Origin of the sequence: Leifsonia psychrotolerans, assembly GCF_013410665.1 — a bacterium.
In the GTDB taxonomy this organism is placed as follows: domain Bacteria; phylum Actinomycetota; class Actinomycetes; order Actinomycetales; family Microbacteriaceae; genus Cryobacterium; species Cryobacterium psychrotolerans_A.
The window spans coordinates 342,356-400,026 of the sequence record NZ_JACCFM010000001.1 but is presented as its reverse complement, the minus strand read 5'-3'; the positions used below and the strand labels follow the sequence as shown (position 1 = coordinate 400,026).

Below are 57,671 nucleotides of genomic sequence, written 5' to 3'. Positions count from 1 at the left end.
GATCGACAAGACTTCGCAGCCTTCACCTTCGGCCCAGGTGGTCTGTGGGCCGCGGCGAAGCGGGAGCGGCACGAAGCCGGGTGCTGGCTGTAGTGGTGCGCGCACAACCCCTCCGATTCTCCTCGACGATGAAGTGATCGAATCATTTCATAACTTGGGTATTGCTGCAACCGCTGAAATGGTTGTGTCCAAAAGGTGAACTCCTGTCGCGCACGAAGCGGAGCGCGGCCCGGGCCAGAAAACGAGAGCGTTTCCCCGAAAATCAGTCTTGATTCGCCAAAACTCTCACAATTCACGGGCAGAATGCACAGACACTCCGAACGGCATATTGCGCTTGACCGATTCCTAGAAGAATCTGTAATGTTTGTTTCAATGGCCGGTGGCGGAGAACGCCGCACGGTCCCCCTCCGAGAAGGACGTCATGATCACTTCGCAATACGCGCACCTCGGTGCCGCGTCGGTGCCCGCCGGATCATGGGGTGAGGCACGATGACGGTTGCGGCCGAACTCCTTCGCCGCGCTGAAGCTGCGCAGAGCGACTATGTGAAAGACCTTGCCGAGCTCGTGTCCATTGATTCGGGTTCTCTCGATGCCGACGGGGTCAACCGTGTGGCCGATTGGGTCTCGGCCCGACTCGAGCGCCTCGGATTCTCGATCGAGCGGCAGCGCCGGCCTGCTACGACCGAGCCCCAGTATGGTGACGTGCTGATCGGTCGGCGCCGCGGTACCGGTGTGAAGCGCATCGTGCTTTTCGCGCACATGGACACGGTCTTTGCGCGGGGCGACGCAGCCGCGCGCCCTTTCACGCTGAAATCTGGACGAGCTCATGGGCCCGGCGTCACCGATGACAAAGCGGGGATCACCGCCGGCTTGCACGCGGCCCAGCATTTGATCGCCTCCGGCAACGAACGGTTTGGCGAACTCGTGCTCGTCTTCACCCCCGACGAAGAGGTCGGTTCACCGGTCGGCGGACCGGCAATTCTGCAGGCTGTGACCGGGGCCGACGCTGCACTCTGTCTCGAGTGCGCCCGAGAAAACGGTGACATTGTGACTGCCCGCAAGGGGGTCGTCGACCTCGAACTCGAGGTGCGCGGCCTCGCGGCGCATTCGGGCATCGAACCCGAGCGCGGTGCTCACGCGGGTCTCGAAGCCGCGCATCTGACGGTATTTCTCCACAGCCTCGCCGATCGGATGAGCGGGGTGAGCGTGAACGTGGGTGTGCTGCGTGCCGGAGATCGATTGAACATCGTGCCTGATCGGGCACAGCTTCATGTCGAGGTTCGGGCGACCGCGGCCGCGTCACTCGACGCCACGATCGAGCGGATCCGTGAGCGGGTGGCCGCGCCGATCGTCGCCGGAACCACGGTCGAAATCCTTCACTTCGAGCACTGCCCGCCGATGGAACCAACTGCGGCAAGCGAGCGCATTGCAGCGCAGGCTGTAGCGATCGCCGATCGTCTCGGCTTCACGATCGAGACGGCTCACACCGGCGGGGTCTCCGACGCGAACCGGGTCGCTGCGCTCGGCATCCCCACGCTCGATGGGCTTGGCCCAGTGGGCGGCGGCGATCACAGTCCCGGCGAGTGGCTCGACCTCGACTCGGTGCCGCGGCGCGTCGCCATGCTGGCGACGCTCATTGATACACTCGGCGCAGCCGACGGCGTTGTCGACCTGGCCCCTGCGGCGCATACACGCGACGCAATCGTTGTGAGTGCATCTACTGAGGGGAATCCGATCCGCCATGAGCCGTGATAGCCAACGTCGGGAGCCCGTCTCTGGTACGGAAGACTCGGTTGCTGCGCGCATCCGCGAACGCATGGGCGAGTGCACTCCCGCCGAACGTCGAGTGGCCCGGGCGCTGCTTGCGGCCTACCCCGTCGCCGGCTTCGAGACCGTCGCGGCTCTCGCCGAGATCGCCGGCGTGAGCGGCGCGACCGTGGTACGTTTCGCCACCAAGCTCAACTACCGCGGATTTCCCGACGTGCAGCGGGCACTGCGCGACGAGCTCGAACATCGCAGCGCGTCACCCGCTGCACTGTATGAACGCACCAACCGCAGCCGTCGCGTGGTGGCACCCGACGAACTGGGTGAGTTGGGCGAGCACTCCGCTGGGGATATCCGTGCCACCTTCGCCGGTCTCTCCGCCCACGACTTCGAGTCGACCGTCGCCGCACTCGCCCAGCCACGCAATCGCATCTCGATCATCGGTGGGCGCTACAGCGGATTCCTCGCCGAGTACTTTTCGGCAAGCTTGCAACAGTTACGTGGCGACGTTCAGATGGTGCCGACGATGGGCAGCCTGCGGGCATCGGTCATGTCGGGCTTCGGCCCGAAAGACGTGCTGGTGGCGTTCGACTTTCGCCGCTACGAAGCCGAGACGCGCGATCTCGTGCAATTCGCGAAGTCCAAACGCGCCACCATCGTGCTGGTGACGGATCAATGGGTGTCGCCCTGTGTCTCCGACGCCGACTCAGTGCTCACGAGCGTCACGTCGGAGCGTGGGCCGTTTGACTCGGTCGTTCCCGTCATGGCTCTCATCGAGGCGTTGTTCGAAGCACTCGTCACACAGATCGGCGAGCCCGCGCGCGCCCGAATGACGAAGATCGAAGACACGGCCCAGCAACTCGACCTGTTCTAGTCCGCCGTGGCTGAGGTTCATCGGCTCAGCCGATCGGCAGCACCTCGACCGCAAGAGCCCGATGGTCGGACAGGCCGTCCTCCGAGAGTTCGATCGATCTCAACGCGTACTCTTTCGGCACCAGAAAGTAGTCGTTCGCCTGGCGTGACGCGGCGAACGACACGTAATGCTCGATCTCCGTCGTGAGAATGTAGTCATCCCGCCACAGATGGGCATGGCGCTCCAGGTGATTCATGTTGAAGTCGCCGCCGATGATTCGCTTCTCACCGCGCGACTTCAGGATGCCGAGCACCTCCTGCAGGTGGTGCAGCGCGTAATCGTCCCGCACGGACAGGTGCACGTTTGCAAACTTCCAGAGCGCATCCCCGGCGACATCGACGAACTGCACGAGCCGATTATGGGGATCATTCTCCTCATGCAGGAGCACCAGAGTCTCGGACCCCGTGACGGGAAGGCGACTCAGCACACCGAGGCCCTCTCGGTAGGGGCCGCCCTGCGTGGCTGTCTGCAGCCGGCTGATCGACGAGTGCAGATGCGGAAACCCCGCAGCCTGGTTCAACAGATCGAGTTGGCTGAACGGCGAGACCTCCGGCAGATAGACCACCTCTTGCAGCAGCACCACCTCCGGCTGCTCACGTTCGAGGTAGCGCAGGATGAGCGGCATCCGCGCCTCCCAGTCGAAGAAGCCACGCAGGTTCAAGCTCACGATCTTCATGGACCCATCCTGGCTGATGCGACAGAGAACGGATGCACCGACGTGCCCACGACTATCGGCCGTTGTGTGCCCACCCGCGAGAGTGGGCACACAACGGCCGATGGTGTCGGGGTGCTACCGGAGAGGGACGAGTCGAGAGCGTCGGCGCAGCAGCAGAACGCCGCCGAAGCCCAGCGCGAGCAGAGCCAGCAGTGCACCACCCATCACCGCTCCGGCTCCCGTCTCGGCGAGTGTGTCCACCGGGATCTCGATCGTCTCGCCGCCATCGGTGATGAACAGCAGACGGTGAGATCCGTCCTGCAGCGTGGTCGGAACCGGCGCGTTCAGAGAGATGACGCCCACGCTGTCGGCCGTGACCCTCCCGAGCACCGTTGGCGTGGAGTGCAATTCGACTCGAACGCCGGCGCCCACGCTGAATCCGCTGCGCGCGATGTGCAGATAGTCGCCCGCTGCGACGTCGAGGGTCGTGGCATTCGACGACGGGGTCAGCGCCCGGCTCGTCGTGTTGCCCGCACGATCGCGAGCCCGCACCATGACACTCTCGGCCGTGGCGAAGCCGCTCGGCGAGACGCGCCATTCCTCGCCATCGGACGAGTACTCGACGGCTGAAACACCGGAGGCGCGATCACGGGCCACCGACGTCACTGTGCCGGCGTCATCGAGCCAGCCCCACACCGTCGGCGTGGTGGAGTCGATTCGGATCTGCCGCTGGCCGGCCTGCGACACGTTGCCCGCCTCATCGCGTGCACGGTAGCGCAGCGTGTACTGCCCTTCTGCGAGCGCGATCGGCGCGTCGAAGCGGGTCCACGATCCGTTGCCGATCGCATACTCGATCACAGCCACCCCAGAGCCGCCGGGTTCATCGACGGCGCTGAGGGTCGCCGTTGCGGCACGCAGCCAGCCGCCATCTCCCTCTCCCTCGATGTCCAGCGAAACGACGGGGGCGGTAATGTCCGCCTCCGGCACTGCCGCACGGAACTCATAGTCGCCGGAGCCCACCGCGAAGGTGTATTCGCTCGCGCTGACGCTGAGCTGCTCGGCTCCGGCCGGCGTCGCGACAACTTCATCCGCTTTGACCGGCACAACGACGGTCGCACGCGAGTTCACCGGCACCGTCACGGCGAGACGCAGATCAGAGTCTGATTGCTCCCAGCTCGATGAGACGAGGCCGCGCACGGTCTCCATCCGCGCGGTGGCGCTCTGCAGCCCGGCAGGAATCTGCGGGTCGATCGTCAGCGTTTCGTAGCCGGCCGTGGTCGAACGAATGCCGCCAAATTCCGTCAGGAACGACGAGTTCGGGCCGATGAACATGGCATGGTCGTAGGTCTGCATGCCCGAGCGCAGCGTCCAGCCTTCCCACGCCGTCGTCGCATCGTGCTCAAGAATCTGGTAGCCGAAGCTCGGGTAGGTGGTCTGCGTCATCGTGCCGTAAGCCAGATCGCTGCGGCCCACGAGGGTGAGTGCGTCGATGAGGTAACGGGTTCCGAAGATTCCGGTGTCGAGGTGGCCGTCGTTGACGCGCTCGACCCGGTCGATGAAGTAGTCAGCAACCTGCTCGAAGCGGTCATCGGGAACCATCCCGAAGACGAGAGGCAGGATGCTCGTGGTCTGGCGACCGGAGGCGTAGCTGCCATCGGCATTCAGATACTTCAGATTGACGGCATCCTTGATCGTCGCCGCTGCGGCGACGTAACGAGCCGCGTCGTTCTCGTGGCCGAGGATCGCGGCGATCTCGCTCGCCTCCACAATGTGGCGGTACTGCAGAACGCTCGTGACGAGGTTGGGTTCGCTGAAGCAGGCACCCGCATTCCAGTCGCCGAGTCCCCCATTGGCGGCTTCGACTGGAATCGGTGCACACCAGTCGCCGTAGCGCCCGCTGTCCCCATGCGAACCGCCTGTGGACGGCCATACCCCGTCGGGATGGTTGGCCAGCAACCAGTCAGCGCGCGACCGCACGTCTCCCCAGTGCTCCTCGAGCACTTGGGTTGTTCCGTACTCCTTATATAGTGCGAGTGCCAGCGGAATGTGGATGCCGAACATCGTGGTGTCGCCCGCGTACGTGGTGCCCTGACGCGCACCGGGCAGGTCGTTCAGGTATTTGTCGAAATAGGTCGACATGTTGAGCGTGCGGATGGCCGCATCCTGGTGTGCCTGCACGTCCATCTGCGGGGGCGTGCGTTCGTCGCGCACCGGGGTGTCGGTCGGATAGCTCATGAAGTTATTAAGAATCGTCCAGCGGTTGTTCTCGAAGATTTTGTTGAGCATCGAGTCGGACGACTCGAACGTTCCGGTCTCCTGTAGGTCGGCGTGTACTGCGCGTGCTGTGACGCTGGGCGCCTCACTCAGCCCCGTCACCTCCGCGTAACGAAAGCCGTGATAGGTGAAACGGGGTTCCCACGTCTCTGAACCCGTTCCGGCTGCAATGTACTGGTCGGTGGCGGCCGCCGAACGGTTGGTGTGGGTGTCGAGGGCACCGTTCTCATCCACACGCTCGGCGTGACGGATCGTAATCTTCGTCCCTGCCGCGACATCGAGGTCGTTGAGGCGAGTCCAGCCGGCCATGTTCTGGCCGAAGTCGAACACGTAGACGTTGGGCGTCGGCTCGAACACCGCGATCGGTGCGAAGTCAGTGTGCACACGAATCTGCGGCATCTCGTCTGCTTCGAGGCGGGCACTCGGGGCATCGACGACGCGCACACCGGTCCAGGTGGAGTCGTCCAGACCGGGGTTGGCCCAGCCTGCGATCTCGGACCGGGCGTCGTAGCTTTCGCCGTTGTAGATGTGGGCAGACGTCACGGCCGAGGCATGGCTGGTCCAACTGTCATCGCTGCCGATGACGGTGACCGAACCATCGGTGTGGGTGACGCGAATAGTGATGATCGCCTGACGCGGACCGTCCCAGCGCCAGCCCCATTCGCTGTAGCCTTCGCCGTAGCCGTTGGCGAGCCAAACGCCGACAGCGTTCTCGCCCTCGGCGAGCAAATCGGTCACATCGTACGTCTGGTAGAGGTTGCGCTGGCTGAATGGCGTGGCCGACGGGGCCAGAACACGGTCGTCGGCCTTCTCGCCGTTCATGCTCAGCTCATACCAGCCGAGTCCGTAGGCATAGGCACGTGCGGAGGCAACGGGCTTGTCGAGGGTGAATTCGGTGCGAAGCAAAGGCGCTTCGTTGCCGGCGGCAGAAATCAGCACGACCTCGTTGTTGCGGCGCATGAGCGCGCCGTTCTCGATGATCGCACCCTTGAAGTAAGCGGAGGGGCCATTGTCGAAGTCATCAGCCCAGATCGGGGTGCCGTCGAGTTCTGTGACGGTGACGTTGCTCCAGGCTGAGCTGTGCTCGTTGCCTGGGCGGTTGTCGCCGCCGCGGAACCCGATCACTCCCGAGGCGTTGAGCTCGGCCGCGCTGACGGTCCACGTGTCGACCAGCATGCCGTCGATCCAGCTGGTGTAGGTCGACCCCTCTGCACGAATCCGCAACGTGTGGGTCACTCCGTCGGGCTCGCCGGGTGCCATCACCGCGGCCGGAATGTTCACCTCGCGATTGGCCACCACTCGGCCGTCTCGCCAGATGTGTTGGCGCAGTCGAGGGATGGTCTGTTCCGGGTTGACCTGCCACATATTCATGTTGTCGGTTCCCGTGGCACGGAAGACTATTCCACCGGCCTTCTTCCACAACCGAAAGTCAGAGCTGATCTCAAAATCGTCCCAGACGAGGTTCTCGCCGGCGGGGCTGATCCATTCCGAGCCAGCCCAGTCCGCGGAGTTCAGAAGCGCCATCTCCCACCAGGAGCTGGCGCTCCAGTCGGAGGCGACATCGTGCTGGTCCCAGACGCGCACCTTCCAGTAGTAGCGTTTCGCCGATTCGAGAGCTGCACCGTTGTAGTCAACCTGCACCGAGCGCGCCGAGTCGACCTTGCCACTGGACCAGATGTCGCCGGTGCCGTCGTCGAGCAGATCGGGGTCGGAGGCGACGCGCACTTCGTACGCGCTCTGTTCAACTGACTGAGTATCGGCCGTCAGTTTCCAGCTCAGTGCCGGCCTCGTGTCATCGAGACCCAGAGGGGTGAGCGTGTCGTTCACGCGCATCTCCCCCACGGCAATGCCGGTCGCTTCAGGTGCAGCGAAGGCGGGGAGAGCCGGGAGCGTGGCGAATAACGTGAGTGCAGCCGCGGCGGCGAGCACTCGGGTCACTGCGTTCTTCATGCAGAACTTCCTTCATCATTGACGGATGTGGTGCGTTCAGGTGAGCGGTGATCCGAGTTCTTCTCGGCAAAAATTCCGCAAGCCACGAGACCACGGCGTCGCGATCTCGATTGGTCCCCCCTGATGTGAAACGATTCAACTTGTTCCTTCGAGAGAATAGCACAGCCGAGGACGGACACGCAGGATCGTGGCTTCCCCGCTGCGCCGGCCTTGTGGCGCGGCGCAGCGGACGGTTCTCAGATCGGGTTAGAGGCGACGCGTGAGCCGGGCCGTGCGGCCGCGGGCCAGAAGCAGTGCGCCGAGGCCGCCCAGCAGAGCGAGCAGCATCAGGCCGGCGATCGGACCGGCTGATGAGCCAGTGGCTGCCAGCGACTGCGGGGGCGTCGCCGCGGGTGGCGCGGGCGGTGCGGGCGGTGCGGACGGCACACTGACGCCAGTGACGGTCACGACCGCGGTGGCGACCAAAGGATCGCCCTCGACCGTCTGTACCGTGGCCGTGATCGTACGCGGCCCGACGCTCGAGAACGTCATGATTCCCGTCGTCGGGTCAATCACATCGCCGGGCACGCTACTCGTGACGGTCGGGTTGCAATCGTCGCATTCGCCGCCACCGAGCAGGGTGTAACCGAATGCGTTTCCGTACCGGTCTGTGGCGCTCAGGTATGCCGTCGACGTTCCGCCGAGAGTGACACTGCTCGGCGACACGGCCAGACTGATCTGCCCCGGGTAGTTCGAATGCGTCACCTCGATGGGAACGGAAATGCTCACCACCGGATCATCGCGCAGCGCTGCCGTGACGAGCCGGGTGCCGGCGATTTCCGCGACCAAGAGAGTGTCAAAGCCGGAGCCAAGGAACGAGTCGTCGGGGTTGGCGCTACTGAAGTCCACCAGGTCGCTGATGTCGGCGTCGTTGCCCCCGGGAGACGTGTCCAGTGCGGTGACCGCCGTATGACCGGCCTGTGCCGGGCCGGGGCTGCCGCTGTAGGTCAGACCGATGTTCGTGATTCCCGCTGCCACCCACTGGGCGTGAAAGGTACCCCAGTAGCCAACCGTCGAGAGCGCTGTCTCGGTTCTGAGCTGCGAGCCCGATCCGTCTTGCTCGGAATTCCACTCGGCGATGGCGGCATGGACGCGAGCGAAGGTGGGGAGCGACATCCCTGCGGCCTCCAGCGTCGGGGCGAAGACCGTGACCTCTTCGAGCAGTCCGGCCGGTGTGTTCGTCCAGAACCTCAGCGTGAAGTTGTTTCCGGTGACAGCCTGCGCTGGGCCCACGTTCGCTGTAATCGTGCCCTGGTTATCGATCGTCTGCGCTCCCGAGACCGTGAAGGGGCCGCCGGCAGAGACAATCGAACCGCGGGTGCCCACCGTGACGATGGAGTACGGCTGCATCGTCAGATCCGAATAAAGCTGCAGGATACCGTTAATGTTAATCCTCGAGGAGCGCATATTCGTGCTGCCAAGGAGGGTCAGTGTGGTGCCGGGCGTGACGGTGAAGTCTCGTGTCATGAGCACGTAGCCCGCAAGATCGATGGACACATCGCGGTCGATCACCAGATCTTCCTGATAGGCATAGACGTCCGCGGTGAGGGTGATCGAATCAGTGCCCGGGCTGAGAGCCAACTTCAGGTCATCGAGTGTGCTCACCGTTGCAGCCTGGGCCATAACCGGGAACCCGCCGAAGGTGAGCAGCACCGTCGTCGCGATCAGTGCGCCGACGAACCATGCGCGAGCGGGCCTGGTGCGGAGAGCCATGCGGGACGACATCATTGACCACTTTCCGAGTACTGTCAGTACGCGCGGGTGAGGTGTCCGGCGTAAGGCACGAATTCGAACGTTACACCATAATGTGGCTTTGCTGATCGTGACGTTCACAATCAAACACGGAATTCATCTCGTCAGGCCTCTACGTCATCCAGTGGAAGGGCGGCCTGGCCGCATACGAATTCTGAGTCGTGTGCAGGGGCTGGGTATGCCGCTGCCGTGGCGAGGTTCTCGTGCGCAACACTGGTCGGCGTTGACGTGCGCAGTGCGCAGAGAAGCCGTCTACCGGGCGGTGCAGTACGCGTGCTGGAAAGCGGTCACCTCGAAATCGCGCGTGAGCGTCGCCTGCGCCCTCAGTTTCTGATCTGATTCACCCCAGACCGCCTCGTACGCTGTGACGATCCTCTCCGACCAGACGCTCATCCCACTGCCAGGCATCTCGGCCGACACCGCGTGCATCAACGTCTCAGCGGCGCTCATGTCGGCCGAATCGTCGGGAGGAGGCGCCGAGAAGTCGACGGAGATGTTGCACACACTGGTCAGCGCTTCATCGACATGTGACGAGTTCTTCACTGCTTGGAGCTCGGCGTCGCGGGAAGCGGCGATCGCGGCGTCCCGGAGTCCGTCGTCCACCAACGACTGCGCTTTGAGCTTGAGGCCCCCTGCTCCCCCGGTCAGCTCGCCGGAGTGGGAGACAAACCATCGGGCGATGGATCGTCCTGCCGTACTCGTCGAACCGGTGCAGCCGGTGAGGAGCAGCGCGGGGACCAGCACAACAATGACCATGGCTGTCGGGGTGCGGGATGTGAAAGAAGACATCGGCTACCACCTCACGCACCGTCGTTGGCGCTACGACCCAGAGTCCTCGCCCCAGGCACTCGTGTCAACGGCATGCCTGTGCCGATGGCGAGGAGTTGTGCTCACCGCTCACCCGCGCTAAAGCGGATGCGCTCCGTGCCGGCGCTGGACACGTCGGCACGATCGAATTGGAGTCCGTCGACACCGTGCGCGCCGTGCTGGAGACGAACTTCTTCAGCGTCGTCACGCTGACGAAGGCAGCCTTCCCGCATCTGCGCGCGGCCAACGGGAGGTTGATCACTGTATCCAGCGTCGGTGGCGCGGTCGGCCAACCGCTCAACGAGGCCTACTGCGCCGCCAAGTTCGCCGTCGAGAGTTTTTTGGAGTCGCTGACCCCGGTGGCCGCGACCGTCGGTGGCATCCGCATCGTCGCTGTCAAACGTGTGGCTCTGAACGGTGCCGCAGTGCAGACGATGACCGATGCGTGGGTGCGCGCCGGAACGCCGGCGGCGGGAGCTCCGGCCTAGCCGATCCGCCACCGCCTCGGCTCCTGACCGGCTACTGAGGCGCCGTCCGGGCAAACACCACCAGTGACGTGCCACCTGAGCCCTGCTCGGGTGGGCCGGAGCCGTGTTCCGAGTCGAATGCTCGGAGTGAGCATCCGATCAGCAGATCGCCGTCGAACTTGAGCTCCGCCTCGCGGGTTTCCTCGAGGAGCTGCTCGAGGGTGCGTCCGCCGCGCGCCTCCACCTCGGCTCGGCGCGCACCGAGCAGGGCCACGAGCACCGGATCGTTGGGGGCTGTGCGCACACTGAGCAACTCACCCCGCCCCGCCCCGGCCGCGGTGAGCTTGGATTCACTCCCCCGGCGCAACCGGATGAGCTGCACGATATTGATCACCGAGAGTGCCGCGTTCAGCCCGACGCTCGGCCAGATCGCGAGTGGCGCGTTGTAGATGATGGCGAGCACGCACCCGATCAGGTTGAATATTCGCAGCCGCGTCATGTGGGTTTGCAGCAGGGAGAACACCACCAGGGCGCTGCCGATCCAGCCGAATACGGCCCAGAGCATGTCGCCGTTCATGAAGTGAAGCCTAGTCAGCGCGAGAATTCGGCGAACTGCGCGGGGTGTGCTCGTGCCCGCTCCGGTGAAGCAGGCTACGAGTGAGCTGAACCCCGACCAACGCTACCCAGCTCACGGCGAAGAGCAGACTCAGCGCAACTGACACTGCGAGGTCGGGGGTACTGTTCCACCATGTCGCCTCGACGAGAGGTGCCTGTGTTCGGCTTGGCACGACGATAAGAGCGAAATAGAAAGTTGTGATTGTTATCACGGTGCCGATAATGATCGCGAGCCACCGTGCGTGGCGCGAGCGCCGCGACCGTGCGTTCGCGAAGATGATCCAGGCGACCATCATCAGTTGCAATATTGGGAGCCCGATCATGATGAATGGTGCCGCGGCAACGAGCGGGTCTACCGCGGACGGGGCGACTCGGGTGCCGACGATCTTGTGCATCAGCGCCTCGGTGAATCGCGAGAGTTTGTTTTGGTCGGTACCGAGGCCGTAATTGCTGAGCACGACGACGCCGAGGCCGACGGACGGCGCGAAGGCGAGGTAGGACACCGATCGCTCGGTGCTGCCGGAATGCTCCCACAGCGTTGGAAGGCTCGGGTCGGTGCTGTTCGCGTCGTAGTCGTGCAGCTCCCAGAACGGGCGCACGTACCACCCACTGGCGTATTGGCTGTATTGGTTGACTCGAGTGAGGGGGTCACGGGCATCGGCAAGTATCGCGGTACCGATTCCCGATGGCTGACCCAATTGCACCTGTAGAAGGTGGGTGAGGTCGCTGGCAGTAGAGGTAATGAATGCGGAGGGAGCACCCATCGGCCACATCGCCCCCGGCGTTACTGCGGGAACGATCCCGAACCAGTTGTAGTAGCCGGCAGCCAATCCGTTCGAGCGGGCGAGTGCGAGGTCACTCGTGGTTGAGGTGAGGCCAAGGGGCTGAACGACGAGGGATTGGAGGGCATCCTCGAACGACCGCCCGGTGGAGTGTTCAATGATCGCGCCGAGCAACGTGTAGTTGGCGTTCGAGTATACAAAACGCTCACCCGGCTTCGCGATTGGCTCTCCCTGCAGAATGCGACGGCTCTCGTCCCGGATTGAGGTAACAGCCGGCCAAGGGTCAAACTCCTCACGACCCGCGCGTTCGCTAATCCCTGAGGTGTGGCTGAGCAGTTGAGCGACCGTCACCGTCGAAAACAGGCTTTCAGCGCTCCCCAGCTGCGGCAGAAGAGCACCGACGGTGTCGCGAAGAGCGAGATGTCGCTGCGAAATAAGCTGATGAACCGCTAAGGCAGTGAATTGTTTGGATGTTGACCCGAGCGCGAATGGCGTTGTGAGCGTAACCGCAGGCCCACCGGGAGAAACCTCCCCATAGGTTCCCTCGAACGCGACCGAACCGTGAGTGAGAACGACAACGGCTAGTCCAGGAAGCCCGAGGTCTACACGTTCCTTGTGTACGAAGCTGTCGAGGCTGGAAGGAGTTGCCCACTTCGCAGACTCGGCACCAGCCGGACTCGGTGGCGTGAGGAGTACGGCGGCCATCGCCAGAATCACGCCCGTGACTACCAGCGAGCGTGCAAACTTTTCCGTCCATAGATGCTGTCCGACTGTGGATCGCATAGTGAAATGATAGTTATCAGGCGACGGGTTCGAAAGGCATGTAGGCAGCTGCCGGATACTGCACAACGCGGACACGATCGTTTTCGGAGACCACGGAATCGAGACCGGGGTTGCTCACGACCGGGTCGATTTTCATGCCCTGAAAATGGGCCCGCCCCGCCGCCGTACACGAGCCGAAACGGGCCCGTCCTCCTGCTGGAACGAGAACTTCTCTCCACGCACCCCGACGAGGTCAATGTCCTCGCCAGGTATATCTAGAGCGCGAGAATCTCGAGAAAGGTCTGCTCGGTGACGATTTCAACCGACAGTCCGTCAACGGCGAGTTCCTTGGCCCGTTGAATCTTCGGGCTCAGCCCGTTCTGAGGCCCATGCTGCTCCCCGCGAAAACTTGCCGGAGAGGTGACAGTGCGCCGTCGCGTCCGCGATGCGACGGCGACCGGTGCGGGAAGCGATTCCCAGCCTGTGGGATGCGGCATCCATCGTGAGGCCCGGGTTCATGAATCGCAGCATCGGATCCCAGATGCGTTACGTGGGCCGCATCGGTTCGCCTCTCACCTCCTCAGCTTCGTTCCGTGCATTGTCGTAGATCAGGGAGAACGCTGCGATATCGACCTGGAGCCGATGCTCGAGGTTGGAGCCCCCGGGGTACTGCGATGGGCGCACTACACGAGAGCGATATCGCGTCCGGATGCGGTCCGGTTTCCTGCCCGAAGTGGGGAGCTGAAAACTCGACCGGCTGCGGGCAACCGACCTGTCAGGCTTGCCCGTGCAGAGCCAATATCTCCTCGATCCCCATCGTGATGTAGTGCGCCATTGTGGGCAGCGCATGCCCGCGTTCACCCGGGATCGACGATCGGGTTGGCCCTTCGGCCCAGCCGCCCGGCCACTCGAGGCGCTGAGTGCCGGTGCCCTCTGAGACCGTCAGAGTGACGCCCGGTTGAATCGCAGGGCGCAGCGCTTTCTCCGCCAGCCCGGCCACCCCGCACTCGAGCGCAACGAACACATCGACGGCATGGGTGTCATCGGTCGTGAAATCAACCGAGGGGTTCTCCCGCTCCCCGCCGATCAACACCCGCACACGACCATCAGGCGTCTCGTTGACCTCGTACGTTGTCGAGGACGGGGCGCCGAAAATGATCCAGTGGCCGAGGGGATCACAACGGATCGGGTGGGCGCGCGAATACGACTCCTGGTGCCGCTGCACCAGCTCGAAGGCACGGGTCCCCATCAGACGGGGAGAGAACTTCGGCGCGGTTTCGGTCATGGCCCAAGCCTACAAGCGAGCATGCTCGCGCACTCTCGCGGGGCATTTGCTGGGCATCCTCGAACATCACCAGCGAATTGCCACGTGGCCCCCGATCAGTGCCGCCGCACTCAGTCCGAGGTAGACGACCGGTCTAATACCTGATACTTTTTACTCATGCCCACCCAAGCCGACAGTCGCCGAAGCATTCTCGATGCCGGACAGCGCACCGTCGCCCACAAGGGATGGGCTGCTGTCGGCCTCACTGAGATCCTCACCGTCGCCGGCGTGCCGAAAGGCTCGTTCTACTACTACTTCGACTCCAAAGACGCGTTCGGCGAGGCGATGCTCGGGGAGTACTTCACCGAGTATCTCGCCGAGATGGATGAGATCTTCGCCCAGACCGACCTCGATGCCGGCACGCGACTGATGCAGTACTGGGAGAGCTGGCGTTCGACGCAGAGCCTCGACGACTGCCAGGGCAAATGCTTGGCCGTCAAGCTCGGCGCCGAGGTCGCCGATCTCTCCGAAACACTCCGCCTCGCGCTGAAAAATGGGACGACCGGCATCACTGATCGTATTCAGTCCCTGATCGACATGGGTCTCGACGACGGCTCGGTGTCGATTGACTCCGCTGCCGACGTCACCGCGCAAACGCTCTACAATCTCTGGCTCGGCGCCAGTGTCATGGCCAAGATTCAACGGGACATTTCCCCGATGGACAGCGCTTTGGCCCTGACACGACACCTGCTCCAGCGCTAAACACTTCCTCGGGCCCCACCGGCACCCCAGGTTCACATCAGCGAATAGTCGACCGGTCAACTAAGGAGTTTCACAATGAAGGTTCTCATGGTCCTCACCTCCCACGACGAGCTCGGCAACACCGGCAAGAAGACCGGGTTCTGGCTCGACGAGCTCGCCGCCCCGTACTACCGCTTCGTCGAAGCCGGCGCCGACATCACCCTCGCCTCGCCGAAGGGCGGCCAGCCGCCCCTGGACCCGACGAGCAACGAGCCGGTGAACCAGACCGAGCAGACACGCCGTTTCGAAGCGGATCCCGAGGCCAAGCAGGCGCTCGCGACCACCGTTCGCCTCGACTCGGTTGACGCCGCGGACTTCGACACCGTCTTCTACCCCGGCGGACATGGGCCCCTGTGGGACCTCGCCGAAGACAAGGACTCCGTCGCCCTGATCGAGACCTTCATCCGCAGCGGCAAGCCCGTCGCCCTCGTTTGCCACGCCCCCGGTGTTCTCCGTCATGTGCGCGCTGAAGACGGCACCCCTCTCGTCGCCGGCCGTCAGGTCACCGGCTTCACCAACTCCGAAGAGGAGGGCGTTCAGCTGACCGACATCGTCCCGTTCCTGGTCGAGGACGAGCTCATCAAGCTTGGCGCCGACTACTCCAAAATCGGCGACTGGCAGTCCTACGTCGTCGAGGATGGTCTGCTGATCACCGGTCAGAACCCGGCATCGTCCGCTGCAGCCGCCGACGCCCTCCTCCTGAAGGTTGCGGCGCTGAGCGCATGAGTGCCTGCGTCATCCTGCTCTGGGAACGGGTCACTGACCGGGCGGAACGTTGAGTGTTATAAGCGACGCTCTTCGCCCACAGTGTTGCCGCCGTCGACGACGATCGTCTGGCCGGTGACATAGCCGGCACCGGGCGAAGCGAGCCAGGCGATCGCGGAGGCAACCTCATCGGGGGTCCCGCTGCGCCCAGCAGGAACGTGGGCCCCCTCATCCGCTTCCTTCGGCAGTTGCGAGCCCGTCGCGATCCACCCCGGCGCCACAGCGTTTGCGGTAATTCCTCGACTGGCCTCATCCACGGCCAGTGCGCGCGTGAGCCCGGTCAGCCCGGCCTTTGCCGCAGCATAGGCGATATCGCCGCGGGAAGCCATGAGCGGGCCGCTCACACTGGACACCGTAATGATGCGGCCCCAGCCGGTTTCACGCATGTAACCGATGACCGCCTGGGTGGCATGGAAAGCCGTCGAGAGATTCACGGCGATCCCCCGGTTCCACTCATCCGCACTCATCCCGATGTCGCCCTGCGCGATTTCCGTGTCGCCCACCGACACCATCCCGGCGTTGTTCACCAGAATCGTCGGCGCGAGCGCGAGCTGCTGAAGTCCCGCCGAGAGCGCCCGTGTGCCCTGGTCCGAATCAAGACTGCAGACGATCCCGTCCGCGGTGATGCCGAGTTCTCTCAGCTCGGCGGTCCGCTCGTGAACACGCTGGGTCGTCGAGGTGATCACGATCTGCGCCCCCAGCTCCCCCAGCATTCGGGCGGCAGCGAAACCGATCCCGGTGTCGCTGCCGGCCCCGGTGACGAGGGCCGTGCGTCCTTCGAGCGACCACACGGCGGGAAGAAGAGGAGGAGTCATCGCCCCATGCTATCCACCCCTCACCTCCCTGCCCCGAACGTGATGCGACCAAACGGGGCACAGCGACCCCGCGAGTCGGCCTCCCTCACGGGGAAGGTCTACTCTCAGCTTCCCCGTACGAGGGCCCCCCTCAACGCGGCATTCGGCACCGCGCAAATTCGATCGTAAGAAAGCGCGGGCGGTAGTTGTTCGCGTTGGCCACAACGTCGGAGTGTTGCTCGCTGTTGACGTTGTACGAGACCACGAGCTCCCCACGGTCGCTGATGGCAGGGTGAGCCGCAACGTTGTAGGGAGCCACGATGTGTGCCGAGGCTGCTTCGGGTGCCGTGTAGACAACGGTGCGGTCGGTGAATGGGCCCGAGGGCGACGAGGAGACCGCAACCTCGACGGTGTGCTCGGCGAAGGCACCAAACGTGGTCGTTGTGCTCAAAACGTAGGTGCCACGCATCCGAGTCACACTGTACGACGCGCCGACGTTTGAGGCGATCGGCGTCGCAGCTGCTTCGTTGGCCACCCAGCTTCCGGCGGCCCAGAACTCCCACGCCCCGCCTACCAGGTGCCCTTTCGCGACGCGAGCGACGTATGCTGCGCCGTCCTTCTGTCCATAGATATAGACCATGCCGCCTTGTTTGACCAGTTCAACGCCCCAGTGCACTCCACCCGGGGCGCCGTAGCTCGGCGTGATCGACTCGACGGCGAACTCCGCGTCGTACGTGACGATGTCGCTGCCGAGCCAGCCGAAATTCCACGGCGGCACGCCATCGTTCAGTCCGGTGCGCGCCTGAAACACACGGAGCTTGCCGCCATCGAGGATTCCATCCTCATTCCAATACCAGGGATCACCGCCCTCCGACTGCGGCGGCGAGACGATGGATTCCGGCGCCTCCTGGGTGCCTCCGGTCACGGTCGTGTCAGGCAGACCGTCCCGCCCGCCCAGCACGACGGTGCCATGCAGGAAGCGGGCCTCGGCCCCGATCTGCTCGTCGGTGACCGGTCCGAGAAAGGTGTCGTTCATGAGCCAGGCAATGCTGCGGTCTGCAAGTTCGACCGAATACACTCCGTCGGATGCCGCCCAACCGCCGTTATTCTGCCAGCCACCACCCGAGTTGCCGAACTCGCGAAAGGCCTCCGTGTACTCGGTATTGAGGGTGGCTCCGACGGGTTTGATCGATGCTCCTCCGAGGGGGTCACACGAGATGCGCCCTCGGGAGAGCGCGTCGTCGGAGCGTGGTGCGGCGTAGGCCGGCGGCGCGATCAGCGCGGTCAGCGCGAGGCCGGCGACCAGTGCAGCGGGCAAGATAGTTCTGCGGGTATTGCGTGAACGCATGCGAGATTCCTCTGTTCGACTGTCATTAGGATGTGCCACCGGTCCATGGCACCAATATGCCAACACGATGGAGGAACTCCTGTCAACCATTTTGAGAAGTCGAACAATTTTCCATATTTGCGGACTTTTGTGTTGACTTTATTTCATCCATGCGATTGTGTTATCTCGTCATCGCATCGATGCACACGTCTCAATGAGGAGAGAACGATGAAACGAACCCGACTCACCGCAGGGCTCTCGGCTGGGCTCCTCGCGGTGTCCCTTGCCGCGTGTTCCTCCAACCCAGGTGCCCCCGCGGCCGGCACCGCAGACGATCCGCGCCAACTTTCGTTCTACATGGACAAGGCAGGGTGGCAAGAGAGCTTCGACGACATGAACACCGTCTCGCGGGCCGAGGGCGCGGTGCTCGATGTGGTGACGGCCCCCGGTTCTGACGCCGCGGCCTACGACAGTTTTGTCAAGCAAGCCCTGCAGACCAAAGAGAAGCCTGACCTCTTTACCTGGCACACCGGTGGGCAGCTCAAGGCACTCGTTGAACAGGGTGTCGTGGCCGAAACAAGCGATATTTGGGCCAAGGCAGAGGCAGCCGGCTACGTTCCGAAGGGTCTCAAAGACAACTACACCTTTGACGGCAAGCAATACTGCGTGCCCTTGAACGTCGTCTACTGGGGCGTGTACTACAACAAGCACGTCTTCGCCGAGCACGGAGTCGAGGTACCGACGACCTATCAGGAACTGATGTCTGCATCAGCCACGTTGAAAGCCGCCGGGGTGACGCCGTTCTTCCAGATGAATTTCATTTTCGAATTCGCCATGTTCCAGGCGCTGCTCGCTGGCGAGTCCCCCGACGTCTACGCCGGCCTCGCGGATGGCACGAGCTCGTTCACCGATCCCGCCGTTCTGAGTGCAGGAGCGGAGTGGCAGCGACTCTTCGATGAGGGCTACTTCACCGATCCGGGCCTCCAGACCGACCCGCAGACCCTGCTCTCCACGGGTGAAGTCGCCATGGAGTACCTCGGTACGTTCATGACCGGCCAGTTGAATAGCATCGACCAGGTCTCGGGCGAGGACTACGGCGTCTTCATCTTTCCGAGCATGAATGCCGATGCCGAGCAGCAGCTGGTGCTCGAGAGCGGTCCGTTGTGCGTCTCGAAGGGTGCCGCGAACGAGGCTGCCGCGTTGGAGTACAGCGCCTGGTGGATGAGTGACACCGCCCAGCAGGCGTGGGCGGATTCCCGCGGAGACGTCTCATTCAATCCGAACGTCACCGTGAACGACCCCGAGCTGCAGGGCATCGTCGACGCGCTCGGCAAGGCACGAATCCAGCAGCGATTCCAAGAGATGGTGCCGCTCTCGGTCTACAACCGCTCGACGGAGGTCTTTGGTGAGTTTGTAACCAACGGTGGCGATCTAACCCCGGGACTCCAGTCACTGCAAGACGTAGCCGATGCCGGCTAGCCAAACATCCACAGGTCACGGCTCAACGCCGAGCACCCTCTCCGGGAGCCGAGTTTCGGCTCCCGGAGGGGCAACCGACGACAGGGAGCTCTCTCCCTCGGCCTCCATGCGACGTGCGGGCCGAGGCTCCTCAGCCGCGTCGGCACCGGCTCAGAAACCGACCCGGCGGTACGCTCGATCGGCCACAGGGTTCGCCGCGCCAGCGATCGTTGCCGTCTCACTGCTGTTGTACCTGCCCTTTCTCTGGACCGGATACCTGAGCTTCACCGAGTACAGCGGATTCGGTACCCCCCGCTGGGTGGGTTTCGACAAGTATGTGCAGGTCTTCCAAGACCCGGGGTTTTTCAATTCCACTCTCAACACGATCTATTGGGTGGTGGGCACACTCGTTCTTCCGGTTGGCCTCGGGCTGCTGATCGCTGTTCTTGCCTACGGGCTGCGCGGGGCATTCTGGTATCGGCTCCCGTTCCTTATCCCCTTTGCCATCTCGGGGGTAGCGGTCGGTGTGATTTGGAGCTTCATCCTGCAGCATGGCGGGGCAGCCGACCAAGTCCTGGCCGTGTTCGGAGTGACCGATCCCCCGCGATGGCTGCTCGATGCCCCGCTCAACACGGTCGTGATGATCGCCGCCGCTGCCTGGCAGGGCGTGGGGGTCAATGCGCTGCTGTTCACCGTTGGCCTGCAGTCGATTCCGCACGAACCGCTTGAAGCGGCTCGGCTCGACGGAGCATCCGGTTGGCGGATGTTCACCGCGATCATCTGGCCGATGCTGCGACCGCTGACAACCGTCGTCGTCGGGCTGGCGATCGTGGGTTCGCTCAAACAATTCGACATAATCTTCGCCATGACGCGGGGCGGACCTGGCCGGTCGTCGGAGACGCTCGCCCTGACGATGTACAAGGACACCTTCAATGACTCCGACTACGGACTCGGCGCCGCAATCGCCATTCTGCTCACGATCGTGACCGTCGCCGCGTCGGTGCTGTATCTGCGTCGTCAGCTCTCTGATTCCGAGGAGGCCGCTCGTGGCTGATCGCATCCGCAAAATCGTGCTGGTCACGCTGGGCCTGCTCTGGCTTGCGCCGATGTACCTCATCGTCATCAACGCTGCGAAGACGCAAGACCAGTATGGGACGACAAATGTGTGGTCACCGGCCGGGCTCTCGGGGCTCGTCGGCAACATCACCGAAGCGTGGACCCGCGGGAACATATCCGAGGCGGTCTGGTCGTCAACCCTGTACGCGATCACCGCGCCACTGATCGCCGTCGTGATTGGTGCGGCGGCCGGCTTCGCGATCGTGGTGCTGCGTCTGCGCCACGGATTCGGCTGGTTCGTGTTCATCTTCAGTTCGACGGTGTTTCCGCTGCAGATCCTGCTCCTGCCCCTGTTCGTCGGATACGTCGCTTTCGACCTGTACGACAGCCGACTCGGCATGATCCTCGTCTACACCGCCATCTCGATCCCCTTTTCGGCGTTTGTCATGCGCAATTTCTTCGCCGGCATCGCGCTCAGCGTTTTTGAAGCAGCCGTCGTTGACGGCGCAAGTTCCTGGCGTATCTTCTGGCGGATCCACCTCCCCCTGTCGGTACCGGCGCTCGTCGCCGTCTTCATCCTGCAGGCCACGCTCATCTGGAACGATTTGCTGCTCGGGATGACGCTCTCCAAATCTGCTGACATTCGACCACTGATGGGCTCACTCGCTGCGCTGCAAGGCAATTACGGAGGCTCGACTGCTCCGGTTCTCCTTGCAGGCGGCCTGATCGTCTCGATTCCGACCATCGCCCTCTTTTTATTCGCCCAACGCGCTTTTGGGCGCGGATTGGCCCTGGGACAGTACTAATGCCACGTCACGACGATCTGCCTGAAGACACCATGTCCCGAGGAGGACCATTGCGCACGACCCATCAATCCATCGAAATCCGGGTCGACCGATTCGTGCGCGAGCGTCTCGTGCCCGCCGTCGAGATCGAACACAACCCGGTGCTCGTTGAAGTATGGGAGGCTCCGGGCGAACCCGTTCCATTCGCCGAGGCCCGCACACAGTCATACGCACCGATCGCGCGCGGCCGCCGATGGGGGCGGCCGTGGGGCACAATCTGGTTGCGCGTTCGAGGCACGGTGCCGCCGAGCTGGGGTCCCTCTGAGGGCGCCATTGAGCTGATCATCGACCCGGGCTTTATCGGTGACTCGGCCGGGTTTCAGGTCGAAGCGCTCGTCTACGACCCTTCCGGGCGCACCATCAAAGGCATCGAGCCCCGAAACGACTACGTGCGTGTGCATGCGCAGGCGGGTGAGTCCTTTGAGTTCTATGTAGAAGCGGCGGCGAATCCCAACATCATTGGCGAGGAAACCTTCGCACCGACCACGCTCGGACGCCTCGAGTCTGCCTCGAATGAGCCCCTGTACCGGTTGGGTCGAATCGAGTTGGTGCGACGCAGCGTGCAGGTGTGGGAACTCATCCAAGACGTCGAGACGGTTCGTGGTCTGGCCCACGAGCTTCCGTCCGACTCGGCGCGACGGGCACAGCTCTATGCTGCGCTGGATGACGCGGTTGATGCCGTCGAACCCGATGCTGTCCACGACACCGTCGCGGCGGGTCGAGAGGCACTGCGCGGCGTGCTGGCTGCGCCCGCCGCGCAGAGCGCACACCGGGTCTTTGCCGTCGGTCACGCCCACCTCGACTCAGCCTGGCTCTGGCCGACCCGAGAGACTGTGCGCAAGTGCGCACGCACGTTCTCCAACGTTCTCGATCTCATGGACGCCGATCCCGCGCTCATCTTCGCGTGTTCGTCCGCGCAACAATTTGTGTGGGTGCAGGATCACTATCCGGAGCTGTTCGAGCGTATTCGTGCGCGCGTCGCCGACGGTCGTTTCGTGCCGGTGGGGAGCATGTGGGTCGAATCCGACACCAACCTGCCGGGCGCCGAGGCGCTCGTGCGCCAATTCGTCGAGGGTAAGCGGTTTTTCCTTGAGGAGTTCGGCATTGAAACGACCGAGGTGTGGCTTCCGGATTCTTTTGGTTACACGGCCGCGCTTCCGCAGATCGCCCGGGCCGCAGGCGCTCATTCCTTCCTCACCCAAAAGCTCTCCTGGAATGAGGTCAACGCCTTTCCCCACCATTCCTTTCAGTGGGAGGGCATCGACGGCACTCGAATCTTCGCTCACATGCCGCCCGTGGACACCTACAACTCAATGCTCACTCAGTCCGAACTCGCGCATACCGCCAGCACCTTTACCGAGAAGGGCAGAGCGGATGTCTCACTGGTTCCGTTCGGCTTCGGCGATGGGGGCGGCGGGCCGACCCGAGAGATGATGGCTGCGGCGAGACGGGCAGCTTCTCTCGAAGGATCGCCCGTGGTTCGGTTCGCGTCGCCCTCGGAGTTTTTCGCTGAGGCGGAGGCCCAACTCGAGCATCCGCCCGTTTGGGTCGGCGAGCTCTATCTCGAGAGCCACCGCGGGGTTTACGCGTCGCAAGCACGCACCAAACGAGGCAACCGAACAAGCGAGGCGCTGCTTCATGAAGCGGAGCTCTGGGCGGCAACGGCAGCGGTGCGCATCGGCGCACCGTATCCGGCCGCTCTCTTGCGTAGCGCCTGGCGCACGGTGCTTCTCAATCAGTTTCACGACATCCTGCCTGGCTCATCCATCGGATGGGTGTACGACCAGACCGAGGAGGAGTACCGGCAGGTCGCCGCGACAGCCGAAGAGATCATCGGCACTGCATTCGCGGCCCTGGGCCAGGCCGCAGCCGCGAGCGACCTCCGTGCGAATTCCGGCCCATTCCAGGTGGACGGTGTGCCCGCTCACGCGATAGCGGTCGCCCGCACCGTGGGCGACGTGACAGTGGAATCGGTTGGCGATGACTACGTTCTTGCCAATGGACTCATTCGGGCTCGAATCGACCGGGCGGGTCACCTACGCTCTCTGGTCGATCTCGCATCGGGGCGCGAGTTGATCCCGGCCGGTGAGCGCGGCGGCGTACTCCAGCTCTTCACCGATGTCCCCCGACGCTTTGACGCCTGGGATGTGGACGTCGAGTACCGGCGCAGCCAGGTTGACCTCGATGAGCTCGAGCGCATCGAGGTGGTTACACTCAGCCCGGAGCTCGTGACGATCGAAGTCGAGCGCACATTTGGCCGCTCCCGCGTCGTGCAGACTCTCTCGCTCGGCGCGGGCCGGGCGGCCCTCGATCTGCAGACGACGGTGAACTGGCACGAGCGGCAGAAGATGCTGAAGCTCTCCTTCCCGGTGGATGTGCACACGAGCTCGGCGAAGTCAGAGATTCAGTTCGGCCACATCGAGCGGGCGACCCACACCAATACCAGCTGGGATGAAGCCCGGTTCGAGACCGTGGCTCATCGTTGGGTGCACGTGGCCGACCGCCGTAGCGGGCTCGGCGTGGTCAACGACGCGGTCTACGGGCACGACGTCACCCGGCAGGCCCGTGCGGGGGGAGGAACGTTCTCCGTTGTTCGCCAAACTCTGCTCAAGGCCCCGCTGTTTCCCGATCCCGAGGCCGACCAGGGTGAGCACGTTTTTCGGACGACGCTTGTGCCCGGCACGCTCGATGATGCGATTCGTGAGGGATACCGGCTGCAGTATCCGCTGCGCCCGGCCGCCGCGTCGCCCGGCGCTTCGCCCGCGGCGAGCGCAGCGTCGGCTGTTGCGGTGGAACCTCTCGTCACGAGCGACAGCGCGGGCGTCGTTGTGGAGACGGTCAAACTGGCCGACGATGGATCGGGCGACGTCGTGGTGCGGCTGTACGAATCGCTGGGCGAGCAAGCCCACGCCCGCGTGCGAGCCAATTTCACCGCGGCAGAGCCGATCGAGACGGATCTGCTGGAGCGTGCAGTCACACCGAGCGCCGTCGTCGAGACCGTCGCTGGCGCGGCGCTGCTCAGCCTGCGCCCGTTTCAGCTCGTCACCCTCCGATTTGGTCGTCTCGGCGGCGCGTCATGAACGCCACGCACGCCGGCCCAATCGAGCTGCGCTCCAGTGCGCTGGATGCGGCTTGGATTCGTGGGGCCGTCGAGATCGAACGTGTCGACGGCACCCTCACCCCGCACCGGCTGCCCGGCTGGGCGCGCCGACGTGTGAACGATCCGTTCATGGTTGGCACGTCGGCGGAGGCAGCCGGCATCCGGCTGGCGGTGCGCACCGCGGCCACCGTCATTGAGATCGACTTTGACGGCACCCGGATGGTAGAGAACGAACAGGTGGACATCCAGCCGGGGACATGGCAGCTGGTCGAGGCAGGGCATGTCGTCGAGACGGCCCAGGCGGCATCGAAGGGGCGTTATGTCTTCTCCTTCGATGCCCCCACCGGGCTGCGCATCCCAGCGCACACTCCATCCACGGTGCGCTTTGACACCCAGGCAACGGGGGGCGAGCGAGACCTTGAGATCTGGTTGCCGTACACCGACGCCGTACGCCTGCGAGCGTTGCGCGCGGATGCGCCGGTCGCGGCGTCCGAGCGCCCTGCGCAGCGGCCGAAGTGGGTGCACTACGGAAGTTCGATTAGTCACGGATACCAGGCCACGGCACCCACGGGCACCTGGCCCGCCGTGGCCGCGTTGAGCTCGGATGTCGAGCTGACGAGCCTCGCATTCGCGGGCGGCGCCATGCTTGACCCTTTTGTCGCCCGCGTCATTCGTGACCAGCCGGCCGATCTAATCAGCATCAAAGTGGGGATCAACCTCGTCAATAGCGACGTCATGCGGCTTCGCGCGTTCGGGCCCGCACTGCAGGGTTTTCTCGACACCATTCGTGAGGGGCATCCGCACACACCGATCGTGCTCGTGTCGCCGATCTGGTGCGAGCCCGTCGAAACCGTCAGCGGGCCGACCATCGAGATTGCGCGCAACGGCGGCAAATGGACCGTTGCGACGGGCACAGCAGCCGATGTTGCTGCGGGCAAGCTCTCGCTGCACGTGATCCGCCGAGAGATCGCCGCGGTCGTCGCGGAGCGTTCCGACTCGGATACGGCGCTGAGCTATGTCGACGGGCTGCGCCTCTATGGCGCCGAGGATGCCCGGCTCCTCCCGCTGCCCGACAACCTGCATCCGAGCCCCGAGGTACAAGAATTGATCGGGCGACGGTGGGCCGCGCTCGTCTTTGCCGAGCGGGCGAAAGGTGGCCAGACCAGTGGCAGCCGATAGGCTGGCCTCGCCGGCAGAACCGTCAGCGGGCGGAGCGGCGCCGAGCGTGGATCGCACTCGGTTCGAGAATGCGGTGCGCGCGAGTGCCGGTAGAGAATCGTCAGGAGGGCGCATGGCCAAGGGAGCAAACTTCCCGGTCATCGCTGCAATCAACGAGACCCTCCTACTCGATGTATTGCGCCGTGCGCCGGCGGGGCTCAGCCGAGTCGAGATGGCCCGCGAGACCGAGCTGTCGGCGCAAGCCGTCTCGAATGTGAGCCGCCGCCTCATCGACCGTGGTCTCTTGCGCGAGGTGGGCAACCGAGCCGTGCGCGGGCCGGGCAAACCCGCCACCATCCTGCAGTTGGATGCCGCGGGTGCGTACGCAATTGGCGTACACCTCGACCCGAGTGTGCTGACCTGTGTTCTCTTAGACCTGCGAGCACAGGTCGTGGCTCGAACGCGTCGCCGTCCTCCGCAATCCGGAGATGCGGGCGACACCGTGGAACTCGTCACGGAGGCAATCACCGAGCTGCTTGCGGCATCCGGTGTCCATCGTGATCGCATTGTGGGTATTGGGGTCGCCGGTCCGGGTCCCATCGACGCTGAAGCTGGTGTGCTGGTACGCCCCCGATTGGCGCCGGGGTGGACGGGGTTTCATTTGCCCGACCGGCTTCACGAGGCATTTGGCCTGCCAACCACGCTCACCAAAGACGTCACCGCTGCCGTGCTCGCCGAGGAGTGGACCAATCCCATCTCGGAACGGCAGAACACAGCGTTCATCTATTGGGGCACCGGTGTGGGCGTCGGACTCGTATTGGATGGAGCGGTGCACGCCGGGTCGTCCCAGAACGCCGGAGATGTCGGGCACTCGGTGGTTGACCCGACCGGGCCGCAATGCGTGTGCGGGCGACGCGGATGCTTTGGCGAGGTCATGCGGCCGTACCGGCTCGTGATCGACGCGCTGCAACGCGGGGCGATCCCGATGCCTCCTGAGCTGGCCGGACGTGCGGTCGACGACGACGTTCCGATTCGACTCGAGACGGTCGACAGTCTCTTTCATATCCTGGGTCAAAGCGCAGCTCTCGGCAACGAGGCGGCGCTGGCCGTGTTGGATCGCGCGGGACAGAGCCTGGCGCTGTATGTCGCCAATCTGATCGCGCTGCTCGATATCGACCAGGTCGTCTTCGGGGGCCCGTCGTGGCCAGCCGTGCAGGAGCACATGATGAAGTCCATTGCTCCGCTGCTCGCCGCCGCTGCCGAGGCGAGCGGCACGCAACCCGTCGCCCTCGTGTCGAGCTCGATCGGCGATGACGTGGCGGCCGTCGGTGCCGCGAGCCTGGTGATGGAACGCAACTTCTCGCCGCGGTACACGTTGCGCTGAGTGCTGAGCCCGCCAGCTGCGGCACGCGAGGAGGTCACCGCACCGTCGTGACCGGTGACGAAAAATTCGGGCGACGGATCTCACGATGCTGACTATCGTGGCGGTATGCCGATCCTCACTCCGAACGCCGACCAGCTCGCGGCTGCCCGCACCCTCCTGACTGCGGCTCAACAGAACCCGCGGACCGCCTGCGCCTCTCTGGGGACCGATCCAGCCGGAATCAAGGCCGAGCTTGAGGGGATGTCACCGACGTGGACCCATACTGCGCGGGTCGCCGTGCGCGGCGAGGACGTCGTGGGAGTGGTTGTTGTCGACAGCGATGAGGAGACCGGACGCAGCTTCATCCACGGTCCCTGGACGACGGATGAAAAAGCCTGGAAGCAGTGGGCTCGCCCCCTCATCGACGCCGCGATCGAGCAGACCTCACCCGGCATCGATGACCATGAGATCAGCGCGGACCCAGCCAACACGCGGATTGCCGCTCTCGCCCACACGCTGGGCTGGCACCGCAGCGCGGTCAATGTCGCCTACGTCATCCGAAGCGATCGGGCCTGGCCGCTGCCCGACGGAGCGGCAACGAGTGGCGTGCCACGTCACGCTACTTCGGCGGACCTCCCTGCGATCGCAAAGCTGCATACCGCGGCCTTTCCCGGCAGCTACGCCACTGCGCGTCAGCTTGTCGAGGACGACGAGCGCGTCACCCTGGTTCTCGCTCACGACACGGGGCCCGAGATCTTGGGCTATGCGTCGGCAGAGGTGCAGGCAGATGGGGCGGGGTACCTCGACTTCATCGCGATCGCCCCACAGTCTCGTGGAAACGGGCTGTCCAAGGTGCTTCTTGCTGCGATCGGACGGATGATCCTCACCGCGTCGGACACCGGCAGTCTGAGCCTGACGGTCAAGGCGGAGAACGCGCCGGCGATAGCCCTCTACGAGTCTTTCGGATTCACCCGCGACGGCGTGCTCGTCGGCTATCGCAGCGCGCCCTATCACGAGTGAGGATCCGTCCTCCCGCACCGTTCGGTGTGCTCTTCGGTACCACACGCCGCATGACCGGCCTTCTCCGCCACGTTCAAGAATCCTCACGACCGGTTCGGCGCAGGCTGGTCAGGGTCTGAGATTCGGGGTCTGCCGCTGTGCGTGCGCGGGGCCGCGCGGGGCCGAGTGGTGCGAGGCTGGTCTGTCGGGTGCGAGCAGCACGGAGGCCGTTGGCAATAACGATGACCTCGGCAACCTCGTGGACGAGAACCACGGCGGCGAGCCCGAGAGTGCCGGTGATCGCCAATGGCAGCAGAACGGTGATGATCGCCAGGGCGAGGGCGATGTTTTGGTTCATAATCCTCCGGCCCCGTTGTGCGTGCGCGAGGGCCCGCGGGATGAGGCGCAGATCGTGACCGGTAAACACGACATCGGCAGACTCGATGGCCGCGTCCGACCCGGTTGCGCCCATCGCGATGCCGACAGTGGCCGAGACCAAGGCGGGGGCATCGTTGATACCGTCACCAACCATGCCGGTGGGCGCGTGCTTCACCGATTCGGCGATTTCACTGGCTTTGTCTTCGGGCCGTAACTCGGCACGCACGTCAGCGATCCCGGCGATTTTCGCGAGGGCTCTCGCGGTGCGGATGTTGTCGCCGGTGAGCATCATGACCTCCACACCCTGGTCGCGGAGCGCGCTGATCGCTTCAGCCGTCTCGGGGCGGAGCTCATCGCGAACACCAATCGCGCCGACGATTTTCCCGTCGCGCGTGACCATGACGCAGGTCTGCCCGTCTTCTTCCATCCTCGCAACCTGGGTGGCGAGTTCCCCCCTCGGGGTGATCCAGCGGGGGCTGCCCACGGTGATCTCATGGTTATTGATACGGCCGGTGATGCCGTGGCCCGGTTCCTCACTCACCCCGGTGGCAGCAGGCGCGTCGGAGGTTGCGGCCGTAATGGCTGCTGCGGCAGTGATGGCTGCTGCAAGGGGGTGTGTGCTGTACTGCTCGAGTGCAGAGGCCCAGGCGAGCACCTCTTCACGGGACGCACCGGCGGTGGTCTCGACCGAGGTGACGGACGGTTGACTGCGGGTAAGCGTGCCCGTCTTGTCGACGGCGAGACGGCGCACGGTACCAAGACGTTCGAACGCTGCCCCGCTCTTGATGATGACCCCGAACCGGCTGGCGGCCCCGATCGCGGAGACGACTGTCACGGGCACCGCGATTGCGAGTGCACACGGGGAAGCCGCGACGAGCACGACCAGAGCGCGAGTGATCCAGGTCTCCGGGTCGCCGAACAGCGATCCGATTACGCCGACGAGCGCAGCAAGGATGAGCACGCCGGGTACCAGTGGGCGGGCGATGCGGTCGGCGAGGCGCGCGCGCTCACCTCGGTCTTGTTGCGCCTGTTCGACGAGGCCAACGAGAGTGGTCAGCGAGTTATCGGTGCCGTCGGCGGTGGCGGTAATTTCCAGTGCCCCGGAGGTGTTGATCGACCCCGCCGCGACATGATCGCCCGTGGTGACCTCAACGGGGATGGATTCCCCGGTGATCGCCGAGGTGTCCAGACTGCTCGCTCCCTGAGCGACAGTGCCGTCGGTCGCGATGCGTTCACCCGGCCGCACCCGCAGTACGTCACCGGCCCGCATCTCGCGGGCGGGAATCTCGACCGGGGTTCCGTCGCGGAGGATGGTCACGATCTCGGGAACGAGCGTGAGTAGGGAACGCAGGCCGGAACGGGCGCGATCCATCGCCTTGTCTTCGAGTGCCTCGGCGATGGAGTAGAGGAATGCCAGCGCCGCGGCCTCCTCGACGTACCCGAGGATCACCGCCCCAACGGGGCTGATCGTCATGAGCAGTGCGATTCCGATCTTGCCTGTGGTGAACAGCCCGCGCAACGCGCCGGGCGCGAACGTATACGCCCCCAGCACGAGTCCAGCCCAGAACAGCATCACTGCCACAGTTTCAGCGGATGGGCTCTCGCCAGCCGTCCACCCGGCGACCAGGCCCGTGAGGAAGAACACCCCCGAAGCCACGGGCATCAGGATCGCCGGATCACGCCACCAGGAGCGCTCGACCTCATCGTTCTCTGCGTCTGCGGCAGTGGGTTCCTCGCAGCACGCCGCGCTCACAGGGCCGCTCCCGAGCCCGAGGCATCGACAGTGACGTCGACAGTGGCATCGACAGTGGCATCGACAGTGGCATCGACAGTGGCATCGACAGTGGCATCGACAGTGGCATCGACAGTGGCATCGACAGTGGCATCGACAGTGGCGCAGCAACCCGGCAGTGTGCACGTCGGATCGATGCACGGAACCTGGCCATCGACCGCGAGGGTCACATCCACCAGCGCCATGAGCGCCGCCGTGAGGTGAGGGTCGGCGATCTCGTAGCGAGTCTTGCGTCCTTCGGTTTCAGCGACCACGATCCCGCATCCGCGTAGACAGGTCAAATGGTTCGACACGTTCGTGCGTGTCAGCTCCAACTCCCGCGCCAGCTCGGCCGGGTACCCGGGCCCCGCAAGTAGCGTCAACAGAATTCTTGACCGCGTTGGATCAGCCATCGCCCGACCTAACCGGTTCATCACATCGATCCGAGAAGCACTAGTCAGCATGCAGTGAACTATACAGTGGGTAGTGACCATTCAGTGAGGAGTGACCTGCTCGCAATCCGCTCCTGATTAGCACACCCACAATCAGAGGGCGAGCCGGGGTGAGCGATAGATGTGGTCGGCATGGAAGGATGCAGCGTCACATGAGCTGCAGCGTCGTCACACACGTCTGCACATCGTCGCCTGCCGTGGACAGGGTCGAGGTTGCCGTGCGGCCCTCATGCGTGACGCTGATACTCGCATCGATATCACGCGGAAGCCACATTCCCACGAATCCGTTGTCGAGGGTGCGCAGAGACTCATCGAACACTGTCTCACCTGACGTGATGCTCGTCACGGTCACCTCGACCTCGGTATTCCGCAGTTCTCCGATGCAACCGGTTGGGCTGTGGAAATAGCAATCATGCGTCTGCGACAGATACGGGGCCACGGAGATATAGACGATGTCTTCGGGAAGCGCGAGTTCCTCAGCGTGGCCGTGGCGATCAGTGAGTGTCACCTGATGCGCCGTGATCGATGTGGTCAGCCCGTCAGGCCGATCAGCCACTGGCAGTGCGTCGAGCGTCTCGACCACTTGGCGGGCATCAAGCCCCTCCAGGCCAAGCTCCGCGATCACCGACCCGCCGGCCTCCTGGGTCGTAGGCGCAGCGGCGGGCTGCGCTGCAGCGCAACCCGCGAGCAAAAGGACGGTGGCGAAGATCGCCGAAGCAACAGTGAAGATTCTGGGCTTACTCATTTGATTATCTCTTTCAGTCGAACACGTGGTGTGGTGCGCCAAGGCGCCAATGTCGAAATCCTCCTGCCACCCGACGCGGAAGGAGGAGGCGACCATCACGTACGACTGATCGACAGAAAAGTGAGTGACGGCACGAGAGGCGGTGCGAGACTTCGTGGGAAGACGGCGCGCAACAGGAGGCGACGCAAACGACTCAGGAAGGATCCACAGTGGGCCCGGGTTGCGACCATGCCGAACACGGCGATCATCACCATCCCGCACAGCAACATCAAACTGCCCCCAGAGCCCTGCTCACCAAGGTCAGGACAGGTCATCACCGAGCCGCAGCTGTCCACGGCAACCACCTCAGTGGCGGCTTTGGGTTCCACTGGCGGAGTACCGTGCATGCTCGAAATCGAGTGCATTCCGAGCAGGCACACGACAAGGAGGGCTAGAGCGCCGAAGAATAGAAGGCACTGAGCCAGTCGACGCAACGACACAACTGCCGTGGCGGACTCACCCCCGATACGCATGATTCCCATCATACTTTCTTGCCGAGCCAAACCGGCACAGCAGCCGGGTGCCCACACAGGCTGAGGTTCTCGATCCCCCTGGAGTGGACTGACCACTTCCAGTACGCCGGTTAAAGCACTGCGGTCAGCACTCCGCCGTCAGCGCGCACGGCAGCCCCGTTCGTCGCAGAAGAAAGCGGGCTCGCGAGATAAACGGCGAGATTCGCGATTTCGTCAGGCTCGATGAAACGCTCAAGAAGAGACGTCTGGTTGCCGCCAATGATCATTGCCTTCAGCTCGTCCGTCGAGAGTTGCTGCGCCTCGGCGATGTCGCGGATGGTCCCGGCTACGCCGTCTGAGTAGGTCGGGCCACCGAGGATCGTGTTGACCGTCACGCCGGTAGCGCGGGTGAGCTTGGCGAGACCATTGCTCAACGCGAGCATCCCCGCCTTGGTCACGCCGTAGTGCGTCATATCAGCGGGTACCGCTACACCTGATTCACTCCCGATGAAGATGATCCGGCCCCATCCTGCGTCGATCATTCCGGGCAGCAGCGCTCGCGACAGTCGGACTCCGCTCATCACATTGACGTCGAAATAGCGCGACCAGTCATCGTCGGGTATGTCCGTGAAGGGCTTTAACTCGAAGAGGCCGACGTTGTTGACAAGGATGTCGACACCGCCGAGCACACCGAGGAGACGCTGCACCTCAGCGGCATCCGCGAAGTCCGCCGCAATACCCGTCACGCTCCCGCCGGGCACTTCGGCTTCGAGGTTCTTCACCGACTGCTGAAGCCGGCTGTTGTCGCGACCGTTGATGACCACCGCGACGCCCTCCCGGAGAAGCGCCTTTGCGATCGAATACCCGATCCCCTGTGTCGAGCCGCTAATAAAGGCGCGTTTGTTTGCCAGTTGCATATCCATGGTCGTACTAATCCCTCGTATTTACTTGCTTAGTCAAGTAAAAACTAGCCTTATTTGATTGCTCAGTCAAGTAACCTTGTATCCTGATGGCATGAGCGATTCCAGCACCCCGAGCCGTCTCACCGGAGATGACCTCACGACGTGGGCGGCCCTTGCGACGGTACTGGAGTGGCTGCCGCCCGCCCTCGATGCCCCCCTGGTGCGTGGTTTCGATCTCACGCACTTCGAGTACGGCATCCTGTACGCATTGGCTGAAGCACCGGGCCACGCGCTGGGGATGACCGTTCTGGCCGGCTATGCCAACAGCTCGCTCTCGCGGCTGTCTCGAGCAGTGTCGCGGATTGAGGCTCGGGGTTGGGTACAGCGCGCGCGGGATCCCTTGGATGGGCGGTCGAACCTGACCACCCTGACCGAGGCCGGGCTGGCAATGCTCGAAAAGGCCACTCCAGTGCACGCTCTGACCGTCACGGAATTGGTTCTCGAGCCTCTCACCCAGGCCCAACGCGGTCAGCTGCGCGAGATCAGTCTGCGGATCCAGCGAGCAATCCGCGGGCAGGAGGGCTGGCAGCCACCACGACCCGTCTCCCTCGACTCTGACTAGCGCGCGAGACGGTCAAACGGGACAGGCAACTCAAGAGCCAACGTGTGTTTGTGCTATTTCCGTGAGGAACCGTGAACGGTTCTCACTGTGGCCATCGCACGGTGGCTCTCTGCATCGGAAATCAACGAGACACCGTCATCAAACCCCAGGAGGGGGTCCTGAAGAACATGGTTGCAGGAGGGCAGAATGAGGATGCGATGGATCTATTCAACTCCGAAGTGATTGGAGTCCAACATTTTCGATAACGGTGTCGTTGATCTCATCTATCGAAGCCCAGAACCAACCACACCATCCGCCGACCCCGACCGAAGGAACTAAAACAGTGTCATTCCAGGCATACCTCGACACGATCGAAGACAAGACCGGCCTCACGCCCCGAGCACTGCTCGCGCAGGCTCACGAGCGTGGGTTAGACGCACCACCGGTCAAAGCCGCCGCTATTATCGACTGGCTCAAGGAGGATTATGCGCTCGGGCGTGGACACGCCATGGCCCTGGTGCATGTGATCAAGAACGGTCCCACCATCAGCGAAAAGCACGTTGGCACTGACGGAGTTCACCGAGATGAGTCGACCGAACTCTGGTTGGACGGAACGAATAGTCGGCCTGCGTGACGACGCCGCCGCGAATAAGTCCGACGCACTGCGCAGGATCGCGTTCGCCCGGCGCAGCTCGTTGACCTCACGCTCCAACTCGCACTACAACGGCCACAATTCCCACCCATTCCGTCTGCCAAACACGCCCGCTGTTCAGGCTCACCAAGATCCCCCGGCGCTGTCTGCGGCTCAAACATTATCGTCTGTGCGCAAACTGTCGCCCCCACTGCTCTCAGCGGACACCGCCTCTGATTCGGCAACATGCCGACAAGCTCCTTGGCGGCGCGGACCCTTCAACTGGAGGAAGATTGATGTCGTGAAGATTCTCTCGATCCAGTCCGCCGTCGCATACGGCCATGTTGGCAACTCGGCGGCGGTGTTCCCCCTCCAACGCATCGGAGTCGAGGTGCTGCCGGTCAACACGGTGAACTTCTCCAACCACACTGGGTATGGAGCGTGGCGCGGATCCCTCATCCAGCCCGAGGAGGTGCACGATGTTGTCCTCGGCATCGAAGAACGTGGCGTGCTCGGCCAGATCGACGTCGTGCTGTCGGGATACCAAGGCGGCACCGGAATTGGCGACGTCATCGTGGACGCGGTGCGGCGGGTGAAAGCGGCCAACCCCTCGGCCATCTACGCGTGTGACCCCGTGATGGGCAATGCGAAGTCCGGGTGCTTTGTGGCGCCCGAGATCCCCCACCTGCTGCGGGATCGCGTGGTCCCCGTTGCCGACATCATCACTCCGAACCAGTTCGAGTTGGGATTCCTCACCGGAACCGAGCCGACAGCGCTGGACTCGACGCTCGACTCCGTCGACCTGGCCCGAATGATGGGACCGAGCACCGTTCTCGTGACCAGTGTGGAGCGCCCCGACCGCGAGCCGGGCACCATCGAGATGCTCGCCGTGGATGCTGAGAGCGCGTGGATCGTGCAAACTCCCCATCTGCCGTTCAAAGCGAACGGATCGGGTGACGTCACCGCGGCGCTCTTCTCGGCGCATTACCGCGCGACAGGTGATGCCCGTGTAGCGCTGGAACGCACCGCATCCAGCGTGTTCGACCTCCTTGAGTTGACGCATCAGTCGGGTGAGCGAGAACTGCAGCTCGTGCAGGCTCAGAACTTCTACGCCCATCCGCGCATGCAGTTCACCGCCCGGCGCGTTCGCTAAGAAATCAGACCACAGCCGGGGTCGGGGGTTCTCTCACCCGTGAACGCGAGTCGCAATGATGGGTACGCTCGTTGAGGCGCGTTCATTCACGTGCTGCTCGGCGGGCACCGTCCCGTCGCGCTCAGGTCAAACGAGAAGGAACCACCGTGTCTGATCACGCAAGAATCAAAGGCCACACCGTGACCCGCACCGTGCACATCGAGGCCTCGCGCGCGAACGTCTGGAAGGCACTGACCGACCCCGAGGTGATGGTCAAGTGGTTCGGAGACAGTGTGGCGTTTGCCACGCTCGAGCCCGGTGCTACCGGCAGCATCGACTGGGAGGGCTACGGCAGCTTCCCGATCGAAATCACCGAAGTGGTGCCCAACAGCTCGTTCGGCTTCCGTTGGTCGGGAATCCCCGCCGAAGAGCTCGACGAGTACTCGACGCATGTACGCTTCACCCTCTCCGATGCTGGCACCGGCACGGATGTCGCGGTGATCGAATCGGGCTTCGACACGCTCCCCGGCGGCACCCGTTACCGTCGCGCACGCCTGGAGCAGAACCGAGAGGGCTGGGACGTCGAACTCGACGAGCTCGCGATCCTCCTCGAAGGTGTCACCGAGTAATTCACGTTTACGGAGGAGTCGCACAGGCGTCCTGTTCCTCCACGATCCGCTTGGCCTCCACGAGCGCGCTTGCGAGCGGGGCAGATCTGGAGGCTTCAATCGTCCAGGCCTGGGCGGACGAAAGCTCCATTCCGTGCGCCATCTAAGCTTGGCCTCTACCCACAGAAGGAACCTCAATGAGCATGGAAGGCGCGGCCTGGAGCTCGCTGCACAAGATTTCCACCGCCAGGGACGGCAAGCACGGCGTCTCCCGTGAGTCCGTTCGGCGGATCATGACGTTCGCGGTGCCCTACCGGTCCAAGTTGCTGATCTTCATCACCCTCTCCACCGTGGGTGCATTCCTCGCGGTCGCGACGCCGGTACTCGCTGGCCAGGTGGTCGACGTGATCGTCGCCCGGGGCGAGGTCACCACAATCGTTTGGCTCGCCGTCGTCATCGCCCTCGTGGCAGTGGCCGACGCCGCCGTGTCACTCGTAACGCGCTGGTACTCGGCGCGGATCGGCGAAGGCGTGATCCTGGACCTCCGCACCGCCGTCTTCAACCACGTGCAGAAGATGCCGATCGCGTTCTTCACCCGCACGCGGACGGGCGCCCTCGTGAGCCGTCTCAACAACGATGTGATCGGCGCTCAGCAGGCCTTCAGCGGCACGCTGTCCGGCGTGGTCACGAACCTCGTGGCGCTGATCCTCACCCTGATCGTCATGCTCAGCACGTCCTGGCTCGTGACGGTTCTCGCCGTGATCATGCTCCCCATCTTCCTGGTACCCGCGCGCCGCATGGGCAGCCGCCTCGCCGCGCTGCGCCGCGAGGCAGCCGATCACAATTCCGCCATGAGCACGCAGATGACAGAGCGCTTCTCGGCGCCCGGTGCCACCCTCGTCAAGCTGTTCGGCCGGCCCGACGAGGAGGCCGAGGAGTTCCGCGTCCGCGCCGCCCGTGTCCGCGACATCGGGGTCCGCACCGCGATGCTGCAGTTCGTCTTCTTCACCGCACTGATGCTCGTCTCCGCTCTCGCCTTGGCGCTCGTATATGGGCTCGGCGGGTCCCTCGCACTCACCGGCCAGCTGAATACCGGTGACGTGGTCACCCTGGCGCTCCTCCTCACCCGCCTCTACGCGCCGCTGACCAGCCTCGCAAACGCACGGGTGGAGATCATGAGCGCGGTGGTCAGTTTCGAGCGGGTCTTCGAGATTCTGGACCTCGACCCACTCATCAAGGAGAAGCCTGACGCGGTCGCCGTGCCCGAAGGCCAGGTGTCCGTCGAGTTCGACAACGTGCGCTTCGCCTACCCGTCCGCAAACAAAGTGTCCCTCGCTTCTCTCGAGGAAGTTTCCACGCTGGACACCCGCGGCGGCGAGGAGGTGCTGCACGGCGTGTCCTTCAGGATCGAGCCGGGGCAGACCGTTGCCCTCGTTGGTACGTCCGGTGCCGGCAAGTCCACAATTGCGCAGCTCCTCTCGCGCCTGTACGACGTCGACAGCGGTGCCGTGCGCCTTGCGGGGACGGATGTCCGCGATGTCACTTTCGCCTCAATGCGGCACACCCTGGGCATGGTGACGCAGGACGGCCACCTGTTCCACGAGACCATCCTCTCTAATCTGCGCCTCGCGAGGCCCGAGGCGTCCGACGACGAAGTGTGGGACGCCGTCCGCCGTGCGCGGCTCGAGCCGCTCATCCGGTCCCTGCCGGACCAGCTGGACACCATGGTGGGTGAGCGTGGCTACCGGCTGTCCGGCGGCGAGCGCCAGCGGATGACCATCGCGAGGCTCCTGCTCGCCCAGCCGCGCGTCGTCATCCTCGACGAGGCGACGGCGGCGCTGGACTCGACGTCCGAGGCCGCCGTGCAGGCGGCGCTCAGCGAGGCGCTCGAGGGACGAACGGCGATGGTGATCGCGCACCGCCTCTCCACCATCCGAAGCGCGGACCTGATCCTCGTGGTTGAGGACGGCTCGATCGTGGAGCGCGGTACGCACGAGGAACTGCTGGCTCTGGGTGGACGGTACGAGGAATTGCACCGGACCCAGTTCACCGTGCAGAAGAACGGTGCGTCCGGTGAGGAATCGTTGAGCCTGACCTAGTCGCACAGAGCTCGGTGCCCCTGCCCCGAGCGTCTCGGAAAGTCGTCTCATCACCGTGTGATGACCATCTGAACCGCTCTGAGCGATACAACGAGGCCTCCAAGCTCTCTTCCACTCGCCGCCGGATGTGACCCGCGTTTCCTCGAGGGCGATTCTGTTTGGGCACTTTCGCGAATAGTTCGCGAACGGCCTCTCTCGTTTTGGTCGGGCTGACAGGATCTAAACCTGCGACCCCCTGGAGGATTCAGCCCGTTTCGGGTTGGATCCGGTCGGCTCGGAAACTCGCGGATTCCCTTATGTTGACAGCGAACCAAGCGGCTCGCTTGCTCCGAAGCGGCCATCCGGGCGAGAAACCCTTCGAGGGCATAGAGGGTGAAGGACTCCGCTGGGTCACGTCCGTCGCGGCGGGCAAGATTTCGTAGGTCGTTGTACGCGCGCCCGGCGCGCGTTTCCGGCGTGGAGGGCCGGCGGTGTCACAGCAGAATCTCCAATGCCTGTCGAATCCGAGGACGAGCCATCGGGAAGGAAGCAGCAACCTGAAGGACTGCGGCCGGCGAATTACCCCGGCGCCGCAGCCAGCTCCGCAGCGCTTCGTGCGCCACGTCACTGCCCTCACGATGCATGAGCCGGAAACAGTCGACGATCGTGCGCTCCGCCGAGTAGATTGCCGCTTCCAGCCCTTCCCCGATCTCGAGGACCTCACGGCCGACGAGAAACGTGGCCGGGTCGAAGCTGTGCCAGCTGACATGCGCGAAACGCGCCGGATGACGCGTTCCGCGCGGGAGCGCAACGTCGGTGCCGAACGGTATCGCGTCAGACAGTTCGTGATAGACGAGCGCACTCGTCAAGCACAATGTTGCTTCCTCTCGCATAGCGTGAGCTGCAGCAAGGTCCGCACCATCCGGACCGCGGCAGCCTTCTCCTCCGGCGAATACCGACGCGTCTTCGGCTTCCCAGATCCCGCGTTCTACACCATGCCTCCCTCCTCATTTCCAAGGTCAGGAGCCTCCAACAAACGCAGGGCGCTTCAGAGCGCCCATGGCTCAGATCGTACCTTCGGGAATCGAGGCGTGCTCCGCCGGGTGCGCCTTCGGTTTGGGGATGAACACGGCAATGACAGCGCAGACGAGCGCGGCCGCGAGGCCGAGACCGAGCGACACTTGGAATCCATCAGCGCTCGGAACCGCGCTTCCGCCGTACTGCACTGTCGACTGAGCGAGCACCGTCGCGACGACGGCCGCCGCAATGCTGGTGCCAAGGGATCGCATTAGCGTGTTCAGGCCGTTTGCTGAGCCTGTCTCGTGCGCGGGGACGGCCCCCATGATCAGCGTGGGCATCGCGGCGTAACCGAGGCCGATCCCGACACCGATGACCGTGTTGATGATGAGCACGTGCCAGATCTCAAGGTCGACAAAGACGGCGACCAGGTAGCTGCTGGCGATGATCGCTGCGCCGGCCACAAGCAGTGGCTTGGCGCCAAACCTTCGCTCGAGGCGCCCGGCAACCGGCGACATCGCCAACATTGCGAGCCCGGAAGGCATCAAAACGAAGCTCGCCTGCAGCAGGGAAAGCCCCAGCCCGTAACCGGTTTTCTCGGGCAGCTGCAACAGCTGCGGGAATACAACACTGGAAGCGAACAACGCAAAGCCCATCGCAATTGAAGCGAGGTTGGTCATCAGCACGGCGCCGCGGGTGCTGACCCGGATGTCGACAAGCGGGTTCTCGTGGCGCAATTCGTACCACCCCCACAGCGCCAGCACAAGAATTCCTCCGATGAGAGGAACCAGTGTTTGCACCGAGTTCCAGCCCCATTCGTTTCCCTTGGAAACGGCCAGCAGGACTCCGCCGAGCCCGAGTGCGAGTCCCAACGCTCCGACGCCATCGAATCGACCGCCGGTGCGCATAGTGCTCACAGGGATAACGAGCAGAAAGAGCACAAAGCTCAGCGTTCCGATAGCAGCGGAGACCCAGAACAAGAGGTGCCAATTGTAATTGGCTGTGACAAATGCGCTGATTGGCAAGCCGAGCGCTCCGCCAACGCCGAGGGTGGCGCTCACGAGCGCGATCGCCGAACCGAGCCGCTTGGGTGGCAGCACGTCACGAAGGATCGCGATGCCGAGCGGTATCACTCCCATCCCCATCCCCTGCAAGCCGCGCCCGACGATCATGGGTCCCACGGTTGCCGTGACGGCGGCAAGCACCGAGCCTGCCACCAGAAGAGCCAAGAGCACGAGGGCGATTCGTCGTTTGCCGAACATGTCGCCGAGCTTTCCGGCGATGGGTGTGAAGATCGCGCCGACCAGCAGCGTGATGGTGATGACCCAGGCAGTATCCCCTCTGCTTGCATCGAGCAGTGTCGGAAGCTGCGCCTGGATGGGCAGCAAAATTGTTTGCATGAACGACGCCCCCATCCCCGCAAAGGCGAGGACGGCAATGACCGGGCCCGGTCTGGATGGTCGGTTTAGTCGGCGTCGTTGATGTCCAGCTGCCCCCATCAGCGGCGTCTCCGTGGAAAAAGGCATTCGTTGATACTCCGTCTCATGATAGATACAGCATATCAAGTTGTAGACTGTGGGCGTGACTAGGACAGTACGAGAGCGCTCGAGAGACTTGATGCGTGCCGAGCTGGCGGAGTCCGCTTTTGAGTTCTTCGCCGCCCATGGCTTCGATCCGGTGACCGTGGATGAAGTTGCCCACGGCATCGGCATCTCCCGTGCATCGTTCTTCCGGTACTTCGGATCAAAAGAGGAGGCCGTGTTCGCGGCAGTCCATTCTTCACCCTTTGGCTTCGCGAGCATCCTCCAATCCCTCGAGCGACGCAACGGCGAGAACTCGTGGTGGCTGCTGCGCCGAATGTTTGCCTCTTCCGTCGCGGATGCCGAGAGTCGGCCCGATGTGATGCGGGTCCGGATCCGGATGATTAATTCGACTCCGTCGCTGCACGCCCGCTTGACCGAGAAGCGCGTAAGCGCACGATCGGCCGTCGCTGAGGTGCTCGCCGAGGCGGGAATCGACCCCCTAGCCGCTCGGGCTTTAGTAGCAACGTCATTTGCGCTCTTCGACGTTGCCTGGTCGGAGTGGTCAACGTCACCGGAGCGATCGCTATCGCTAATCCTCGACGAGCTTTTCGAGAGCTTTGCTCCGGTCTCTGCAGACAAACTCGGCTAGTAGAGACGGCACAGACGACTTCGACCACCCGGAGCACACCAATCTGACGGAGACCACCAACAGACCGATGCTCGAGGCGGCAGCCACGGCGCGCCAATCGTTTAGCCTGACCCACCGGGCCTGGACCCCCTGTCGCAGCTCGCGCCAGCCCTCACCGCATGTTGGTTGGTCGCCGTCGAGGATGACCGCGTTCAAAAGTCGCCGGACTACACGTCCTCGGACACGCCTCGATCGAGACCACTCGCTACTACCTCCACCCCGATGACCGCCACCTCGCATCCGCCGCAGAACAAGCGAACGCCTTCCTCAGCAGAGACGCCCGCCCGAACACTTCAGGACGGTCACGGCAAGGCACCGGACGCGGACTGTGAGCTGCTCCGTCGTGGGTTTCCACCGTTTTGGCCCCCTCTTGGTCCCCTAATCCACTGACAGGGCATCGCGACGGATTCTGTCATCCACAGGTCGACCACGCCTACCTGTCCAGGGGGCCAGAGGGGGACCAGAGAATACGACGCCCAGAAACAACAAATCCCTGATGAAGATTGCTTCTCATCAGGGATTTTTCGTCGGACTGATAGGATTTGAACCTGCGACCCCTTGAAGGCTACAGCCTTAACTCGATTCTCACCGAATGTCTCCGAAAACTCGCGGATTCCCTTGTTCTGACAGGGAACCGGGCGGTTCACTGCCTCCGATTGTACTCGGTCAATTTGGGTCGACTGGGACTGCTGAAGCTTTGGTTGACTCCTGGACTGCATCGTTTTGTGATGCGGGAAGATAGAAATCATGCCGAAGAATTACACCGATGAGTTCAAGCGCGATGTCGTCGCGGTAGCGAAGGAAGGCGCGGCAACGCAGCGGCAGATCGCGAAGGACTTCGGTATCTCGAAGTCGGCGCTGTCGACCTGGATGCGCGCGGCCGAATTGCAAGAGCGTGGCCTGGTCGGGCCGCCGACCGGCGCTGGCGCTGCCGGCGTTGCGGGTGATGCTGTGGCGTTGCGGGAGGCGCTCAAGCGGATCCGGCTGCTGGAGCAGGAGGCCGAGGTGATGCGGCGCGCGGTGGCGTATTTGTCGCAGGCGCAGCTCCCAAAATGATGTACCCGCTGGTCCGTGACCTTGCCGCGAAGGACGCCCCACTCCGGGTGCCCATCACGGTGGCCTGCCGGGTGCTGGGCTTCAGCCCGCAAGCGTTCCACAAGTGGGTGAAGAACCCGGTCTCTGCCCGGGACTGGGACGAGGCGCATCTGATCAACGCCGCGTTCGACGCTCACGTTGACGACCCGACGTTTGGCTACCGGTTCATCAGTGATGAGCTGGCCGAGGCAGGCTTCATCGTCAGCGAGCGGCGGGTGTGGCGGTTGTGCTCCCAGCAACGGTTGTGGAGCGTGTTCGCAAAGAAGAAGGGCAAGTATCGCAAGGCCGGCCCGCCCGCGCACGACGATCACGTCAAGCGCAATTTCACCGCGACTGCACCGAACCGGTTGTGGCTGACCGACATCACCGAGCACAAGACCAGTGAGGGGAAGGTGTACTTGTGTGCGATCAAGGACGTCTTCAGCAACCGCATCGTTGGGTACTCGATTGACTCTCGGATGAAGGCCCGTCTGGCCGTCGACGCGCTCCAGATGGCGGTCACGCACCGCGGCAACCCGCCCGGTGTCGTGGTGCATTCGGATCGCGGATCGCAATTCAGGTCGCGGAAATTCCTGCGCAAACTCACCGAACACGGCCTCACGGGTTCGATGGGGCAGGTGGGTGCCTGCGCCGACAACGCGGCGATGGAGTCCTTCTTCGCGTTGCTGCAGAAGAACGTGCTGAACCAGCGTTCCTGGGCGACCAGGGACGAGCTGCGGCTGGCGATGATCCACTGGATCGAGAGGACCTACCATCGCCGACGCCGGCAGCGCCGGCTCGGGAAGCTCACCCCGATCGAGTTCGAGACCATAATGAAGGGTGCCGTCGCTCTGGCGGCCTAAGCCTCAATCCACCGGTCGACTTTGAGCGTGAGGGATTTTCCGATTTCACGTTGAGTTGAGCTGTTTTTGGGGGCGGGGCATGGCTTCGCGTCGGCCTCGCTGCCGGTGATGTTCCACGTTGTCCTTGCGCCGTGTGGCTGGGTGGTCAGATGGATGCGGGTCCGGGCGGTCCGCAGGCTGCCGCGAATGCGGCGGTCCAGTGTTTCTCCCAGGGCCAGTCCTTCGGCAGGTGTAGAACGAGTCGGCGGGCCGAGGTTGAGATTCGGGCGGGAACGCTGATGAGTTTGCGGCGGATCGTGCCGCTGCGCGCTTTCCCGAGATCGGTGCCGGTGAGAGCACCAATGGCGCGGGCGAGATTGAAAGCGATGCAGGCCAGGATCAGCCAGGCGGCGTTTGCGGCGAACTTTCCCGAGGGCAGGTGTGCCAGCGCGGAGTCTTTCAGATCTGCGTTGACTTGTTCGATGATCGCGTGAGCGCGATGGGTTTTGTCGGCGGTGACGGTGTCCAGGGTGCTGGTGGTGAAGAACGCGTGGAAACGGTGCGTGTCAAACAGGGTCGGCTGCGAGAGGTCTTTCTTGTTCAGTTCGGGGATGCGCCGCACGACCAGTCGTCCCTCGATGCGGTCCGCTTTCTTCTTCGAACCGAACGCGATAAATGGTACTTCGGCGACTTCCGCGGACGACACCCAGGTTCCGGTCTGTTCGTCGCGGATCGCGTCGGTGTACTCGATGCTCGTCCAGGCGCCCTCGCCGATCGTGCCGATCGCTTTCTTCACCGCCGGATCCATCCGGGCCGTGATCGAGACTTTCGCGCCTGCCCGCCCGGCGGCGGCCACGACGGTGTGGGCGTAGAACGCCGAGTCCGCCCGCAGCAGCACCGTCCCGGTGGCGCCGTTTCCGCGGAGCCGGGTCACGTTCGCGAGGAGGTCGGCGACGAATTTCCCGGCGCCGCGCACCGAGTTCGCGGCGCCCTTGCGCAGCCGTGAGCCGACGATGATCGGCGCACTGGTTTCGGTGCTGAGGATGCCCAGCAGGGCGTTCAGGCCGCGCACTCCGGAGTAGCCGTAACCGGAGCCCTGCTTCTGGTAGCCGTGGACTTCCTTGATGGTGTCGTCGATGTCGACGAGCGCGTACTCGTCAACGCCGGCCGCGATCGGGGCCGTCTCGGCCAGGCGGCGCAGCCAACGGGACGCGACAGCATCCAGCTGCCGGATGTGCCCGAACGTGAATGCGCGCAGAAACGACCCCAGGGTCGAGGGCGCGTAGGCGCCAGTGAAGAGTTTCTTCATTCCACCGTGACGAAGCAACGCCATATCGTCGATGCAGTCGGCGCCGGCGACCATCCCGGCCACCAGCGCAGTGACCTTCAACCCCGCGTTCGCGCCGAAGTACCCCGGCAAGGTGAGGTGCGTATCGGCCAGGTTGCCGAGCCCTGTTTTCACGGCCAACGCCATCGCCGGGACGAGCCCTGCCGTCGACACGAGATTCGTTTCGTCGAAGGATGCTGAAACCGCCGCGGAGGTGTGAGAAAGTTGCATCTACGAGATGCCTTCCTTTTCGGTGAAACAGAACTCTAGACAAGCTCTATTTTCGCTGATCAGTTAGGCATTCTCGGTTTAACGCGCCGCTAAACCCTCAACTCGAGCGGTGGATCGAGGCTAAGGAACCGAGTCAACTAAAGCTTCAGCAGTCCCACTGAAAATGATTCTGATGACCAAATGATGACCATCTAAACCGCTCTCGACATCCCAACTGACCTGGTTCCTGCCGACACCTGGGTGGTAATCATATTCAACCTCGGGTCGCAAACTCGGCCTCGAAAGCACCCAAGCACTCCTCGTCCATGACGAAATAACAAACTCGGCGAGCTGTGACCAGTTCGGGGTGCATTCGAATCAGGAAGTGGCATGGCCGCGGCACAATCAACAGAATGTATTCGGGGGGCAGCATTGCCTTCGTGGGCGACGGAGGAACAATTGGCTGGAGACACCGCGAAAGACCTATTGGCAACGCATCAAGACGAAGGGTGGCGACGATCTTTCGCGGGGATAGTGGACTTGATGGATCTACTTACTAGCTGCATCATCAAAGACTCGTTCTCAGTTCCCAGTGCGATCACTGCAACGCTCAGCCTGACCGAAGCCGGCCGGGAAATGAAAAGCCGACTTATACGACAGGAAGAAGTACCGAGCCTCGAAGCTCATCTGATGTGTGGTTTGACGCTGGGACACGACAGCCTGTTCATCGACGTTGAAGCTACAGATGTCGATCGGCTGAGAGCCGTGATATCCGACCAGATTGTGTCGGGCAAAATTCGATTCCCGTTCGTATTTGGCAGGCAGCTTTACGACTACTTTGCCGCTCAGTTCGATGAAGAAAAGGACCGCCTCAGCAACGAGGAGACCATTCAACTTCTAGAGGCAATTCCGCCAGGTGTATTTCAGTACGGTCGTTACGTTGTCGGGCCATCGGGGCTGCGGGAGAGCGATCACGGCAGACTATTGCAATTCACGTCCCGCGTCCCGGCATACCATTGCGACGATCCGGTATGCAGGAAGCTCCATTCGGTCCTTCTGAGTACCGGCCACAGCGCGCCCATCAATGCCGAACGGGGCAAGCTCGAACGCATTTTGCGGTCGATGCCCGCGCCAGCGGCCGACTGGGCGGGGTTGGCAAATGAAATAACGCGATCTAAGGAGAGTTACTTCGGTAACAGTTGGACAGCGCCTATGATCACGCTCCTGGGCGATTGCCTCGGCGACGACGAACTCCAGGCTCTCCATGGTTTCCTCGGCCAAAAGCATGAGTTGCCCCCTTTCGTATCAAGGGAACAGTTCCTTGAGGAGCTGCTCGTCCGTTTCAGCGACGATGAAATCGCATCCGCGATCGATGTTCTAGTTCGAGGCAAGAAGCTCGAGATTCCTGTCGGAGAAGTCCGACGACCTGTCTCTACGTCGCACCTGAGATCGGGCGTTTTTAGACTGCAACCTCAACTTGGTAAGAATGGCGTTCGATTCGTCTCGGGTGACCCAGGTCTTCCGGTTCTTCGCGAACGCGACCTGTTTCGTCGTATCTACCTGGATGCCGGAACGGCCGAGCGGCACGAACTGGACTGGCAGCTACGAGGCATTGATGGCGTCTCCCTAGAAGTTCGACTGGACGAATACCTGCGAACACAGTCTCCAGCTACTGCGCTCACGCGTCTTGTTCTCTCTGGAAGCGCGAGCGCAATAGCCGCAAGTGAACTCGTCGGAGCTGGAGATTTTGACGGAGCATCCGACGAAGAGATCATCTCGCGACTCCTGTGGAAGTTGGGGTTCGACGATCGAGATCCGCACGACCTACATTCTAAATTTTGGCGACAGCACGAGCAATTGGTTGCATCCGTACAAAGTTGGCTAGGCGCAGGTCCGGACGATACAGCCGACTTCAAGGGAAAAGCTTCCGTGTATTTCACGGAGCTAGAGGGGCTGCTTGAGGAGGCGCTGGCGTTTGCAACGTGGGCTCTTCTGCACGACCATACGTCGTCGCCTCGCCGCTTTGTCTACACCCCCGATCTTGATCGTCCAGTCGGTCTTGAGCTGCTTGACCGCTTCGTGCGATCGGAGGCAACGGCGAACCCTGGGGAGCGTCTCCGATACACCGGAAAACTCACGATGTATCCGCTACTGCGAGGCTTCGGCGTTCTGGGTAAAGTCCTTGAATCCGTGGAGTCGAAAGCCCCGAACTACGGCCGAGCCATCGCCGACTTCCCGGATTACGCAAGTGCGACGGCGCTGCAGAATTTCCCGTTCAAATCCGTGTTGCCCTTTCTCGATATCGCGGCCCACAGCCGCACACGCATCGTCCAAGGATTCGAGCAGATCGAAGCGCTGCTCCAACAAGGGCGCGTCGATAGTGTCAGGAATGATTTTTCTCACTACCGTCGAACGTCGCCCGAGGTGGCTGAAATGGCTGAGACACTCGAGGCTGTTGCCCAAGTCGTCCGGATGATCGAAAATCTGGGATTCGGCCTCAATTTGTTCTCGCCTGCCGGTGAAACTAGCGACAGGTGGGGACGAAGAGTCGTTCGTTTTGATGGCCCGCGCAGCCTTACTCACTCCATTAGTCGGCCCTCCAGCCTCCAATGGGCGGGCCTCCCGAGCCTCAGGGCGAATCAGTTTCTAGTTCGGGCGGCATCCTTCGACGACGCCAATGAAGTGCTGAGATTCGAGCACGGTTATTCGAGCGAATTCTCCGCGATGTGGTCGAATTATCCAAAGCCGCGACGAGTGTCGAATCGTGTCACTGAAGCTTCGGTTGATGCAGCAGCGGGATAGCAACTACGCGGGACACGAAAGATACCTAGGAGAACGGGCTTGCTGAGACGTTGCCCGGTGGTTTCTCGACTCAAAACCCGCTCGCCAGTTTCACGTCTAGTCTCTGCGCGTCCCCAACTGCGAGGCCGGGCGCGCAGAACGAGAACCCGTTTACCCGTCTTGTAGCCCCAGGACATGAGACGTCGCATCACAGTGACCCGCTCTTCCTCGAATCCCCGGAGTGTTCCGTCACTGCAATTCTCGTAGCTACGTCGCGTATCATCCTGCTCGAATTGCGGTACATACCGTGAGTTGGGCACCTCGGGAGCAAAGCGACAAATCTGATCGTCTACAAGTTTGTCGACGCGCCATCAATCGCCGTTAGTGCTGAACAGATCGGCGATCGACTTCGATTGGTCTACCCATAGCGCTCAGAGCACCCTCGACTGGAACGCTTCGTCTCCCTGGAGACCCTGTGATTAGGCAACTTGGCCGGTAACTCTTGCGAGCCTTTAGTGCTCCGTCGACTGAAAGTTCCGGAGAAGGGAACGCACGAGCGTCGCCGCAACTTCATCGGCCCCACGATCCAGAGCAGCGCGGCTCATTGACTCATCAGGTTCGACGCGTACCGGCTCGCTTCGGGACGAAAGCGAAGCGCTGGTCCGATTTGATTGACCAGCAACGCCAATCGCTGTCATCGACCGTGAAGTCAGCCCGATGCCAACAGCCACCTTCGGCGCTCTGGTCATATCGATCTGACCGGTCAACCGAAGCGCCGACGCTACCCGGGTCGTGACGTCCTGGGCGTCGACAATCGTTCCCATAGAGTCGCCAGGAAGCCGGAACGCCACTGCGATCTGTCCGTCCTTCAGTACCCTCACGCTCGCAAGGGACCCGCTTGTCACGCTGTTCCAACCGCCCGTCGGCGGTGGAGACGCGTCCAGCTGGATAGCCGCCGCTTCATGAGCTGTATCTAGTGCCTCGGTCATGCTCACCAAGCCCGCGCTGCGGACCCGCGCGGGCAGACCGCTCAACACCTGCTCGAGGATTCGGGACGACAAGGGGCTGCCCTCGATGGGCACGATGTGCACTTCGAGACGTGGGCGGTCCGAGGATCTGAATCCTTGACTACCGGTACCATCAGTGAGCCAATGAATGGCAGGCATCCTGATGAGCGGCTCGAATTCAAGAGCTCCCGGTGCCTGCTCAAGCTCGTGAATCGCCCCTGCCGCAGCGTTTAATACCTCGGCAACAGTTGCGAACATCTTGTAGAAGCGTCCGGACCCGTAGTCGCCTAGCGTGGCCTCGAAGGCCTGTTGACGTGCATCAAAATCGACGCCACTCTTTCTGAGCACGAAGCGCGGGGTGCCGAGGCGCTGAGCGGTGACCCACTCGTCTTCTGTGGCGGACTGTCCGGTCTCGGGGAAGACTGCACCGTAATGGGGCCCAAGCAGGAGCAAATATGCATCACTGGATTCGACAGCTTTGATACAGGCCTCGCGGCTAGGCACGGCTTGGGCCGAAAAGTCCTCAAACCTCACTGGTTCGTGGCCCAACGCCCTGATAAGGCCAGGGAGAGCGTCGCGCTCTGCTTCCAGTCCGGTTCTGACACTGCTGATGAATATCTTCACCTTCACAGTGTGCTGCAATCCGCCGACATTTGGGGCGCGCCCTGTCCATCATCGTCCCTTGTAAGTGGGACCATGTCCACATGCCCGAACCCATCAGCATTGTCGGAATCGATACCGAGAACGTCGGCCACCCGCGAAATGATGGGACGCGAGGTTCAGGTCTATACGCCGTGCCTGTGAAACTCTCGCGAGTTCTCTCCGCGAGGGAAGCCGAATTGCTTGTTCACTTCTGGGACCACCCGACCTCGTGGTCGACCATGCACCGACCAGGCATCGCGAGCGTTTCGGGATCCACTTTGTTTCTCGATGGTACGACCATGGAGGAGGTGCGCGACATACACGTCTCGACGGTCCGTGGAGCGGTCGCCGCCACAAACGCTGAATATGGAGCTGAAGTTACAGCACAAGAACGAGCACGAAGTGCCGAAGATGTTCGGCGAGCTGTGCACGAGGCCGAAGTTCTTAAGGTCGCAGGAGAGATTCGGTTCGACTAGCCTCTACATCGCTAGATCTAAATGCGAACAGGCGGAGAACCAGCGGCGGCACCCGGGCGCTGCGTTGAAAAGGCGTCCCTTTCGTCAGCGAACCGCTTGGCAGCCCCAAGCGCGGCACGAGCGCGAGCGGCATCGCGCCGCTGGGCCATCGTTTGCGGAGCTGGGCCGAGAGCGTTTGCGCCGACGATTGCGTAGCGGTCCCGGTATGCCGCCACCGTGCGCGCATGCTGTTTCCAACCGGTTGTCACCCTCCGATGCCGGAGTGCTCCGAGCTCCCGAGTCCACGTGTCTCCTGCGTTCAGTGCTTCGTCGAGGACTGCGCTCGCTCGCGCTTCGATCAGGTCGCTGCGCTCGTCGAGGGCTTGGCGCATCTCCGCGGTCATTAGTCCCGATGCTTTCGGGATGAGCCCCGCGATCAGCCGTGGTGACTTGCGCGATCGACCCGAGCCACCACCATGAGCGATCACCGTGGCTACCCGGGAGCAAAGGACAGCCGCCACGTCCTGGACGTCCTCGAACCTGCGTGCCGTAACTACATGAGCGAGCAGGCTCTGGACATCGAGATGGTGGGCTTCAGCACGCCGGAGTTCCGCCGTCAACGCCCCGAACGACTGCGAATTGATGGCGTCGTCGGCCTGGCCTGGTGAGAGCCCGCTGCCGCGCACCAATGCCATCCACCGGTCGTGCTGCGCGGCCGCCGCGATGGTCTCGTACTCTGCCGCGAGTTGAGCCACGGAACCCCAAGCATCCTGCTGCGCCACGATCGTCTCGTGTGCGGACAGTTCGGCGCCGACGTGCTGCAGAACCCTGCAGAGGATGCTGCGTGCCGTCGCGTCTTGGTCATCGCCTCGTCGCGGTCCGACGTGTGCCACATCGGGTCGGTCGACGGCGACGTAGGCGGTGTTTGCCTCGCGACCTCGGGTCATCGCGACGTAAAGGTTCTCGCGCGTCGAGCCCGTGGTCACGACGACGTGCGCGGTGTCGGTCGTGATGCCTTGCGCACGGTGCGAGGTGACGGCATAGCCGAGTTCGAGATGCTGCTTGACGTAGTCCGCGGGAAGGAGCACCGCGCTCCCCCACCGGCGGCCATGCCGGCGAACTTCGACCGAGCCGTTCCGACGCACCCCGATCACGGTCCACCGATCGCCGTTGCGCACCCAGTTCTGGGAGCTGCGAAGCTGCCGGTCGTTCCGGCGAGTGATTACCGTGTCACCGACAGCCGCACGGTTTCCGTCGTGGAGGGAGACTTCGCGAATCGCGTTGACGCGGCCCTCGAGGATGAGTTCCGTGCGAGCGCGCGCATTCAGGGATGCGACCGCCTCGTTCGAGTCGCTGATCAGCACGGTCGTCCTGCCGGCTCGGCTGTCCGTGCGCCACGCAGCGTAGGCGGCATCCGCCATCGACTCCGTGGTGCCGCCGCTCACTCTGGCGTGCGCGAAGTAGTGGTCGATCGAGTCGGGGTCGCCCTGGCGCAGTCCGAGGGAGGCTGTCTTCTCCCACTCGTACCTGAAGCGATGCACGTCGACGAGTTCGGGGGCATCCGCCCGGCTGTGGACCAGCATCGAGAATGCGCCTCCGGCGTCGACTGAATGGAGCTGCGCGTAGTCGCCGACCAGCAGAACCTTGGCGCCTGCGTTCGCGGCAAGCCCGGTGATCCGATCCATGGACAGCGTGCCCGCCAAGGAGGCCTCGTCGACGATCACGAGCTGGCCGGCGTGAAACGTCGCTCCATGGTCGAGATGGTTGTGCCACCATTTCGCCAGATTCTCGGTTGTGATGCCGAGGCCCTCCTCCAGCACTTGAGCGGCGGTGGCCGAGGGCGCGAGCCCCACCACCGAGCCCGCACCATGCGCTGCCTCCCACGCTTGCTGTAGCGCGTTCATCGCGGTCGTCTTGCCTGCACCGGCCGGACCCACCAGGACATCAAGAACCCGCCCAGAGTCGACGATCGCCGTGAGCGCTGCAACCTGGTCGTCGGCAAGCATTGCGCTACCGGGCAGCCGCGTCTGCGAGGTTGCACGGAGCGTCGCCACGGCGACTCGGGGTCCGGTCGTGTCCGCCGCACGCTCCAGCAGCCGAGATTCCGCGTCGAGCAGCTCCGTCGAGGTGAAGAGAGTGGTGTGCTTCGGCCGGAAGACCGACGTGCCGTCGGCACGCCGGAACGCGGTAGGGCTCGGCGCGAGCTCGGGTGGCGTGATCCGCAACGAGGCGCGCTCTGCGGCATCCACGACGAGGCCGATGACGGCTTCGCGATCAGACGCCGATACCAATCGGTGTTCCATCATCTGGCGGGCTGCCTCGGCGGCGAGATTCCAATGCCGCCAGGTCGCACGTTTCTCACCGACCGCCAACATCACGCTCGACCCGAGCGCGTCGAGCGCCTCCCGCTGCACATCCTCGGCACGCAACATCGGCGCCGGGAACTTTGCGGCAGACACGATCGCCCACTTCGTGGCGTCGTCTCCCAACACGTGCTCTGCTCGTTCACGCCAGGCCGCGCTGAGTTCGGCAAGGGAGCGCACGTCCTTCGCGGGCCGCGTGGTGAGCGTCGCCTGCGCGCGGAGCTTCATGATCGTCACCGGGCCTGGACGGTGGCCGTGTCTGCTCCGGTATGCGTCGATCAGCACGTCGGTCGCGGTATCGATGTGGCGCGACCGCGTCGAGAACTCCGCGACGAGCGCCTCCGGAACGGTACTGATCGACAAGGCGGGGTGGCGATCCCTCCCCCGCTCCCGCATCTCCCACTGCACGCCGAGGGACCGCGTCAAGGCGTCGGCGAACAAGGATTCGTGCAATTCGGAGAGCGCGACCACGGCCGCGTGCATCGGCCGGCCGTCGAGCGAGCGCCACTTGCCGTCGAGCACGGTTTGCACCTTGTTGCTGATCACCACGTGCGTGTGCAGGTGCGGGTCGCCGGCCCGGCTGTCGAAGTGGTCGAACGCTGTGGCGATCAGGCCCGTCACATCGACCTGGGCAACGGCGCCGTCGAGTGCCGTGACCCCTGTCCTCGTCGCTGCGACCTCGCGCTCCATGTACGCGACCACTTCGGAAACCGCAGCATGGTGCGCCTGCGCAATCTGCGACTGTGTCGCCGCGTCTGCCAAACCCCAGAGGATGCTTGCCGACTTCGGAATCGAGAACGTGAAGTCGTACCCGGCGACCGCACGGCGCCGGGCTGCCGGCTGCTCCTGGCTGTTGCCGGTCGGCGCTGGATCTGCTGGGCTGCGATACGCGGGATAGGCGCGACCGAGGGCTGCGCCGTCGACCGGGTCGCGCCCCGACCCAATCAATCTCTGCAGCTGGACTTCCGTGACTTCGGCGCCCTCGACGATGCGACCGCTGCCGAGGCCCGGGAGTCCGCTTCCCATCCATCGACCCGGTGGCGTGCCCTTCGCGCTGTAGTAACGAGTCAACGGCGTGGAGAGAGACCGCTGCCCGTCGCCGACAGCGACGGTGCGCAGCAGGTACTTGTAGCCGTCGCCGGCGCTCATCACCCGCATCGATACCGTCACCGCGCGCTCCTCCGCTATTGCTTAGGAGGTGCGCGGCCTCGATCTGCAAGAGGCGTGGGGCTGCTGAATGAGGAAACGGAAGCGCACACGTAGGGCACTCAAAGTGGCCAAGGCCGTCGATCTTCCGCGACCGCCGTGCGGAGGTTTTCAAATTAGGCAACGTATGTAGCTACGCGGAGGTTTCTTGTGAGTCAAGGCGCCCTCTTGTCAAACAGCTAGCTTCGGAGTACGGTCCTCAATCATCGTTAGGGGGAGAACGTGAAAAGTCTTGGGCCAGCCTGCGTCGTTGTATTCGCACTCTTCCTCGTCGTGTTTGCGGGCGCTTCACCGGCATCAGCACACAATGTTCCGTATGGGTGGTGGGGGTGCACTATGCGGTCCCAGACTGCGAAATCTTCCATCACCGTCGGGTTCAACACCGGGGACTTGCCTGCAAACGGTGCCGGGGATGGCGTTACAAACAGCTTCAAAAACCGGCTCTCCGATGCAGTACTGGCTTGGAACGGCCCCATCCTGTCATCGGGAGGCCAGCCTCATGGCATGACTTATGTCGGCGAAACCTATCCAGGAAACACAGCCCAAGTATTGGTTATGGTGCGAAGCCTTGATGCGGGCCAATTAGGACTCACAATCATCTCTCCGAGCAGCTGCGAGGCTGTGCATGGGACCAAAGTGAACATGGGCATCCCAGTCGTTGTGCACCTTGCGACTCGCAACGACTGGTTCACCCAAGACAACTCGCGTCGCTCTCTATGGGAAGGATGCCCTGGAAGCGGCTATAGCCCGACCTATACCTGTAGCAAAACACAGGATGTCGGCTCGACGATCACGCATGAGCTAGGTCACGTGCTCGGACTCGCGCACCCGCGCCAAACAGATCAACACGTGAACGGGACTGCGCCAAGTACTGTGATGTCCCTCGCAAAATGCGCTGTCGCGAATGACCAGGCAACGATGTGCCAGGCAGGGGACGCCGCGGGATCAGGGATATACCGCACCCATAGGCGGACTCTTGACAATTGGGACTTGAACAGCCTGTCGCATGCGTCCTAGGGAGGAACCATGAATAGTTTCGCCAAAGGTGGAGTGCTTGCTTGCACCCTCATGGTTATCGGTGCCCTGACTGGTTGCGCGCAGGCGACAGTGGTTGGAGCACAGTCTGAAGTGCCCTCATTCAATTGTTCAACCACAGGCATTCTGGAGTGGGACGGAAGCCCTGGCTCTGAAACAAGGTCTGGGGCGATTCAAAGTCAGCTCAGCTACTTCGAGGGGCGCGCCGCTCTTCTTCCGCGCGACGCGACGCGTGCGCCGTCCCCAGTGGATGATCCGGTGATGATCCGAATTACCGTTCGTGGGCTGGCATCTCTGCTGGACGAGGTGCCGTCCGCTGAGAAGGCGCTTAGCAAAGACGAGGAGATGACAGTCACTTCCCACTCGATCGACGGGCAGGTACTGGCAAGCGCGACCGTGATGGCGATGTCAGAGGGAGGCTATCGGGTTGACACCTATTCAGTGACAGGCTGGGTAAGCGACGACCCGAGCTGCGTCGCGGAGGACGCGACCTCGCAATAGCGTGTGGCTTTTGGCGTTGATGGCGGTGTTTCGCTGACGCTAGATGGTGGCGTCAGATGCCGAGTGAGCGAGATCTTTTGAGCGCATCTGTGTTTTGTCAACTTGAAGCCGGCCATTTCAGCGCTAATTATGAACCGTCCCTGATTTCCTGCCGCTTTCTTTCTGGTGAAAGGATTCGGTTATGCCCAAGAAACACCCAACAGAGGTTCGCGAGCGAGCGGTTCGTATGACCCTTGATCGTTTGAAGGATTACCCGTCGATGTGGGCTGCGTGCCGAGACCTGGCACCGAAGCTGAACATCGGCGCGGAGACGTTGCGGAAGTGGGTCACCCAGGCGCAGGCCGACGCCGGCGAACGGACCGGCCCCACGAGCGAGGAGCTTGAGGAGATTAAACGTCTCAAGCGGGAGAACCGGGATCTGAGGGAAACGAACGACATCCTCAAAGCGGCGGCGTCTTTCTTCGCGAGGGAGCTCGACCCTCGCAACCGTCCATAGTTGCTTTCATCCTGGGGATGAAGGCGAACGGCCATGGAGTCGAGTTGACGTGTGGCGTCCTGCGCGAGCAGGGCGTCGCCGTTACTTCACGGTCGTATCGTGCGTGGAAGACCCGCGCTGCCGCCGCACGAACCCGGAATGATGCCGCCCTCATCGACATCTTCAAGACGCTGCGGGTGAGGGATGCGAAGGGCCGGCAGCAGCCCGAGGTTCTCTACGGGCGGCGGAAGATGACGGCGTGGCTGGCCCGCAGCGGGTTCTCGGACGTGTCCAAGCACACCGTCGACCGGTTGATGCGTCTGGAGGGCATGAACGGCCTCGTCCGCGGGCGCAAGCCCCGCACATCGACGTCGTCTGGGAAGGACTCGGCTCGGGCTCCTGACCTCCTCAAACGCAACTTCACTGCGCCCCGCCCGAACCATAGCTGGGTGACGGACTTCACCTACGTGCCGACGTGGGGCGGTTTCGTTTATATTGCCTTCGCGATCGACCTGTTTTCGCGGGCGATCGTTGGCTGGCAAGCCTCGACGGTGAAGGACACCCCATTCGTCGAGGAGTGTTTGAAGATGGCGCTCTGGCGCCGCGACCACGCCGGTCACGCGGTGAAACCGGGAATGATTCATCACTCCGACGCCGGGTCGCAATACACGTCGATTCGGTTCACCGAGACCGTCGTCCTCGAAGGTCTCGTGGCCTCGATCGGGAGCGTCGGCGACGCCTACGACAACGCGGCCGCCGAGACCGTCATGGGGCTCTACAAGAACGAGGCCATCGCAAAGAACTCACCGTTCATGACGGGCCCGTTGAAGACCCTCGCCGATGTTGAAGCAGTCACCTTCGACTGGCTCGATTGGTACAACAATCGGCGCCTGCACAGCTCGCTTGGGAACATGCCGCCCGAGGAATACGAGCGCAACTACTACGCTGAAACAAACGGCCCGTTAAACGACGAAGCCGCCAACAAAACGGCGGCATGAAATCCGGGACGGTTCATGCTGCGATCATGGATAGTCCGTGTGTTGTCGAATGCCACGTCGAGCATGATGCCCGCTGACTCGGCGGCTTGCTTCACCTGATACAAATTCTTCAGCTGAATCTGAGCCTTTTCGGGCTCGTCGTGCTCGATCGTGATGAGCTGGAGCTTGACCTCATCCTCCAACGATTTCGACCTCGCGATCACCTCGATCAGCTCCATGAGGTTACGCACCTGGTGGTAGAGACGGATGTACGGGTCCGTAATCGTCACCTCGGCGGCTCCGTCAAGGTAAGGAAGGATCAGCTTTTCATAGGAAAGTCCCCGCTGGTTTTCCTGGAACTCGTGGTGCCCCTCTTTGAGGATCACCGAAGTCGCTCGTGGCGCCGGTTCGACGTCCGTATCAACGAGAGGGGACGGCGTGTTGGGCTCGTCATCCATACGCTGTCGGTCCTGGCGATAAAGCGCCGGGTACTCGTCCTCCTCAAGGGTCGTGACGTCGTGCCACTCCCCCGAAGCATCCGTGTATCCGAACCGCACATCCGTCATGGTGTCGTCGATCCGCAGGATTTGGTCCTTCACTCGCTTTCGGCCCTCGATCGCCAGTCGCAAGACCTCCTCGATCTCTGCAGCAGATGCCTCATCGGCGCCTGCAGACCCTGGCTCGTGGCGGAGGCTCACTCGCAACGAGCGGCCGCGACCAGGTGAGCTGATCCGCCCGCGCATGGTCGGCGTCAGGCCGGCGTATGTGTGGGACGCGTCCCAGACCGACGGAGTCCCCCTCCCCGAGCGGCCCACGCCCCATCTGTTGAGCGGCGAAGCACCGGCCGGGCTCTGGGACAGGCTCGCGACACTCGTCCGAGGAGACGGTTTCAGCCTGTCGCTGGCGGAGGACGCCGCCACCCTCCGCGGCGCGAACGGGATGACCGATTTCGGAAGCCGCATGGTCACAGTACGAGACGATATGGATGCCGCGGCGCGCGTCAAGACGCTGGCGCACGAGCTCGCCCACATCCGCATGCATGAGCCGGCCTTCGATACCGTATTGCATCGCGGGATCAGCGAGGTTGAAGCCGAATCGGTGGCGTTGATGATCGGCGCGGCTCACGGCATGGACACGAGTATATACACGATCCCGTACGTGTCGACGTGGGCGGCGTCGGCGTCGGTGTCGGGCGCGACCGCCGGGGATGTAGTGCAGGCGACAGGTGAGCGAGTGCGACGAACAGCGGTGACGATTCTCGACCAGCTTCCGACTGCGCAAATTGGGGCGGGTGATCCCCCGGGGCTCTCACGACCAACGCCGGCTCCGGGCATCGCCGCTACTGTGCCGACGCAATCCTCCGCGCGAGCGGCGGAACAACTTGAGGCGCTGACACTGTGAGGGGCGTCGCTGAGGTGCTCTCGATGACTCGGGGGATGCCGGCCCGCGATGCCGCACTCACCTTCGCGCGCTCAGGCATCCAAATCTTCCCTTGCGAAGTTGGTGGCAAGCGTCCCCTGACGCACGCTGGCTTTCATGACGCCAGCAGTGACTTCGACCAGGTAAGTGGGTGGTGGGCTCGCTGGCCACGCGCGAACCTCGGGATGCCAACGGGCAACGTTTCGGGCATCGATGTCGTCGACATAGACGTGGCGGATGTCGATTCAGGCCTTGTTGCGTTCGAACGCGCGACCGCGGCCGGGGTTCTGATCGACGGGTTCGCCCGAGTGCGCACCCCGTCTGGTGGTTTGCATGTCTACTACTCTGCGATCGCGGACCGCCCGCAGCGGTGCTGGCAAGCAGCGGTCGCGCATATCGACTTCCGCGGGGACGGCGGCTACGTCGTCATACCGCCGTCGGTGCTGGACGTAGGCGGTACGCGACTCGCGTATCGGCTTGTCTCGCTCTCATCCCCGGGCGCCCGGCCTGTTGACGCTGTCGCACTCCGTCAGTTCATTGATCCCGGCAGATTGCAGGTCGCCTCTCGACGGACGGCTTCTGCGCTCTCAGAGCCGAGTCGACTCGAACATTGGGTGGGCAACCTGCAGG

At 63.2% G+C, this 57,671-nt stretch carries 44 protein-coding genes and 1 pseudogene (1 of these 45 cut by a window edge); 25 read left to right on the top strand and 20 right to left on the bottom strand.

Going from position 1 to position 57,671, the window contains the following annotated elements; genetic code table 11:
- The first annotated feature begins 489 nt into the window (after window positions 1-489).
- The gene (locus HNR05_RS01815; RefSeq protein WP_179577464.1) at window positions 490-1,752 is read left to right on the top strand and encodes a M20 family metallopeptidase; all 1,263 of its coding nucleotides are present in this window, start codon (window positions 490-492) and stop codon (window positions 1,750-1,752) included.
- Window positions 1,742-2,638 (top strand): MurR/RpiR family transcriptional regulator, encoded by an 897-nt coding sequence (locus tag HNR05_RS01810; protein WP_179577463.1) that lies wholly within the window; start codon window positions 1,742-1,744, stop codon window positions 2,636-2,638. Before HNR05_RS01815 ends, HNR05_RS01810 begins: the two co-directional genes overlap by 11 nt.
- A 25-nt stretch (window positions 2,639-2,663) precedes the next feature.
- On the opposite strand, the gene HNR05_RS01805 is transcribed toward HNR05_RS01810, so the two are convergent.
- The 4 genes from HNR05_RS01805 to HNR05_RS01790 all read right to left on the bottom strand — a co-directional run bounded on the left by HNR05_RS01805 (window position 2,664) and on the right by HNR05_RS01790 (window position 10,136).
- A complete protein-coding gene (locus HNR05_RS01805; RefSeq protein ID WP_179577462.1) occupies window positions 2,664-3,353 on the bottom strand; it encodes an endonuclease/exonuclease/phosphatase family protein in 690 nt (229 codons plus the stop codon).
- Between the two features lie 114 nt (window positions 3,354-3,467).
- Entirely contained in the window at window positions 3,468-7,556 is a 4,089-nt protein-coding gene (locus tag HNR05_RS01800) for a family 78 glycoside hydrolase catalytic domain (protein ID WP_179577461.1), read from the bottom strand.
- A gap of 246 nt (window positions 7,557-7,802) precedes the next feature.
- The gene (locus tag HNR05_RS01795; RefSeq protein ID WP_179577460.1) at window positions 7,803-9,308 is read right to left on the bottom strand and encodes a hypothetical protein; all 1,506 of its coding nucleotides are present in this window, start codon (window positions 9,306-9,308) and stop codon (window positions 7,803-7,805) included.
- A 291-nt stretch (window positions 9,309-9,599) separates the two neighbouring features.
- Window positions 9,600-10,136, bottom strand: a complete 537-nt coding sequence (locus HNR05_RS01790; RefSeq protein WP_179577459.1) for a hypothetical protein — start codon at window positions 10,134-10,136, stop codon at window positions 9,600-9,602.
- A 95-nt stretch (window positions 10,137-10,231) separates the two neighbouring features.
- On the opposite strand from HNR05_RS01790, the gene HNR05_RS01785 reads away from it, so the two are divergent.
- Window positions 10,232-10,642: an SDR family NAD(P)-dependent oxidoreductase gene (locus HNR05_RS01785; protein ID WP_179577458.1), complete on the top strand. Its 411-nt coding sequence runs from the start codon at window positions 10,232-10,234 to the stop codon at window positions 10,640-10,642.
- 31 nt (window positions 10,643-10,673) lie between these two features.
- Here the strand turns inward: HNR05_RS01785 and HNR05_RS01780 are convergent, their stop codons facing one another.
- From HNR05_RS01780 to HNR05_RS01765, 4 genes are all read right to left on the bottom strand, one after another.
- A complete protein-coding gene (locus HNR05_RS01780; RefSeq protein ID WP_179577457.1) occupies window positions 10,674-11,198 on the bottom strand; it encodes a YgjV family protein in 525 nt (174 codons plus the stop codon).
- Between the two features lie 10 nt (window positions 11,199-11,208).
- Window positions 11,209-12,801, bottom strand: a complete 1,593-nt coding sequence (locus HNR05_RS01775; protein WP_179577456.1) for a serine hydrolase domain-containing protein — start codon at window positions 12,799-12,801, stop codon at window positions 11,209-11,211.
- 254 nt (window positions 12,802-13,055) lie between these two features.
- The gene (locus HNR05_RS01770) at window positions 13,056-13,277 is read right to left on the bottom strand and encodes a hypothetical protein (RefSeq protein WP_179577455.1); all 222 of its coding nucleotides are present in this window, start codon (window positions 13,275-13,277) and stop codon (window positions 13,056-13,058) included.
- Between the two features lie 278 nt (window positions 13,278-13,555).
- The gene (locus HNR05_RS01765) at window positions 13,556-14,065 is read right to left on the bottom strand and encodes a hypothetical protein (RefSeq protein WP_179577454.1); all 510 of its coding nucleotides are present in this window, start codon (window positions 14,063-14,065) and stop codon (window positions 13,556-13,558) included.
- 156 nt (window positions 14,066-14,221) lie between these two features.
- Between HNR05_RS01765 and HNR05_RS01760 the strand changes: the two genes are divergently transcribed.
- Window positions 14,222-14,806, top strand: coding sequence for a TetR/AcrR family transcriptional regulator (locus HNR05_RS01760; RefSeq protein ID WP_179577453.1), 585 nt, complete (start codon window positions 14,222-14,224; stop codon window positions 14,804-14,806).
- Window positions 14,807-14,881: 75 nt separating this feature from the next.
- Window positions 14,882-15,571 (top strand): type 1 glutamine amidotransferase domain-containing protein, encoded by a 690-nt coding sequence (locus HNR05_RS01755; protein WP_179577452.1) that lies wholly within the window; start codon window positions 14,882-14,884, stop codon window positions 15,569-15,571.
- Between the two features lie 56 nt (window positions 15,572-15,627).
- Here the strand turns inward: HNR05_RS01755 and HNR05_RS01750 are convergent, their stop codons facing one another.
- Window positions 15,628-16,425 (bottom strand): SDR family oxidoreductase, encoded by a 798-nt coding sequence (locus HNR05_RS01750; RefSeq protein WP_179577451.1) that lies wholly within the window; start codon window positions 16,423-16,425, stop codon window positions 15,628-15,630.
- Window positions 16,426-16,555: 130 nt separating this feature from the next.
- A complete protein-coding gene (locus HNR05_RS01745) occupies window positions 16,556-17,752 on the bottom strand; it encodes a DUF5005 domain-containing protein (RefSeq protein ID WP_179577450.1) in 1,197 nt (398 codons plus the stop codon).
- 207 nt (window positions 17,753-17,959) lie between these two features.
- On the opposite strand from HNR05_RS01745, the gene HNR05_RS01740 reads away from it, so the two are divergent.
- From HNR05_RS01740 to HNR05_RS01710, 7 genes are all read left to right on the top strand, one after another.
- The gene (locus HNR05_RS01740) at window positions 17,960-19,210 is read left to right on the top strand and encodes an ABC transporter substrate-binding protein (RefSeq protein WP_179577449.1); all 1,251 of its coding nucleotides are present in this window, start codon (window positions 17,960-17,962) and stop codon (window positions 19,208-19,210) included.
- Window positions 19,211-19,316: 106 nt separating this feature from the next.
- The gene (locus HNR05_RS01735) at window positions 19,317-20,243 is read left to right on the top strand and encodes a carbohydrate ABC transporter permease (RefSeq protein ID WP_179577448.1); all 927 of its coding nucleotides are present in this window, start codon (window positions 19,317-19,319) and stop codon (window positions 20,241-20,243) included.
- A complete protein-coding gene (locus HNR05_RS01730) occupies window positions 20,236-21,051 on the top strand; it encodes a carbohydrate ABC transporter permease (protein ID WP_343062420.1) in 816 nt (271 codons plus the stop codon). Before HNR05_RS01735 ends, HNR05_RS01730 begins: the two co-directional genes overlap by 8 nt.
- 50 nt (window positions 21,052-21,101) lie before the next feature.
- On the top strand, window positions 21,102-24,170 hold the full coding sequence (locus HNR05_RS01725; RefSeq protein WP_246318327.1) for an alpha-mannosidase: 3,069 nt from the start codon (window positions 21,102-21,104) through the stop codon (window positions 24,168-24,170).
- Window positions 24,167-25,369 carry a GDSL-type esterase/lipase family protein gene (locus HNR05_RS01720; RefSeq protein WP_179577447.1) on the top strand — a complete coding sequence of 401 codons (1,203 nt, stop codon included), beginning with the start codon at window positions 24,167-24,169 and terminating at the stop codon, window positions 25,367-25,369. Before HNR05_RS01725 ends, HNR05_RS01720 begins: the two co-directional genes overlap by 4 nt.
- Window positions 25,370-25,481: 112 nt before the next feature.
- The gene (locus HNR05_RS01715) at window positions 25,482-26,732 is read left to right on the top strand and encodes an ROK family transcriptional regulator (protein ID WP_179577446.1); all 1,251 of its coding nucleotides are present in this window, start codon (window positions 25,482-25,484) and stop codon (window positions 26,730-26,732) included.
- A gap of 105 nt (window positions 26,733-26,837) precedes the next feature.
- Window positions 26,838-27,731 carry a GNAT family N-acetyltransferase gene (locus HNR05_RS01710; protein ID WP_179577445.1) on the top strand — a complete coding sequence of 298 codons (894 nt, stop codon included), beginning with the start codon at window positions 26,838-26,840 and terminating at the stop codon, window positions 27,729-27,731.
- Window positions 27,732-27,804: 73 nt separating this feature from the next.
- Here the strand turns inward: HNR05_RS01710 and HNR05_RS01705 are convergent, their stop codons facing one another.
- The 4 genes and pseudogenes from HNR05_RS01705 to HNR05_RS01690 all read right to left on the bottom strand — a co-directional run bounded on the left by HNR05_RS01705 (window position 27,805) and on the right by HNR05_RS01690 (window position 32,470).
- Entirely contained in the window at window positions 27,805-29,841 is a 2,037-nt protein-coding gene (locus HNR05_RS01705) for a heavy metal translocating P-type ATPase (RefSeq protein ID WP_179577444.1), read from the bottom strand.
- Window positions 29,842-29,981: 140 nt separating this feature from the next.
- Window positions 29,982-30,323, bottom strand: a pseudogene (cmtR, locus tag HNR05_RS01700) (Cd(II)/Pb(II)-sensing metalloregulatory transcriptional regulator CmtR); the annotation flags it as partial.
- Between the two features lie 136 nt (window positions 30,324-30,459).
- Window positions 30,460-31,056: a CueP family metal-binding protein gene (locus HNR05_RS01695; RefSeq protein ID WP_179577442.1), complete on the bottom strand. Its 597-nt coding sequence runs from the start codon at window positions 31,054-31,056 to the stop codon at window positions 30,460-30,462.
- 622 nt (window positions 31,057-31,678) lie between these two features.
- Window positions 31,679-32,470, bottom strand: coding sequence for an SDR family NAD(P)-dependent oxidoreductase (locus tag HNR05_RS01690; protein WP_179577441.1), 792 nt, complete (start codon window positions 32,468-32,470; stop codon window positions 31,679-31,681).
- Window positions 32,471-32,561: 91 nt separating this feature from the next.
- Here HNR05_RS01690 and HNR05_RS01685 point away from each other — a divergent pair, with 91 nt between their 5' ends.
- The 5 genes from HNR05_RS01685 (at window position 32,562) to HNR05_RS01665 (ending at window position 37,520) form a co-directional block, all read left to right on the top strand.
- The gene (locus HNR05_RS01685) at window positions 32,562-33,071 is read left to right on the top strand and encodes a MarR family winged helix-turn-helix transcriptional regulator (protein ID WP_179577440.1); all 510 of its coding nucleotides are present in this window, start codon (window positions 32,562-32,564) and stop codon (window positions 33,069-33,071) included.
- 322 nt (window positions 33,072-33,393) lie between these two features.
- The gene (locus HNR05_RS17450; protein ID WP_179577439.1) at window positions 33,394-33,684 is read left to right on the top strand and encodes a DUF4287 domain-containing protein; all 291 of its coding nucleotides are present in this window, start codon (window positions 33,394-33,396) and stop codon (window positions 33,682-33,684) included.
- A gap of 298 nt (window positions 33,685-33,982) precedes the next feature.
- Entirely contained in the window at window positions 33,983-34,834 is an 852-nt protein-coding gene (gene pdxY / locus HNR05_RS01675) for a pyridoxal kinase PdxY (RefSeq protein WP_179577438.1), read from the top strand.
- Window positions 34,835-34,980: 146 nt separating this feature from the next.
- The gene (locus HNR05_RS01670) at window positions 34,981-35,442 is read left to right on the top strand and encodes an SRPBCC domain-containing protein (RefSeq protein ID WP_179577437.1); all 462 of its coding nucleotides are present in this window, start codon (window positions 34,981-34,983) and stop codon (window positions 35,440-35,442) included.
- A gap of 176 nt (window positions 35,443-35,618) precedes the next feature.
- Window positions 35,619-37,520, top strand: coding sequence for an ABC transporter ATP-binding protein (locus HNR05_RS01665; protein WP_179577436.1), 1,902 nt, complete (start codon window positions 35,619-35,621; stop codon window positions 37,518-37,520).
- Window positions 37,521-37,993: 473 nt separating this feature from the next.
- Here HNR05_RS01665 and HNR05_RS01660 read toward each other — a convergent pair whose 3' ends face one another.
- On the bottom strand, window positions 37,994-38,368 hold the full coding sequence (locus HNR05_RS01660) for a type IV toxin-antitoxin system AbiEi family antitoxin domain-containing protein (RefSeq protein ID WP_179577435.1): 375 nt from the start codon (window positions 38,366-38,368) through the stop codon (window positions 37,994-37,996).
- Between the two features lie 195 nt (window positions 38,369-38,563).
- Window positions 38,564-40,015 (bottom strand): MFS transporter, encoded by a 1,452-nt coding sequence (locus tag HNR05_RS01655; RefSeq protein WP_218868948.1) that lies wholly within the window; start codon window positions 40,013-40,015, stop codon window positions 38,564-38,566.
- Between the two features lie 82 nt (window positions 40,016-40,097).
- Between HNR05_RS01655 and HNR05_RS01650 the strand changes: the two genes are divergently transcribed.
- Both HNR05_RS01650 and HNR05_RS01645 read left to right on the top strand, forming a co-directional pair.
- Entirely contained in the window at window positions 40,098-40,688 is a 591-nt protein-coding gene (locus tag HNR05_RS01650; protein WP_179577434.1) for a TetR family transcriptional regulator, read from the top strand.
- 786 nt (window positions 40,689-41,474) lie between these two features.
- Window positions 41,475-42,664, top strand: a protein-coding gene (locus tag HNR05_RS01645; protein ID WP_179577433.1) for an IS3 family transposase whose coding sequence is annotated in 2 segments (ribosomal slippage) — window positions 41,475-41,766 and window positions 41,766-42,664 — 1,191 coding nt in all. Because the reading frame shifts where the segments join, the coding sequence is not laid out codon by codon here.
- A 145-nt stretch (window positions 42,665-42,809) separates the two neighbouring features.
- Here HNR05_RS01645 and HNR05_RS01640 read toward each other — a convergent pair.
- Window positions 42,810-44,201, bottom strand: a complete 1,392-nt coding sequence (locus HNR05_RS01640; RefSeq protein ID WP_179577258.1) for an IS1380 family transposase — start codon at window positions 44,199-44,201, stop codon at window positions 42,810-42,812.
- Between the two features lie 369 nt (window positions 44,202-44,570).
- On the opposite strand from HNR05_RS01640, the gene HNR05_RS01635 reads away from it, so the two are divergent.
- Window positions 44,571-46,982: a hypothetical protein gene (locus HNR05_RS01635; protein ID WP_179577432.1), complete on the top strand. Its 2,412-nt coding sequence runs from the start codon at window positions 44,571-44,573 to the stop codon at window positions 46,980-46,982.
- A 491-nt stretch (window positions 46,983-47,473) separates the two neighbouring features.
- Here HNR05_RS01635 and HNR05_RS01630 read toward each other — a convergent pair whose 3' ends face one another.
- Window positions 47,474-48,592: a DUF4062 domain-containing protein gene (locus HNR05_RS01630; RefSeq protein WP_179577431.1), complete on the bottom strand. Its 1,119-nt coding sequence runs from the start codon at window positions 48,590-48,592 to the stop codon at window positions 47,474-47,476.
- A gap of 80 nt (window positions 48,593-48,672) precedes the next feature.
- Here HNR05_RS01630 and HNR05_RS01625 point away from each other — a divergent pair, with 80 nt between their 5' ends.
- Complete coding sequence (locus HNR05_RS01625; RefSeq protein ID WP_179577430.1) at window positions 48,673-49,086, top strand: hypothetical protein; 414 nt, start codon at window positions 48,673-48,675, stop codon at window positions 49,084-49,086.
- A gap of 17 nt (window positions 49,087-49,103) precedes the next feature.
- Here the strand turns inward: HNR05_RS01625 and mobF are convergent, their stop codons facing one another.
- Window positions 49,104-52,586 carry a MobF family relaxase gene (gene mobF, locus HNR05_RS01620; RefSeq protein ID WP_179580443.1) on the bottom strand — a complete coding sequence of 1,161 codons (3,483 nt, stop codon included), beginning with the start codon at window positions 52,584-52,586 and terminating at the stop codon, window positions 49,104-49,106.
- A gap of 1,074 nt (window positions 52,587-53,660) precedes the next feature.
- On the opposite strand from mobF, the gene HNR05_RS01615 reads away from it, so the two are divergent.
- Window positions 53,661-54,170, top strand: a complete 510-nt coding sequence (locus tag HNR05_RS01615) for a hypothetical protein (protein WP_179577429.1) — start codon at window positions 53,661-53,663, stop codon at window positions 54,168-54,170.
- A gap of 181 nt (window positions 54,171-54,351) precedes the next feature.
- Window positions 54,352-55,643 (top strand): IS3 family transposase gene (locus HNR05_RS01610; RefSeq protein ID WP_179577428.1). Its coding sequence is split into 2 segments (ribosomal slippage): window positions 54,352-54,622 and window positions 54,622-55,643, totalling 1,293 coding nucleotides; the frame shifts between segments, so codons are not numbered across the junction.
- Here the strand turns inward: HNR05_RS01610 and HNR05_RS17445 are convergent.
- Window positions 55,586-56,251 (bottom strand): MIT C-terminal domain-containing protein, encoded by a 666-nt coding sequence (locus HNR05_RS17445; RefSeq protein ID WP_246318324.1) that lies wholly within the window; start codon window positions 56,249-56,251, stop codon window positions 55,586-55,588. The genes HNR05_RS01610 and HNR05_RS17445 overlap by 58 nt on opposite strands.
- A 112-nt stretch (window positions 56,252-56,363) precedes the next feature.
- On the opposite strand from HNR05_RS17445, the gene HNR05_RS17440 reads away from it, so the two are divergent.
- Both HNR05_RS17440 and HNR05_RS01595 read left to right on the top strand, forming a co-directional pair.
- The gene (locus tag HNR05_RS17440) at window positions 56,364-57,023 is read left to right on the top strand and encodes an ImmA/IrrE family metallo-endopeptidase (protein WP_343062419.1); all 660 of its coding nucleotides are present in this window, start codon (window positions 56,364-56,366) and stop codon (window positions 57,021-57,023) included.
- A 23-nt stretch (window positions 57,024-57,046) separates the two neighbouring features.
- Window positions 57,047-57,671, top strand: partial view of a bifunctional DNA primase/polymerase gene (locus HNR05_RS01595; RefSeq protein WP_179577426.1) — the 5' portion only. 242 nt of this gene lie beyond the right edge of the window; 625 of the gene's 867 nt are visible here — the first part of the coding sequence; its start codon is at window positions 57,047-57,049; its stop codon lies beyond the right edge, outside the window.

Excerpts from the sequence above, each read along its gene's own strand:
- HNR05_RS01815 (WP_179577464.1), top strand. The coding sequence starts at position 490 with ATGACGGTTGCGGCCGAACTCCTTCGCCGCGCTGAAGCTGCGCAGAGC.
- HNR05_RS01810 (WP_179577463.1), top strand. The coding sequence starts at position 1,742 with ATGAGCCGTGATAGCCAACGTCGGGAGCCCGTCTCTGGTACGGAAGAC.
- HNR05_RS01805 (WP_179577462.1), bottom strand. The coding sequence starts at position 3,353 with ATGAAGATCGTGAGCTTGAACCTGCGTGGCTTCTTCGACTGGGAGGCG.
- HNR05_RS01800 (WP_179577461.1), bottom strand. The coding sequence starts at position 7,556 with ATGAAGAACGCAGTGACCCGAGTGCTCGCCGCCGCGGCTGCACTCACG.
- HNR05_RS01795 (WP_179577460.1), bottom strand. The coding sequence starts at position 9,308 with ATGGCTCTCCGCACCAGGCCCGCTCGCGCATGGTTCGTCGGCGCACTG.
- HNR05_RS01790 (WP_179577459.1), bottom strand. The coding sequence starts at position 10,136 with ATGTCTTCTTTCACATCCCGCACCCCGACAGCCATGGTCATTGTTGTG.
- HNR05_RS01780 (WP_179577457.1), bottom strand. The coding sequence starts at position 11,198 with ATGAACGGCGACATGCTCTGGGCCGTATTCGGCTGGATCGGCAGCGCC.
- HNR05_RS01775 (WP_179577456.1), bottom strand. The coding sequence starts at position 12,801 with ATGCGATCCACAGTCGGACAGCATCTATGGACGGAAAAGTTTGCACGC.
- HNR05_RS01770 (WP_179577455.1), bottom strand. The coding sequence starts at position 13,277 with ATGCCGCATCCCACAGGCTGGGAATCGCTTCCCGCACCGGTCGCCGTC.
- HNR05_RS01765 (WP_179577454.1), bottom strand. The coding sequence starts at position 14,065 with ATGACCGAAACCGCGCCGAAGTTCTCTCCCCGTCTGATGGGGACCCGT.
- HNR05_RS01760 (WP_179577453.1), top strand. The coding sequence starts at position 14,222 with ATGCCCACCCAAGCCGACAGTCGCCGAAGCATTCTCGATGCCGGACAG.
- HNR05_RS01755 (WP_179577452.1), top strand. The coding sequence starts at position 14,882 with ATGAAGGTTCTCATGGTCCTCACCTCCCACGACGAGCTCGGCAACACC.
- HNR05_RS01750 (WP_179577451.1), bottom strand. The coding sequence starts at position 16,425 with ATGACTCCTCCTCTTCTTCCCGCCGTGTGGTCGCTCGAAGGACGCACG.
- HNR05_RS01745 (WP_179577450.1), bottom strand. The coding sequence starts at position 17,752 with ATGCGTTCACGCAATACCCGCAGAACTATCTTGCCCGCTGCACTGGTC.
- HNR05_RS01740 (WP_179577449.1), top strand. The coding sequence starts at position 17,960 with ATGAAACGAACCCGACTCACCGCAGGGCTCTCGGCTGGGCTCCTCGCG.
- HNR05_RS01735 (WP_179577448.1), top strand. The coding sequence starts at position 19,317 with ATGCGACGTGCGGGCCGAGGCTCCTCAGCCGCGTCGGCACCGGCTCAG.
- HNR05_RS01720 (WP_179577447.1), top strand. The coding sequence starts at position 24,167 with ATGAACGCCACGCACGCCGGCCCAATCGAGCTGCGCTCCAGTGCGCTG.
- HNR05_RS01715 (WP_179577446.1), top strand. The coding sequence starts at position 25,482 with ATGGCCAAGGGAGCAAACTTCCCGGTCATCGCTGCAATCAACGAGACC.
- HNR05_RS01710 (WP_179577445.1), top strand. The coding sequence starts at position 26,838 with ATGCCGATCCTCACTCCGAACGCCGACCAGCTCGCGGCTGCCCGCACC.
- HNR05_RS01695 (WP_179577442.1), bottom strand. The coding sequence starts at position 31,056 with ATGAGTAAGCCCAGAATCTTCACTGTTGCTTCGGCGATCTTCGCCACC.
- HNR05_RS01690 (WP_179577441.1), bottom strand. The coding sequence starts at position 32,470 with ATGGATATGCAACTGGCAAACAAACGCGCCTTTATTAGCGGCTCGACA.
- HNR05_RS01685 (WP_179577440.1), top strand. The coding sequence starts at position 32,562 with ATGAGCGATTCCAGCACCCCGAGCCGTCTCACCGGAGATGACCTCACG.
- HNR05_RS01665 (WP_179577436.1), top strand. The coding sequence starts at position 35,619 with ATGAGCATGGAAGGCGCGGCCTGGAGCTCGCTGCACAAGATTTCCACC.
- HNR05_RS01655 (WP_218868948.1), bottom strand. The coding sequence starts at position 40,015 with ATGGGGGCAGCTGGACATCAACGACGCCGACTAAACCGACCATCCAGA.
- HNR05_RS01640 (WP_179577258.1), bottom strand. The coding sequence starts at position 44,201 with ATGCAACTTTCTCACACCTCCGCGGCGGTTTCAGCATCCTTCGACGAA.
- HNR05_RS01635 (WP_179577432.1), top strand. The coding sequence starts at position 44,571 with ATGGCCGCGGCACAATCAACAGAATGTATTCGGGGGGCAGCATTGCCT.
- HNR05_RS01625 (WP_179577430.1), top strand. The coding sequence starts at position 48,673 with ATGCCCGAACCCATCAGCATTGTCGGAATCGATACCGAGAACGTCGGC.
- mobF (WP_179580443.1), bottom strand. The coding sequence starts at position 52,586 with ATGCGGGTGATGAGCGCCGGCGACGGCTACAAGTACCTGCTGCGCACC.
- HNR05_RS01615 (WP_179577429.1), top strand. The coding sequence starts at position 53,661 with ATGAATAGTTTCGCCAAAGGTGGAGTGCTTGCTTGCACCCTCATGGTT.
- HNR05_RS17440 (WP_343062419.1), top strand. The coding sequence starts at position 56,364 with ATGGTCGGCGTCAGGCCGGCGTATGTGTGGGACGCGTCCCAGACCGAC.